We start from the raw sequence: 57,194 nt of genomic DNA, 5'->3' as shown, positions 1-57,194 counted from the left end.
GGCAACAGGTCGCCGTCGGTGCTGTCCTCATCGCAGCGGTCTACTTCGATCAGCGTCGACGCGACGCAGCGAGCCGAGGTCAATCGCCCAGCTCCCTCAAGAAACTCTGGTCCCGAAGTCCCTAACCTCGGCCGGTCTCGAAACTCCCTCTATCGCACACCCCTTACAAGAAAGTCGACCATGATCACATCACGCACCGCCGTCGTTGCACTGAGTGTCGCTTCGGTCTCCGCCATGTTCCTGGCGGGTTGTTCGTCCGACTCCGGAAGCGGTGGCGGCAGCGGCAACATCGCCTTCATCCAGGGCGTCAGTGGCGACGAGTTCTACATCAGCATGCAGTGCGGAATCGAAGCTGCGGCGAAGGATGCAGGCGTCACCGTCGATACCCAGGGCCCGGTCAAGTTCGATCCCACCCTGCAGAAGCCGATCGTGGATTCGGTTGTCGCATCGCGGCCGTCGGCGATCCTCATCGCGCCCACCGACGTGGCCGCCATGCAAGCACCCCTCGAAGCAGCCTCCAGAGCAGGTATCAAGGTCGTCCTCGTCGACACCACCCTGGAAGACCCGTCCATCGCGGTCTCCTCGATCTCGTCCGACAACAAGGGCGGCGGGGCAGAAGCGTTCAACGCGATCGAGCGGCTCAACCCGGCCGGCGGCAAGGTGCTCGTCATCTCCACCGATCCCGGGATCTCCACTGCCGACGCCCGAGTGGAGGGCTTCGAAGAGGCCGTCGATGCCAACCCTGCCTTCGACTACCTCGGCGTGCAGTACAGCCACAACGACCCGGCCGAAGCTGCTCGTCTGGTTTCGGCCGCCCTCGCCAAAGACCCCGACATCACCGGCATCTTCGCCGCGAACACGTTCGCAGCCGAGGGCACCGCGACCGGAGTTCGGCAGGCGGGCAAGCAGGATCAGGTCAAGATCATCGGCTTCGACGCAGGCCCGGCACAGGTGAAGCAGCTTCGTGAGGGAACAGTCCAGGCTCTGATCGCGCAGCAGCCCGACACCATCGGCACCGACGGTGTCGCGCAGGCCATGGCCGCCATCAACGACCAGCCGGTCACCGCCGAGATCTCGACCGGCTTCCATGTCATCACCGCCGACAACATCGACGGCGAGGGCGCGCAGTACGTCTACAAGTCGTCCTGCTGATTTCTGACGTGTAACCCCTTCAGCTGCGGTGGTGCTCCTGGTGGCAGAACATGCCCGGGAGCGCCACCGCTCACCACGTTCGTCCGACCCCGAGGATCTGTCATGACCGAGCTTCGCCGCGCGACGTTGGAACACCTGCCCGCGACCGTCGCGAAGCCGGACTACGACTTGGACGAACTGCACTGCGGTGTGGTGCATTTCGGAGTCGGCGCTTTTCATCGCGCACATCAGGCGGTGTACTTCGATCGGCTGCTCGCGGCCGGACATCTCGACTGGGCGCTGTGCGGAGTGGGAGTGTTGCCGGGAGACAGGAAGATCGGCGATGTCCTCGACTCCCAGGATCATCTCTACACCCTGGTCACGGTGGATCCCGACGGTCGACGCGACGCTCGGGTGATCGGATCGGTCGCGGATTTCGTCTTCGCGCCGGACGATCCGGAGGGCGTGATCGATGTGCTCAGCTCACCCGCCACGATGATCGTGTCACTGACGATCACCGAGGCGGGCTACGGCATCGACGACGTCACCGGTGCATTCGAGCCCACCGATCCCGCGGTGCTCGACGACCTCGGTGACCTCTCGATACCGTCGAGTGTCTTCGGCTTTCTGACCGTTGCGCTCGCCACCCGCCGGTACCACGGAATTCCGCCGTTCACCGTGATGTCGTGCGACAACATCGTCCACAACGGGTCGGTGACCCGAACGGCATTGACCTCCTTCGCCCGTCGGCACGACGCCGACCTGGCGGACTGGATCGACGCAACGGTGGCATTTCCCAACTCGATGGTCGACCGCATCACCCCTGCTACGACCGCCGCCGTCATCGAGGACGTGCGCAGCGACTTCGGAATCGACGATGGCTGGCCGGTCCGGTCGGAATCGTTCTCGCAGTGGGTGGTCGAAGACACCTTCTCGTTCGGGCGACCTCCCTTCGGCGAGGTCGGAGTGCAACTCGTCGCCGACGTCGCACCGTACGAACACATGAAACTGCGGCTGCTCAACGGATCTCACCAAGCACTGAGCTATCTCGGTATCCTCGCCGGATACAGCCACGTGCACGAGGTGATGGCCAGCCCCGACCTGTACGAGTTCGTCGCGTCGTACATGCGGGCCGAGGCTGCCCCGACGCTCGCCCCGGTCGACGGAATCGACATCGATACCTATATCGAGCAACTGCTGCACCGTTTTTCGAGCCTCGCCGTGCGAGACACGCTCGAACGTCAGATCGTCGACGCGTCCGCGCGCATCCCGAAGTTCGTGCTGCCGGTGATCCGCGACCGGCTCGCGCAGGACCGGTCGGTCGACCACGGAGCGCTGGTGCTCGCCGCGTGGTGCGGTGTGCACGAGCGCGGGGACATTCCGATGGTCGACGCGAATGCCGAACACCTGCAGCGATTGTCGTGGGAGGACCACGACAATCCCGGCGCATTCCTGGCGAATCCTGCTGTCTTCGGCGATCTGTCGACAAGTCCGCGGCTGCGCGGGGCGTACCAACGGGCCAAGCGCTCGCTTCAGGACAGCGGTGCCCGCGGAGCAGTTCGGCGCGTGCTGGAACAGTCGGTCGGAGTGGGTCAGCCCTTGTAGTACACCACCTGGTGGCTCGTGGCCAGCAACGTCCCGGCTTCGGTCCACAGTTCGGCCGTCTGATCGAAGTAACCCTGATGGAAGCGGCGGGCTCGTGCTGTGCCGAGGATGTACCCGTCGGAGTGTTGCTCGAGATCGTCGGGCGTCGCGAAGTAGTGGGTCGTCAGCGAGATGGTGCCGGCCGGCACGTAGCGACCGAGGCGCTGAAAGATTCTGGGGTAGAACACATCGCTGAGCGAGGTCAGCGCAGCGAAGTCCAGCGGGCGCGGAGGCGTGTCGCGGATCCAGAGGGTCTCGGTCGAGTCCGGTGACTCCTGGTCGTTCAGAGCGCCTGCAACGAACCGCATCTCGTAGTTCTGCGCCCAGGCGATCGCGTCGGGAAAGTTGCCTCGGGGCGTGTCGGCGGGGGAGGTGACGGCCGGTGCCACGGCCTCGGTGTTGTCCCACGTCTCACGCCTGGTTCCGAACACTGCTGTAGCTGTGGTGGCGACGGCACCGTCCTGGACGAGTTCGAGGTACCAGTGCTGATTGCTGCGGTTGGTGCGCACGGCGCGCGCCGAGATCTCGAACTCGCCCTCGGCCACCGGACCGGCGAAGTTGACCGTCAGCGAGACCGGCGATCCGAGGCATTCCGAATGCTGTTCGATGGCTCGGATGAACGTCGCGGCAGTGATGCCACCGAACGGGCCGACCATGTTGTTGTACGGCGCTGATGTCCTGCCGCGATACGTGCCGTCGCCGACGGTCTCGAGCGCGACTGCTGTGTCGAACGAATGCATTGTTCTCCCGTAGGTCTCGATCGGCGTTCGTGCCGATTCAAACTATCCGGCCCACTCGGGTGGTACACAGGGTGGCTCCCTCAAGGAATGATTCGCTGTCGACGCAACTCGGCGACTATCTCGGCGAACATTGCCTCGGTGTCGACGAAACGATGAAAACCCAGTCGACGCGCCTTGGAAGCGTCCGCTATGACGTCGTAGTCCCACGCGAACACGAAATCGCCGAATGCCCAGGACGATACGTCGGAATACGGAATTTTCTGCAGCCCGTTCTCGGCGACGATCGAATCCCACAGCGGTTCCTTGTCTGCCATGACGTCGGCCAAGGACATCGGTAGGGGACTTGCGGTGTCGATGTCGAAAAGACCCGCGATGCGCGGCCACATGTCGCTCCAGCGAAACAGATCGCCGTTGGTGATGTTGAACGCCTGGTTGGCGCAGCTCGGCGTGGTGGCCGCCCAGACTGTCGCCTCGGCGAGCAACGATGCATCCGTCATCTCGAGCAGTGCGTCGAAGGCACCGGGCTTGCCCGGAAACCGCATGGGGACGCCCAGTTTCTTGCACATGGTGGCGTATACGGCGATCACGGTGGCCAGATTCATCGGGTTCCCCAGTGCGACACCGCACACCACCGACGGCCGGATCGCCGACCACGTCCACCGCTTACCGAGCTGCCGCGTCTCGAGAAACTGCTGTTGATCGACGTTGAACTCGGGCGGCATGTGGGGTGGATCGGATTCTCGCGCCGGGGTTTTGAAGGGACCCAAGTGCGCGCCGTACACCTTGTAGCCCTGCATCAGGCTCACGTGCTCGAGGTCCGGTGAGCTCTCCTCGATGGCCGTGACCACGTTGACGAGCATCGCGAGATTGGGGGCGACGAGTTCGGCCCAGCTCGGTCTCTCCTGGTAAGCGGCGTAGAAGATGTGTGTGACCTCGGTCAGCTCCACCAGTCGACGGTGGGTCTCGTCGGCGTCGAGCAGATCCACCGCGATGTGCCGGACGCGTCCGGCGTCGGTACCACCGCGGCGTGACAGCCCGACGATGTCCCACTCACCGGATCGTTGCAGGTGGTCGATCAAGTTGCTGCCGATCACTCCGTTGGCTCCCACTACTACTGCGACGCGTGTCATGACCTACTCCTATCTGGATATCGCGATATTGCGATGCAATCAGTAGACCACATATCGTGATATCGCGATATCGGAGTAGGCTTGGAGGGTGGCTGACGAACTGGACCCCGGAGAGCTCGCGGCAGTGTTCGGTGCACTGGGCAACCCCGCGAGATTGGCGATCATGCGGTGGCTCAAGGACCCGAGCGACTTTCCGCCGCAGCTCGAACCGGCCGAGGATGTGGGAGTGTGTCTCAAACACATTCAGTCGAGGGCGGGTGTCTCCCAATCCACCGCTTCGCAGTACATGGCGGTACTTCAACGTGCCCACCTGGTGACGAGCACAAGAATCGGGCCCTGGGTGCACTACAAACGCAACGACGAATTCCTCGACCGACTGGCCGAGACGATCAAGACCGATCTGTGAAGTCTGTAGGCGGTGGGTTCGACCGGTGCTTTCGTCTTCGGCTCGACACCAGGTTGATGAACCCGGACAGTGCGAGACTGCCGCCGGGGTAGAGAAGGAAACCGAGTGAAAAGATGACAGGTTCCGATGCGTCCTTCACCATGTACACGGCACCGATGCCGGCGAGAACCACTCCCGCAACGGTGGCAAGCGCCATGGTTCGCCGGCTCTGATGGGACAACCACGTCGAGATCAAAATTGCGAAACCGGCGAATACGCACAGGAAGATCGACGCGATGAACAACGCATCCGACTTGACGACTGTGGCCACGAAGAACATGGATCCGCCGATGAGGAGAAGAGCCAGTTCCGGAACAGGCTGTCGCTGAGGAGCATCGGATTTCATTGTGGCCGTTGCCTCGCGAGATCCACCGCGCGAGTGAGCGATGCTGCCTCCAACGGTAGACCGTGCATGGCCGCAACATCGGCAGCACGCTCTCGTAGCGCTCCGGGGTCCGTCGCGCAGGCGACCGCGTGTAGGTCGATGCGCTGCAACAGCTTCTTCGTCACCGGTCGTTTGCTGTCCCAGAATGCCAGTGCAGCAATGAGATCGGTGGCCTCCTGGCCGGTCAACAGCGCATGGGCGACCGCGCATTCCGCTGGGTCCTCGAACGGCAGGAGATAGGTGGCGTCGTCGAACACCGCAGGTCTGCCGTCGTAGGGGCCGACCATCCTGAACTGCGGAACCTTGTGGAATCCGGAGATCGCGATCTTGTACGGCGCAAACGTGTACGGCCCCACACCGAAGATGCAGAACCGGTCGCGACTTCGGTAGATCGACGACTTTCGGCCATCGAGAGCACCCGCGTTGTCGGTCAGGTACTTCCACAGCTTCGGCGCGCTGTCCGCCAACTGCGCGGTGTCGTCGCCGGTATGCGACTGCGGAACGATCATCCAGCGCGACACCACCTTCAGCCTGTCACGGTAGACGTCGGTGCATTTGAACAGCGGGAACAAGTAGTCGGCTTCGATGTCGACGCTGGTTCCCAGTTTGGTTCGTGGGCCGTCGTTCTCGGCCAGTTCCATGACAGCAGACGCGTCGTGCTTGATGCCCTGACGCCACATCAGTGGACTGATGCCATCGAACTGTTTGCTTCGCTCGTAGGCGTCGACGTCCGCGACCAGTTGTCCGTCGACCACTCCGATTCTGGTGCTGGGACGCAGTGAATCCATACTCGGATACATCTGCGCAGTGTGGTCGGTTGGACCGGTTCCGAGTTCGACCACGAACCAACAGGCATCAACTCCGGCGTCGAACCACTTCTTGGCGTCGATGGGTCGCAGACTCGAACCGGTGATCGGGAGGCCGTGCCGAGCGCAGTGCAACAGGATGTTTCGTGCTACCTGGGTCTTGCAGATCATCGCAACGGTGACCGGGTGATCTGCGAACTCGGCCAGCAACTTGATCCAGATGAACTCCGCGATATCGAAATTGGAGCTTCCGGTGATCGCATCGATTCCGCGGGCGTTGTCGGTGTTCGCACGAGCCGGTCGGTTGCTGGAGCCCAGAACCGAGAGCTGAGAGTTGGTCACCCACGGTGGGTTGCCGATCACGAGAGTCGGGCCCGGCTCGGATGTCCATGCGATGTCGCGTGCCAGGTCGAGATCGAAGATCGAGGCAGTGATCACTCTGCCGAACACCGATGCGGCCGCGGCGTACTCGGGTTGCACCTCGATCCCGACACGCTCTGCGTCGGGGTGACTCTTGGCCAGTACCGACAGGAAGTTCCCGACACCGCAGGTGGGTTCGAGGACGCGAGTCCACTGTCGTCGAGGCAGGGTGTTCACCAACGCACGTGCCAACTCGATCGGGGTCTGGAAGTCCCCGAACTCGTTGTTGGGCATCGATGCCTCCGGCAGTGGTGCGGACAAGTGCCTTCCGTGGCGCGGGAGCGGAGCGACCCGGAGTCACGGCCCCACACCACTGCCGGAGGCACTAATGTGGACTTCGATGAAGCTTTCGCGTGCGGCCCTACTGCTGTCAACTCTGGTGTTCATCGGTGCTCTGATCTGGGTCGCCGTCACTGCGGGGGATCAAGTGCCCGCGCACTTCGACGCGTCCGGTCAGGTCGATCGCATGGACTCGAAACAGTCCTTCCTGCTCACGATGGGCGGCATCGGATTCGCGATGATCGGATTGTTCGCGAGCATCGGTCGGTGGTTCCCCAAAGTTCCGGCGTCCATGGTGAATCTGCCGAGTCGGACGATGCACGAGTATTGGACTGCCCCCGAGAATCGACCTGAGCTGAACCGGAAGATGGCCGAGGACTTCGGGTGGATCGGCGCGGCAACGGCATTGCTCTTCGCCTGCATCACCGGCGTTGCGGGCGCGACGACAGGCGACTCGGTCAGCATCTGGGTTCTCGCCGTCCCGACGGCTCTGTACCTGCTGGCCATTCTGGGATACGTGGTGTTCGTCGTCAAAGGTGGTCGGTACCGCATTCCGAAGGACTGACTCAGGGGAGTGGTTGCAGCATCGCCAGTTTCGAGCCCGACTGCACCAGATAGCCGCCATCGGCGGCATTTCCGCTCGTGACACGCAGTCGGCGCATGCTCAGTGCGCAGTGAGTCCGTCGAGGAGTAGTTCACCGACGAAAGTCGCGTTGTCCTGCGGGCTGTTCTGTCGACGGGTGAAACAGCGCATCAGCAGCGTGTTGGTGATCCCTGCCGCGAGATCGACTGGACTGGAGCTCTTTCGGAAGATGCCGGTGTCCTGCCCTCGTGCGATGACCGGTGCGATGATCGACGGCAGGTTGAGCTTCTCCTTGATGGAGATCAGTCCCTCCGGCTCGCCGTAGGTGTCGTGTGCGACAGCGACGAGGAGGGCGTCCATGAATTCGAGTTCGTCCGCGGCGAGTTGCGCGCACCGCAACATGTGATTCTGCAGAATCGTGAGCTCGTCGAGGCCGAGCAGGTGGTCGTCGGCCACCGACTCACGAAGGCGATCGACTCGGCTCTGCAGTGCTGCAACGATGACGGACGGCTTGGTAGGAAACAGTGTCTTGCACGCGGTTCTCGGCACTCCGGCGATATCGGCGACGTCGTCCATCCGCGTCATGAAGTAGCCACGCTTTCCGAACTCGTCGCGCGCAGCGGTGACGATCGCAGCACGCGGATCGCGAGGAAGTGGCCGTTCTTCCACCGCTGCGCCGATTTCTCCCACGACATCATCGAGGTGCTGATGATGTCCCGACGTGTCGACGACGGCCCCGATGAAGGCGAGGACCGCGTCGGACATCACATCGGCCGATACGGAAGCGGCGTCCACCTGACTGCGGATGCGAAATCCGTCGACGACGGCATTGATCGTCACAGCGAACGATCGAGCGGTGAAGGGACGGCGAAAGGCTCCACCGTCGGGATCGAACAGTGCCTCGAATGCGTCCAGTACGGCGTCGTCTCGAACGCGGTAGCTCCCGGCGAGTGCTGCGGAAGCAGGTCCGCGGAAAACATGATCGAGAAGAGTGGCGGTGGTGCTCTTCCGGTCGACGATTGCCGGAAAGTAGTGCGCGACGAGCGCCGACACCGCCGTTCGAATCGATGCGCCACTGTTCGTCATCTGGTTGCGAACGGTGCCGTGAACGTCGGTGGGTAGAGGAGTTCGGGACAGATGCTCGACGACCGTGGCGAGGAAGTCGGACTTGGTGTCGAACTTGCGGAAGAACGTCGCTGTCGACGAGTCGGCCTCGTGGACGACGTCCTCGATACGTAATCCGCGTTCGAGAATCCTCTGTGGATGCGCGATCAACAATGCGACACCCGCCTCGACGAAGAGGGCCGCGGTCGCGTCGAGCTCGGTCATAGGAGCGGACTTTACCGAGGTGGGGCCGACCGTGAGGGTGCAGGTGACAGCATTCACTCTCGGGTGAGAGCAACCTCGGTCATTCCTCGGAGTGACGCAGCGGAGTCAGTGCGGTGTCATTGGCCGTGTTCGCGCCACCGGGACAGCGGCGGTGCCCGAAATCAAGGATCTCCATGACAGTGCTCGATATCCGCGTCGGAGACGCACCCGACCCACGACTCAGCGCTCGTGAAATCGAGGTACTCACCGCCTGGCTCATCTCTGATTCCAAAGCGGAGGCATCGCGCTCGCTCTATCTCTCGATGGGAACCGTCAACACACACCTGACTCGCATCAGAGCGAAGTACACGGCAGTGGGACGAACGGCACCGACCAAAGCGACGTTGCTGGTGCGTGCACTGCAGGACGGGTTCATCGACATCGACGATCTGTGAGCAGTTACCGCACCTCGACGCGACTGGACCGCACCTTCCTGACCACGAACCAGCTGATCAGCGCGACGACGATGCCGATGACGACATATTGGAACACCGAGGCGTAGTTCTCCACGTAGTGCCAGTTCTCCCCGAGGAAGTAGCCGGCGAGCACGAAGATGGAGTTCCAGATCAGGCTGCCGAGGGTGGTGTACAGGGTGAATTGCAGAACCGGCATCCGGGATACACCGGCCGGGATCGAGATGCCCGATCGGACCATCGGAATCATGCGGCCGAAGAACACGGCAGACCGGCCGTGGCGAGTGAACCAGTCCTCGGCCTTCGTCAGATCCTCCGTCCCGACGAACGGCATCTTCTCGACGATGGCATACATCCGATCGCGGCCGAGCTTGACGCCGAGCCAGTACAGGACGAGTGCGCCGATCACCGAACCTGCCGTCGTCCAGAACAACGCACTCAGCAATGTCATGCCGCCTTGGGAGGCGGTGAACCCGGCGAGAGGCAGAATGATCTCGCTGGGAAGGGGCGGGAAGAAGTTCTCCGCTGCGACGGCGATTCCCGCACCTGGGCCGCCGATGGCTTCCATCAGACTCACTGCCCATCCGGCGATCCCTCCGAGGTCGCTGTCGGCTGCGGCAAGGGAGGAGAGGTCGCTCATGACAACGACTGTACGAAACCGATGGGCCGAAAATCTGCTCACCAGGCGAAATGCCCGGGAATTGAGACATATGGAACACTCGGGAGTGTGAACCGAGTCTCCCGGATAGTCCCTGCTGTTGCCGCCACCACATTGCTGCTCAGTGCCTGCGGGTCCTCGGACTCGGCCGATCCAGCATCCACCACCACGAGCAATTCGTCCGCGCCGGCCTCGACATCAGCGAGTTCGAGCTCTGCAACGGTCTACGACCTACCCGGAACCGGAGTGTTCCCCGAGGGCATCACCGCCGCGGACGACACCTTCTATGTGACGTCGACATCCGACGGCGCGGTGTTCCGCGGAACCGTCGGATCCCCGGACGTCTCGGTGTTCCTGCCCGGCGGCGCGGACGGACGCACCGGTGCCGCCGGAATCGACGTGACCGACGACGACGATCGCCCCGACTATCTGGTGATCGCCGGTGGGGCCACCGGCAAGGTGTGGGTGTACGACGCCGATTCCGGTGATCTGGTGGCCACGTTCACCAACGGTCTCGGCACCGACGCGACGTTCCTCAACGACGTCGCGATTGCCGACAACGGCGATGCCTACGTCACGGACTCGCGTAGCCCGGCGTTGTTCCGCATTCCCGTCGAGCAGATGACGGCCGGAACGCAGGACGCTCCGTTGGAGACATTCGTGAGCTTCGACGGCACACCGTTCGCGTACGGAGAGGGATTCAACTCCAACGGCATCGTCGAGAACGACGACGAATCTGCGTTGATCGTCGTGCAGTCCAGTACCGGCAACCTGTATCGCATCGACAAGACTTCCAAGGAGGTCACACAGGTCGACCTCGGCGGAGCAACGCTCACGAACGGCGACGGGATGGAGATGGACGACGACACGTTGTACGTCGTCCGTAATCGTGACGGGTTGATCTCCAAGGTCGACCTGAATGACGACGGCCGCAGCGGATCGGTCACGGGTGAGATCACCGACGCATCGTTCGCCTACCCCACAACCGTTGCAGCAGTAGACGATCGATTGCTCGTGGTGAACAGTCAGTTCGACAAGCGCGGGGGAGAGCCCGTCGAGCCGTTCACTGTCAGCTCTGTTCCGGAGTAGAGCGGCTGCGCCGCGTGTGCGCGGAAGTTCGTAGCAGAGGTCGAAGTTCCAGGCATGACGATCAGTCGGCGACGATGGCGTCGATCTGGCCGATTGCCGACGCCATGCCCTCGTCCATGCCCATCGCCACGAGTTCTTCGAGCTGGCTCAGGCTGTCGAAACGCGAACGGATGGTCATTCGCGTTGCGCCGCCGACGTCTTCGAGAGTCACGGTGGCGTGGGTGACGGGCATCGTCGACGACGGATTGCCCGAGTCGTCGGCGAACCCGTCGTCGAAGGACAGCGTGGTCGGTGCGGAAATCTCGGTGAAAAGCCACCATCCGGCGGCCTTTTCGCCGTCCGGCCCCGACATGTAGTACGACGCTCTGCCGCCGGCAACGAAGTCGTGGGACACGAACGTCGCAGGCCATGTGGGCGGACCCCACCACTGTTCGAGTTGGCGCGGGTTCTCCCAGATCTGCCACACCCGTTCGACTTTCGCGTCGAACTCCGCGACCACGGTCATGGTCAGGTTCTCTGCGTCCTTGTGTGAGCTGATGAACGGCATGATTCAGCCTTTCCGGTCCTCGGACAGTAGGTCGTCGATCCGGTCGACGCGTTGTCGCCAGATCTCCTCGTAGGTATCGAGCAGGGCGCGAGCGTGTGCGATGGTCTCCAGCCGAACTCGCACGATCTGCTCCCTGCCACGCTTGTGTTTGGTGATCACGTCGGCGCGTTCGAGAACGGCGACGTGCTTCTGCACAGCGGCGAAACTCATGGCGTAGTGAGCCGCCAACTCCGATACCGACTGTTCACCGACAGTGACCTTCGCGACGATGTCGCGCCGCGTCTTGTCGGCGAAGGCCTGGAACAGGCGATCGACCTCGGCGTCACTCATCTCATCTACAACCATGTGGTTGTACGTTATTGGTCGCTCGGTCTTCCGTCAAGGGACAAATCGGTCTTTCAGGCAATATGGAGTGCGGAAGGCGAACGACGTCGTCCGAGAGGAGTGCCAGGGTGCAGATTCGATCGGCTATGATCGGCGCGCTGTCGATCGTTGTGGGCGCACTCGTGGTGCTGATTCTGGATCTGCACACCGCATGGCAGACGCCCTCCCATCTGCGACGAACGATCAGCGAATACGGTCTCGGCGCGCAGCAGTGGGTGTTCTCGATCGGCGTCGTTCTGCTCGCATTCGGTTCGGCGCTCACCCTCGCGTCCGCGATTCGCCATCGCCTCACTCGACCCGGTGCGACCGCGTCGATCTTCCTCACGCTGTGGACCGTCGGACTGGTCGCCGTCGTTGCTGTGCCGAAGCAGGATTGGTCGAACGACGCCTCGCTCAGCCTCGGCGGGACGATCCATCGGTTGGGGGCCGCCGTGGCGTTCGTCAGCATCCCGATTGCGGTGTTCGCGTTCTCGCGGCCCTGGCTTCGAGACACTGTGTGGGCGGTGCGCGCTCGCGTGACCATGGGACTCAGCGCGCTGTCGGTCGTGACGCTGATGCCCATCGTGTACGCGTTGGCTGTCGGAGCGACCGGCTCGCGTCCCTGGTATCGCGTCGTCACACTCGGCTACGTGGAGCGGGTGCTCGTCGTCGCCGAAGTGGTCGCGCTGATTTCACTCGCTCTGTGGGTGTGGGCAGCAGAACGTAGGAGTGTCGCCTCGCTCGAGTCTCAGGAGATCAAGGCCTCGCAGCCTGTATAGGGAACCGATTGCACTCGCGTCGCGTCCAACCTTTCAGTGACGTCTGTGTCGAGAGGTTGAACGAATGCGGGTAGTAGGTGGGCTGCGGTTTGCTGTGGTCTGTGCTTCGGCTCTGGTGCTGGCGGGTTGCGCGGGCTCGACGCAGGGAACACCCGCCGCCAGTGAAGACACCTCGGCATCGACGACGGTGGCAGCCGGCCCGGAGCCATTCGATCCCTGTACCATCCCCAAATCTGCAGTGACTGCAAGTGGGTTGGACGTCAGCACCGAGCGACCGGACTTCGCGGGCATCACGACGTATCCCGGCTGGAAGAACTGCACCTGGGACGCCTCCGGAACCAATCCCTGGTACTACCTGTCCGTCATGTCGTCGATCAACTCGATCGACGAATACTTGCGAAGCCCTCAGAACGAGCGGCAACTTCCTATCCAGGTCGGCTCGCGTGCCGCAGTGCGCTACAACGCTGACTACCAGGGAAATCCGCCTACGGGATGCGACATCGTCTTAGCAGTGGGTGGGAATCTGATCATTTTCGCCTTGGACAGGATCGGATTGGAAGACGTTTTGGGGGACCCTTGCGCCGAGGTGCAGAGACACGCCACCGAACTCCAGAGCTTCCTGCCGGCCTGAGAAGAGGACTCATGATCGACGAATCCGAACGACTCGAGAAGAACTTGACCCACTGGCGGTCGCTACGACAGCAAGCATCGGACGGCGCACTTCACGTCGAAGCGGATATGGCGCGCGAGTGCGACAACGTATGCGCGAATTACCTCGACGACTTGTACAGAATGCTTGAAATGACGCTCAGGCTATCGAAGCCCGAAGCATTCGGTGAGCTGCCCTCAGCGCAGATGCTCGGGGAGAAGTTTCATCGTCTGGCGGTTGGGGAGGAGGGCTCCGCCCGCTTCGCGATCACACGGCAGATCGAGATCATCAAGACGATGCGGGAGTTCTTTCGACACTATTTCGCCAGTGTGGAGGCGACGGATACCGCGACCGCGGCCACTGTAGAGGCGCTGTCCCCGCCGAAATAGACGACAGATCCCGACGACCCAGTTGCTCGGTCGTCGGGATCGATCGTTCGAAACACGCTGCTAGCGGGCCAGTTCCACTTCCGCTTCCTCGTCGACGAAGGGGTCGCCGTTCCGCGGAGCGTTGTAGCGCTCGAGGTCGAGGATTCCTTCGCGCTTGGCGACGATGGTCGGCACCAATGCCTGACCGGTGACGTTGACCGCGGTGCGGCCCATGTCCACGATCGGCTCCACTGCGAGCAGCAGACCGACGCCGGCCAACGGCAATCCGAGGGTGGACAGCGTGAGGGTGAGCATCACCGTCGCACCTGTTGTTCCTGCCGTTGCGGCAGAACCGATCACGGACACCACGATGATCAGCAGGTAGTCGGTGATGGTGAGATCGATGCCGTAGAACTGAGCCACGAAGAGTGCCGCGATCGCGGGATAGATTGCCGCGCAACCATCCATCTTGGTCGTCGCCCCGAGGGGTACCGCGAACGACGCGTACTCGCGAGGGACTCCGAGGTTGCGTTCGGTGACGCGCTCGGTGAGGGGCAGGGTTCCGATCGACGAACGCGAGACGAAGCCCAGCTGGGTGGCAGGCCACACTCCCGAATAGAAGTTGCGCACCGAAAGTCCATGGGCGCGAACGATCACCGGGTACACCACGAAGAACACCACGGCCAGACCGACATAGATCGACACTGTGAACACGCCGAGCGAGCCGATCGCGTCCCAGCCGTAGGTCGCCACCGCGTTGCCGATGAGTGCGGCGGTGCCGATCGGTGCCAGGCGAATGATCCACCACAACACTTTCTGAACGATGGCCAACAGCGACGCGTTGAACGCGAGGAACGGTTCGGCCTTCTTGCCGACCTTGAGCGCAGCGATGCCGATGGCAGCGGCAATGACCAGCAACTGCAAGATGTTGAAGCTCAGTGAGGTGGTTGCGGTACCGCTCTCGGCGACCGTGGTTTTCGCGCCGAGTGCCAAGAAGTTGTTCGGTACCAGTCCGGTGAGGAACGACCACCACGACCCGACGCTCGACGGATCGCCCGCCGAATCGGCACCTGCGCTGGTACGGGAGCCGGGCTGAGCCACCAACCCGATCACGATGCCGATGATGACGGCGATGAATGCCGTGATGGCGAACCACCACAGGGTCTGGATCGCCAGACGGGCAGCATTCGTGACCTCGCGCAGGTTGGCGATGGAACTGACGATCGCCGTGAACACCAGCGGGATCACCGCGACGGTGAGAAGTTTGACGTAGCTCGAACCGATGGTCGACAGGGTGCCGACCAACCAGTTGTCGTTGCCGTCGGCGGCGTCGGGCATGGATCGCGCGATGAGTCCGAATACGACTCCGAGGACGAGTCCGGCAACGATTTGTGGACCGAAAGCGGTTGCCCAGGTAGGGACACGGCGCGTTCGGGTAGCGCTGGGCGCAGACATGGATATGCCTTTCGAAAAGGAGAGGTGTCGCCAGGGATGGACGACAGAAATGCTCGTCGGCCGATGGGCCGAATTTCAGGGGGTTGAGGTCTGGAGAACCATCAACAGGTAGCGCTGGCTTGCAGACGCAAGTCGACATACCGTCGAGAGGTCAGCAGCGGATTCACTGACCGAACGCTACTCCGCCGTGGAACTGCGCAGCCGAGCAGGGCGGCTATGAGGGTTCACTGTGGAATCGGTATGGGTCTGCTGCGGCGTCGATCCGACTCCACCTTCGTGGGTTAGTTTGAGGTTCTTGTCGTCGACGAAACGAGATCATGAGTACCGAATCGAAGCCCCGAGCAATGGCCGGACGACTCGTTCGTGCCGTCTGTGCGGTGGTCGCCGCCCTGGTTGCCGTCGTTCTGGGCTCGGCCGGTTGGGTGGCATACGCGACGGCGGGGAAGGTGTACGACGTCGACGATGCACCGGACGCGCCCGTGGCCATCGTTCTCGGTGCACAGGTGCGCGACGGCAAGCCGATGCGGTTTCTCTCCGGACGTCTCGACACTGCGATCGCGTTGATGGCGGCGGGAAAGGTCAAGGCGATTCTGGTGTCCGGTGACGCAGACGGCAACTCCGGCAACGAGATTCAAGCGATGACCGATTACCTGATCGAGCACGGAATCGATCCTGCCGTGATCATCGGAGACGATCACGGCATCGATACCTACGACACCTGCGCGCGGGCGAAGGAGACCTTCGGGGTCGAACGAGGACTGATCATCAGCCAACCCCTCCATGTGTCGCGAGCAGTGGCGTTGTGTGAGGACATGGACCTCGACGTCGACGGAGTCACGGCGGAGTGCGTCGACTGCAATACCCTTGCGGTAGTGCGCAACTACGCGCGAGAGTTGCTGGCGCGACCCAAGGCGGTACTGGATCTGTGGTCGGGTCGCGATCCCGTGGTGGTGTCGCCGCCCGTCGATTCTCTCGCGAACATCACGAACCGATGAGTGTGCCCGATGGTGACGTCCTGATCCCGACCGTGGTGCGAGAGTTGGCGGGACCCGAAGACGTCGAGCCGGTGTGGTCGAATGAATTGGGCGGGTTGACGTTTCGTCTCGGAGAGGCGCGGTACGTCAAATGGACGCCGGCCGAAACCTCGATAGATCTGGAGGAGGAGGCACGACGTCTGAAGTGGGCGATTCGGTACAGCCCGGTGCCGAAGGTCCTCGCGGTCGGTTCGGACGATTCGGGTTCCTGGTTGGTGACCGCTGCCCTGCCCTGGGAGAACGCGGTGGCGGATCGCTGGATGGCCGACCCGGCTGTCGCAGTTCGAGCGGCGGCAACCGGCCTCCGGGCATTCCACGATTCCGTCCCCGTCGGGCAGTGCCCGTTCGATTGGTCGGTGGTCTCACGGGTCGGCGATCGCGAGTTGCCAGTCGAATCGCCGTCGATCGACAGGCTCGTCGTGTGCCATGGCGACGCCTGCATGCCGAACACCCTGATCGCCGATGACGGATCCTGGGCAGCTCATGTCGACATGGGCACGATGGGCGTCGCCGATCGGTGGGCAGACCTGGCACCAGCGATCTGGAGCACCGAGTACAACTACGGCCGCGACTATTGCGAGGCATTCTTGGACGCGTACGGCATCGACCTCGACCGTGAGCGTCTGGACTACTACCTGTGGTTGTGGGAGTCGACCTGATCTGTGGCTCGGAGTCGCCGCCCCGGCCCGGCTACAGTGAGCTGGCCCGGTTCGACGACTCTGCGGACCCGTGTTTTCAGGAGAAGTGAACGCTTGAGCTGGATCCGCTTGAACGACGTTGCCAAGGGCTACGACCAGAAGGTGATGTTGCGCGAGGTGTTCTTTCGTCTCGCCGACGGTGATCGCATCGGTCTGATCGGACGCAACGGCACGGGCAAGACCACCCTGCTTCAGCTTCTTCTCGGACGTGAGACTCCCGATACGGGAACGGTCGATGTCACCGAGGGCGCACGAATCGGGTACTTCTCGCAGTTCTCGGAACTCGACGGCGATCGCAGCATCCAAGCGGAGCTCGAATCTCTCTTCGTCGCTGTCCACGCGATCGAGGTCGAATTGGCCGAGGTCGAAGCCGCACTCGGGGGCGACCTGGACGAGAAGCAGATGTACAAGCTCGTCGATCGCCAAGCCGAGCTACTCGACGCCATGGAGAACAGCGGCGGCTGGACCTATCACCAACAGATCGACACTGTGCTGTCGATGCTTGGATTCAACGCCGAACGACGTGAGCTCCCCGTCGATCGACTGTCCGGTGGTTGGCGCAACCGTGCAGCGTTGGCCAAAATCCTCATCGAGGCCCCGGACGTCCTGCTCCTCGACGAGCCGACGAACTTCCTCGATGTTGCCGGAATCGCGTGGCTCGAACGTTGGCTACGAGATTTCCGCGGTGCGCTTCTCGTTGTCTCGCACGACCGCGCGTTCCTCGAGCAGGTCGTCACCAGCATCGTCGAAATCGAGAACCATCACCTGCAGACGTACGACGGTAGCTACTCGGAATACGTTCAACAGAAGCAGTTTCGACTCAAGAACCTCGAACGTGAGTTCAGCAACGAACAACAGCTGCTGGCCTACGAGCAAGAAGCGATCAGCGATCGCAAGGAAGCAGTGAAGAACCCCAGCGGGGTGCTCAAACGTCGGCTCGCGAACATCAAGAAGAGCAAGAGTCCGCGTCCGGTCGACACGGTGGTCACCGCGATCTACGGCGGTCTGCATGTGCACGACAACCTGGCGGAGATCAACGGGATCGCCAAAAGCTATGGAGAGCAACGACTTTTCGAGAACATCTCCTTCACAGTGCACCGCGGTGACCGCATCGCTATCACCGGACCCAATGGATGCGGCAAGACAACCCTCGTCGACATCCTCGTCGGAGCCGAGCAACCGGACAGCGGCAAGATCAAGTGGAAGACCAAGGCGCCGTCGTTCATCTACTACAACCAGGTGCTGGCCGATCTCGATCTCGACGACACCGTGTCGCATTCGGTGAACGCGATGCCGGGCAGTCTCGCTCTGACGGCGACGAAGAAGGAAGTCCACCGCTTTCTCACGTTGTTGCAGTTCTCCGAGATGGATCTCAAGTCGAAGATCGGCGTGCTGTCCGGAGGGCAAAAGGCTCGAGTCGCATTGGCGCAGTGCCTGTTGTTCGGCGCAGGCGTCATCGTGCTCGACGAGCCCACCAACCATCTCGACCTGCAGAGCACCCAGGTGCTCGAACGCGCACTGATGGCGTTTCCCGGCGCGGTGATCCTGGTGAGCCACGACAGGTTCTTCGTGGAGAAGGTGGCCTTTCGGCAGCTGTCGTTCGACGGAAAGGGCGGCGTCACCGAAATCGCCGGTGTGCAGATGGCCTGACGCCGTGGGCTACCCGTTGATCTTCGACGTGGATGTGCCCCACTCGGCGTCGCGCAGCTCCTTCTTCCTGATCTTGCCGGTGGATGTCTTCGGCAACTCGACGATGAATTCGACGGCACGCGGGGCCTTGTAGGAGGCGATGGCAGATTTCACGTGCGCTACGAGGTCTGCCTCCGACGCTTCCGCGCCCGGCACCAGCACCACGAATGCCTTCGGTCGCTCGCCCCACTTGTCGTCCGGCACCCCGATCACCGCCACATCGGCGACTGCTGGATGGCTGGCAAGTGCCTGTTCGACCTCGATCGTCGAGATGTTCTCGCCGCCGGAAATGACGACATCCTTGGCGCGATCCAGTAGTTGGACATAGCCGTCGGGATGCATGACCCCGAGGTCTCCGGAATGGAACCAGCCGCCCGCGAAGGCCTGTGTCGTACCGGCGGCGTCGTCGTAGTACCCCTTCATGACGTTGTTGCCGCGCATGACGATCTCACCCATTTCGACGCCGTCGGGTTCGACGTCGATCAGTGCTCCACCCGGGCCGGACTTCTCGCGTACCACGCGCAAGCGATCGGCCGTGAGCATGCCGACTCCCTGCCGAGCCAGGCGTCGGGCCTGCTCGTCGCCGTCCAGTTCGAGCCATTCCTGCTTCGCCTCGCACACCGAGTACGGGCCGTAGGTCTCGGTGAGTCCGTACACGTGCACGAGCGTTGCCCCCAGTGCGCGAATCTTGCCGATGATCGTCGGGCTCGGGGGAGCTCCGGCCGTGACGATGGTCAGGGGTCGATCCAGCGAATGTGCCTGCGCTGCAGTGGCAAGAGTGGTCAGCACCGTCGGTGCACCGGCGAGGTGGTCGACGCCATCGTCGATGGCCGACCAGATCGCATCGCCGCGGACGCCGCGAAGACAGACATGCGTGCCCGACGCGGCCGTGACCGCCCAGGTGGTGCACCATCCGTTGCAGTGGAACATCGGCAGCGTCCACAGATAGCGAGTATCGATGCCGAATCCCTGGTGGTGCAGTTCTCCGAGCGAATTGAGGTAGGCGCCGCGGTGGGTGTACATCACGCCCTTGGGTCGACCGGTGGTGCCCGAGGTGTAGTTGATCGTGATGGTCGAGGTCTCGTCGTCGACCTCCCACTCGAGCGAATCGTCGGAGCCTCGCTCGAGGAAGGCGTCGTATCGAGTGGTGTGCGGCAGCTTTGCGTAACTGCCGTCGACGGCGGGTGTCTCGACGATCTCACGGACCGAATCAGCGATCGGATCTGTTCCGAGTCCGGTCAGCAGCTCCGAATCACCCACCAGCAGAACCGAACCGGAGTGATCGCAGATGTAGCGAACCTCGGCGGGCGACAGTCTGGTGTTGATTGCGACCAGAACGGCACCGGCCAGTGGAACCGCGTAGTGCGCGAACAACAGCTCAGCAGAGTTGGACGCGATGTAGGCCACCCGATCTCCGTGGCCGACACCCGACGCGCGCAGCGCGTGCGCGAGCCGGGTGACGTCGTGGGCGAACTGCTCGTAGGTGAAAGTCCTCGGCCCGTCCACCACGGCGGTCTTGTGAGGGTGGACCTCCGCTGCGCGTTCGAGAAAGCGAAGGGGCGTCAGCGGAGTATCCAGACCTGTCATGTCAGCCAATGTAGCGCGCACTAGGAGGCCAGATCGGATTTGTCGATACGTTCGCGCCCACCGGTAAGGTCGGCGCGTTCGGCGGCGGCACGGCCGGCATACGATCCCGCCGCATTGTTGCTGCTGAACCTGATCGTTCTCGTCGCCGGATGCCGTGCCGCGAACGCCCGGTCCACGGCATCGGTTCGTTGCGCCAAGATGGGCACCAGTGCAGGACCGTGTTGCTGAGTTGCCGCCGCAGTAGCTCGCGTGCGTGCGTCCTGCAGTCGTTCGCCGATGCGGTGGGCGTATGCGATCAAGAATGCGTTGCGGAAGCTGCGTGTCCGCGAAGCCGGCGAATCGGCCACCTCGTCGAGTGCGCGAGCCGATTGCACGAGAAGCGAGGTGTAGATGAGCTCACACAGGTCGAGATCGACGGGCATGCCGATGATGGTGGCCAGCAAGTACTTCTTCTTCCACAGTGTTCTGGCACCATTTGCGCGACATACGCAGTGCAGCAGAAGCAGTTTGGCTTTGGAGTACGGATTGCTCACCATGATGCGACGGGTGACGACATCGTCGATCAGGCTGCGATGGTTCCCTGCGTCGAGAAGCGCACTGTCGATCGCGTAGCGGGTCATCAGATCCTGGGCCTTGGCCGATAATGCCTCGGCCTCAGCGGGGAATTGCGTCGACTCGGCTTTGGCCAGCAGCCCTCGTATTCTGCCGAGCATCTTCGAGTCCGTGGCTTGTCCGGGGCCGGTCGCTGCCGACTGTGAGGTCCATCGAGCCGGAGGGGGCAGGAGCTTCGCTAGGGGCAACAGCCACGTCGAACAACCGAGTACGAGCAGCAGGGTGTACCAGGACTGCGCCGACGATCGTCGGTTGTACGAGCGCCACCGCTGAAGGCGCTCGGCAGTTGTGCCCGCTGTGTAGTCGATGTGCAGCTCGGATAGTTGATCACACCAGGAATTCGGAGCGAGGCGCTCGGCCGAGCTTCGCGCCGCGTGTGCGCCGATCGCTTCGACCATGACCACTGTGCCGTCGCCTCCGGCGCACTGACGCGTCACGTGTACCAGTTCGGCGGGCTGCCAACCGTTCTCGAATGCAGTATCGAGAGCGTCGTCGAGTATCGTCGCCGCGCGATCGTGCACCGAACACGCGGGGTTGGTTTGGTCCCCAGCGGACAAGCGTTCCGCAATCAGCCGAACCATGTCCTTCGAGGACGGCATGACCTGGGCCAAACCGATTCCGCTGTCAAGCAATTCGCTCGGGTCGGCATCCTGCCGCACGTGTGTCGCGTGCGAGTACTTGAAAATACTGTCCAAATCGATACGACTCATCGTCGTCCCCCTCCACGTCCCCCGGTGTGGTCACCGAACTGTTCGGTGAATCGCAGAGTAGGGGAGGGGTCCGACAGATATTCGAACGTGTCAGCGAGGAGCGAGCATCTGCAGCAGTTCTTCGACCGACGGCAGACCGGGAATCACGGGAAGATTCGGAACAGCAATGGCGGTGGGCGGTGCCGTCAGCTCGATGCCGCCGAGCCCCGCCATGACGTCGTCGGTGTTGGATCGGGTCGGTCCGTATGTATTGGATGCAATGACGAAGTCATCGCCGATCGACGCGGACGCGACCACACTCGATCGGTCGTCGGCCCATCCCCACTTGGTCCCGGTCACGCCGGGCAACTGCTCGGTGCCCCAGTTCTGAACCATTCCATCGCGTGCCACAGGAGCCGCGGTGTTCATCCAGGCGAGGACGGGGCTGGCGGGATCGGTGCGCTTCTTCGCCGCCAGGAATCGCACGGTGTCGGCTGTGCTCGTGGACGAGTTGCCCCAGAAACCGCCCCGCGAGGTCGAGGTGAGCCCATATTCTGCGGCGGTCGCCGAGATGGCCTGTGGGTATTTGTTGTCGAGCGTGGACGCGGCACCGTCGTCGCTGACCTGGACCATCCTGGCGGCCAGGTCGAGGTCTCTGGGCGAACCGTCGCCGAAGCGTACGACGTAATCGGCCATGTAGAGCTTGACCGTCGACAATCCCGGGCGCGCGGAGTTGTCGTCGGCGCTGCCCACGTAGGTCCCCGTCGGGATGTGTTCGTACGACAACGAGGTTCGGGCCGGAACATCGGAGAGGTCGCCGGGTGTCGGCAGAGCCTGAGCAGGTGCCGCGCACACCAACGCCACAGCGATACCGACAATTGGGACAGCAGTCCTGGTGAAGATGCGTCGCAGGGCCGGCATCTCGTGCTCCTCGAGGTGTTGGCCCGCCGCGAATCGGTGGCCGATGACTGTAGCTACCCCGATAGTAGACGCTTCAACCTCGACACCCTCCGGATGAGTGCAGTGTTATTGCACTCAGGGCGACCGAAAGGCGTAGTGATCCCAACCGGGGGTGAGCCATCGGTCAGGAGCGGCGGAGCGCGGAGAGCATTTCCCTGGAGCGTCGCAGCGTGCCTCGGTTCGCCCCGGTCGGCCAGGTGCCGGGCAGCTCGATCGGATCCGTCAGGCGGCCGGCGTTGAAGTCGTCGACCAGATGGCCGACGGTTTCCTGGGCGCAGGACTTGTTCGTGCCGATGAATCCCGAGGGGCCGCGCTTGATCCAACCGGTGACGTAGCTGCCGATCGACGTCTGCCCACCGGATTCCTGCAACACGCGGCCGCCGGTGTTGGGAATGATGCCGGCCAGGTCGTCGAACGGAACTCCGGGGAGCGCGACACCGCGGTAGCCGATGGACGTGAGGACGAGTCCGGCCTCGATGCTGTCGACGTCACCGGTCGGGGTGCTGCGGACCACGTCGTCGCCGTCCGCGGACAGGCCCATTCGGTCGAACTCGATACCCGTCACGCGATCGGTGCCGAGGATCCTGGTGGGGGAGAGAAGGTAGCGCAGAGTGATTCTCTTGCGGCCGTCGCTGTGGTCGGGTGATTCGTCGACGTGGCGAAGCAATTGCAGTTTCTGAGCCACGGCGTGGGGTAGGTCGTCGGTCGCTGCGAGTCGGACGGTCACCGGATCGAGCGCGAGTTCGCTGCGGTCGATGGCCAGGTCGATATCGGGGACGGTCAGCAATCCGGCGAACTCGGGCACGGTGAACGCGGACTGTGCCACACCGCGTCGGCCGACGATGACCACTTCGCGAACTGCGCTGTGGCGCAGGGCGTCCAACGCGTACGGCGCGATATCTGTCTGGGCGAGCGCATCCGGATTCATCGTCAGAATACGGGCGACGTCGAGGGCGACGTTGCCGTTACCGACGATGACGGCGCGTTCGTGCGAGAGGTCGAACGTGCGATGCGCGTGATCGGGGTGGCCGTTGTACCAGGCGACGAAATCGGTCGCCGAACTGCGCCCAGGCAATTCGGCTCCCGGAATGCGGAGCTCGCGATCCGATGATGCACCGACTGCGTAGATCACGGCGTGGTGGGTGTCCATCAACTCGTCGTGGGTGACGTCCTTGCCGACCTCCACGCCGAGGTGGTAGGTGAATCCCTCTTGCGCGGAAATCGTTTCGAACAGTCTGGATACCTGACGGGTCTTCTGATGATCGGGTGCGACGCCGAGTCGAGCGAGACCATGTGGTTGCGGAAGCCGGTCGTAGACATCGACGTTCACGCCCGGCTGAGTGAGCAGCTCATCCGCCGCATACATGGCCGACGGGCCGGATCCGACGATAGCGACTCGGAGCGGCTGGCGATCCCTCGACACCGAGGCTGCCGGGGTGACCGGGGCCAGGATGGGTCGGGGTGGGCGCTCCTGCTTGTAGAAATCCGCATTGATCGTCAGGAACGGCAGTTGCGCCTCGGTCAGTTTCGCCTGCGGCACAATGGCATCGACGGGGCAGGCCGACACGCACGCGCCGCAGTCGACACACGATTGCGGGTCGATGTGCAACATCTCCGCCGTCAGGAAGTCCGGCTCGTCGGGAGTGGGATGAATGCAGTTGACGGGACACGCGAAGACGCACGATGCGTCGCTGCAACATGATTGGGTGACGACGTGGGGCATGAGGGGTTCCTGACGGCAGTGGCAAGAATGGCTGAGCGGCGAGAGAGCTATGCGGCGAACTGGCTGGAGCTGCGGTCGGGCTCGCTACGGAAACGTGAGGCCTTGCCGTCGATTCCGCACAGCTTCCACATCAGGCGAGCGGCGCGATTCATCATCCCGGTGTCGGTGGCCAGCATGCGCACATCTCCGAAGTAATCCTGCAACGCGTGCTGGGATTCCTCGGTGCCCCAGAACAGGTCCTTCTTCACCTGCTTCGGGATGTCGAACTTCGTCCAGAACTTCTTCGGCGGAATGACGATGACGTCGCACAGGATGCGCATCGTGATCGGGAAGGCCAACGAAAGCAGGAAGCGCCCGGCCTTGGACATCTTGGGAACGCGACGACGCAGCAACTGATGCGCGAAAGAGATGTGCCGCGCTTCCTCGGCTACGTGAATCGCCATGACGCTCTGCATGATCGGGTGGATTTCTTCACCGGACCGCAGGACGGACTTCTGAATGTGGTCGATCGGCTCCTCGCCTGCGAGAACGCCGACGAAGAACAACTCGGGTAGGAGCGTGGCAAACAGGGGGATGAACGGCGAGAGCATCTTCATGGGCCGGCTCATGCCTGGGGCGTCGGAATCGACGCGGTTGACCATCTCCTGGAACATCAGGGTGTGGTTGCACTCTTCGATGGATTCGTGGGTGCAGTAGCGTGCCTCGGCGGAGCCATTGGGCAGCGAGAACACGTACTGCATCATTCCGCGGATCAGGATGTTCTCGAACTGAAGGCCGACCTTGGCGACATTGGCCTGACGCCACATGCCGATCTCGATCTGCTTGTCGAGCGGAAGTGCTCGGTACCAGGCGTGGCCACCGATCGGGTCCGTCTTGGCAGGGAGTACCCAGCGGGGATCGTTCGCGGGCACCGCGAACTTCTCGGACTCCCAGTCGATGTCGACGTACGGATCGAAGTGCTTGTGCACAGAACCCTCGGACAACAGGGTGAGTGTCTCGATGTACTGCTGTTCGTCCGTGGCGTCGGTGTCGACCGAAACGGACGTCGTGCCTGTCGTCAGTGTCATGGCTTCTCCAAACGAGGTGCGAACATAGAGTTAATGTAACCCCAGTTAACACGAAAGGGAAGCGCGTGGGAAAAATCCTGTTCGGCTGACGTCTACTGTTCGTCCGAACGCTCGTCGGATACCTCTGCCACCTCGTCGGTCTCGAACAGCTGCAACTGGATCGCCGACGGATCGACCACCGGCGTGACCTGGTCGGGTGTGCTGCGCAGTACCTCTCGCAGAGCAGCCACGGCGCGGCCCCACTTGCCGGCCTCTCGATCTGCCTCGTCGACGTCGCAGTGCTCGTCGCCGAGATCTGCAGCGACCGCCATACCGCGCCACGACGCCTCCTGCTCCGCGCTGATGCGCAGGTAGGAGACGACGACATCGCGATCGGAGGAGCAACATCCGAGGACGGTGTCGAGGTCCAGGGATTCCTCGGACCGATCGACGAGCTCGACCAATTCGAGCAGTCCGGCCGGAAAGTCGTCCGTGTCGATCGGCGGCGGCGTCGGTTCCCCGAGTGCGCCGCCGAAATCCTCGGCGAATTTCTCGTCGACCTGCTCCCAAACGTGACTGAGCATTCGCACTGCCCACAGCAGGTGATCCGCGACGAAGGGTGACCCGCTCACCCGCACCTGCGCGACGATGCAGTCCTGAACCAGGTGCAGCATCACGTCGGGAAGCTGCAGATTGAGATCGACCAGCAACTCGGCTGCGCGGGTTCGCCCCGACACGGCGTGCACCAGCGTCGAATTGATCTCGACGACAGGTTCGGTGGGTTTGACCGACACGTACGCGGTGCCGTTCACGAACCGTAGGGGGATGTCACCGTCCGGATCGTGGTCCGGCGGAAAACCGAACCATGGTTCGAGGGCGCGATCGACGAGTTGCTGTAGGTGTTCCTTGCCCTTCGGTTGCACACACAATGGGACGACGGTCGTGTCGGCCTCGGGCGCGGAGGCGTCGAAACTCGGGACGTCGTACCGACCGGTGGCGCGTGAGCCAAGGAAGGACGGGTGGGGCAGACCCCAGATGTCGCGGAACACCGCCACGGTCTTCTTCGCCAGATCATCGGACCACGAGCGATTGCGGTCCACGTGCGGGGCCGTGGGTTCGGAATCGACTGCCGTGCGAAATCCCAATTGGCTCAGCGCTTCTCGCTGCTCATCGGTGATCTCGCGGCTACTGTGCAGGTGCTCGTTCGCCGGAATTTCGCAGCGGACCATATCGAGATCCCAGGCGTAGAACTGCACGCAGGCGGCGGTGTCCGGCACGCCGTCGGTGGTGTCGTATCGCGACTCGATCACCAGCGCATCACCGTCGCGCATCGCGCTGACGTAGTCGCCGAGCTTGCGCTGGAACTGCATCCAGGCAGCGTCGACGTCGAAGTCGAACTCGAGTGAATCGCTCATGTCGGCTCCTTACCCAGATCGCGTTGACGTAACGCACAGTCGGTGACGCTAGCGGCGACCACCGACACGGTCTCGGCGCTCGCGGGGGCTGTCACGACGACGCCGGATCCCCGACCGAGCCGTAGAGCGGGTCGTCCTGCGACTCCTCGTCGATCACACCGAACGGCTGCGCCTCGGCCACACCGTCCAGCACCGCCGGGCGCAACGCGTGCGGAACGGCGAGTACCTCCTCGATCCTGACGAGAATGCCCTGCTCGATGAGGGATCGAACGCGGTGGTCGATCAGCTGGGCCGTACGCAGATCCTCACCTTCGAGCTCGGCGTAGTCCTCACCCTCGTTGTTGATCGGCAGCTCGTCGGTCATCGCGGCCAAGAGCGTCTGCACGGCGAAGGTGTTGGCCAGCGACCGTGACACATCGGGGTCGTCGGCATCTCCCGACAGCTGCACGCGCACGTGCTCGGCCACCAGCTCGTGCACGGTCTCGGCGCCACGGCCGGCCAGCGAATGCGCATTGTCTCCCGGCCTGGCGGTGTCTCCGTCGATGCGAATCAATTCGGTGGCGATGGCCGTCGACCAGTAGTCGGCCGCGGCACCCGCATCGAGCCGGGCGGGATCGAGCGGGGCGGAGCCGACGGCGCGCTGCAGATCGGCGTTGTCGCCCACCGTCAATCCATCGGCGACGCGCGCGACGATGTCGTCGAGGGCAGGCAGCAGCGGCAGCGCCGAGATCGCGGCGAGTTCCTGGGCCAGGGAAACATCGGGCAGGTCGATGTCGTCGGCATCGAGCATGTCGGGCTCGTCGCCCTCGAGGAAGTCCGAGAGATCCTCCATGCAGTGCGCGTAGTCCTCGGGGCTGCCGTCCCAGAGGTCGGTTTCATCGAGGAATGTCAGGTACTGCAGCGAGGTGAGAACGAGATTGACCGCGGTGTCCTCCGCAGTGTCGGATTCCTCCTGCAGGATGCGTTCGGCCGCATCGACCAGCAGATGTGCATCGGCGGGAAGCCAGGCGCTGGGGGAGAAGCCCTGACGAGCACCGGCAAGTTGGGTCAGTGTCGACGACACGAGCCGGGAGATCGCTTCCGATTGTTCCGACATCTCGCTCTCGTCGAGCCATTCGACGAAACCGTCGATCAGATCGGCGATGCGTTCGGTGACGGCACCGGTCGGGGCCGGTCGGGATTGCTGGTGACGCCGTTGCCGGGCCTTGGTCTTTTCTGCACGTTTCTGTCCGCGGTTGGCAGGCCGCTTCGATCCCATGACGCCCAGCTTATCTGTTGGCATGTCCGGTTTCGTCGATCCGTGCCCTCAGCGAAGAAGGAACGAGCCCGCAGACGCAGGAAGGGCTGGATTCGATGCACGGCGATACAGCTCTGCGGGGCGGCCGCCGCCTGCGGTCGAGGTGGTGCCGGTCCCCTGTAGTGACCCCAGTACGTGGCGTCGGAACGTGTCTTTCGGTAGAGGGCGGTCGAACACGATCTCGTACAGCTCGCGAAGTTCGAGGAGGGTGAATTCCGCGTCCGTCAACAGTGCGGGATCGACCTCGTGCGCGTAACGATCACGGAGGTCGCGAACTGCTTCGGACACCATGTCGCCGTGGTCGAAGGCCATCGGTGGCACCGGCCTGGAGTCCTCGATCGGCATCGAAACGGTTGTGGGAGAAAGCGATCGAGCCGCTATCGCAGCGCTGTGCGCCATGGACAGTACCCATCCGCGGTCGTCGCGGTCGGGGCCGTCGAACATCCTCAACTGATGGAAAGTGAGATCGGTCAGGTCTGCCTTCGTCCTCAACGCGCGGTCTGCCGCGTCGGCGAGAGTCTCCGACGGTCGAAGGAACGTGCCCGGTAGCGCAGGGCCGCGCTCCGACGGAACGACGACTACCTGCAGTCGACGCTCGCGGACGGTCAGTACTGCGACATCGACTGCTACGGAGGGGCGTGGATAGTCGGTCAGAGTGTTGCCGTCTCGGTCTCGCCACGTCATGTCTTGCATCTTAGCGCGAATTTGATCTATGGTTAGCGCAACATCGATCTAAGGGGGAGTCATGGAACTGACAGCCATCGAGCAGGATCGGGCGCGAGGCGTTCTGCTCGGAACTGCCGTGGGCGACGCGTTGGGCGCAGGATACGAATTCGGATATCCCTCGAACGAAACGGCCATCGCCATGATCGGCGGCGGTGCATTCGACTGGGCCCCGGGGGAATGGACCGACGACACCTCGATGGCGCTCTGCGTCGCGCGTGCACTCGAGCAGGGCGGTGACGTGGACGAGGTCGCCGAGCAGTTTCGCGACTGGTTCGACCAGGACCCTCCGGATGTGGGAAATCAGACCCGGCTCGTGCTCTCGCAGCGGTCGCGCAGTGGTGCCGACATGACTGCGGTGGCGGCGTCGTTGGCAGGGAGAACCGGCGGCAACGGATCATTGATGCGAACGGCACCGATTGCCTTGGCCTACCTCGACGACCCGGCTGGATGCCGAGATGCAGCGGAGCGGATCAGTGCCCTCACGCATTCCGACCCCCGCGCCGGTCAAGCGTGCCGAATGTGGAGTCACGCAATTCGATTCGCGGTTCGTCACGGTACGTACGGCGGGGTGTGCGAATTTCTGGACGAGGCCGAGGCCGACGTCCGCGAGTTCTGGCATCCCCTGCTTCGTCAGGCGCAGGAGGGGCAGCCGTCCGATTTCCCGAACAACGGCTGGGTGGTCCACGCTCTGCAGACGGCGTGGTGGGCAATCCATCGATCTGCCGACGCGGAGCGGCCCCTGCCTGCCGCTCTCGAACTGTGTGTCCGCGCCGGCGGTGATACCGACACCACGGCGGCCATAGCCGGAGGACTTCTCGGAGCGCGTTGGGGCGCATCGGCGGTGCCGAGCGACTGGCGCGACATCGTCCACGGCTACCCAGGGTTGCGCGCCGACGATCTCGACCGAATCACCTCGAACATCATTGCAACGAAAGGGCTTTCATGACGATCATCGACGTCGTGCAGGGCGACATCACGGACGTGGCCGCAGATGCGATCGTCAATGCCGCCAATACGCGATTGCTCGGCGGCGGGGGAGTGGACGGTGCCATCCACCGAGCCGGTGGGCCGGAGATCCTCGCAGAATGCAAGGCTCTGCGGGCCACCACCCTGCCCCACGGCCTCGACATCGGCGCAGCCGTCGCCACGACCGCGGGCCGACTTCAAGCAGGCCATGTCATCCACACCGTCGGCCCGCGCTACTCCCCGCACGAGGACAGATCGGAGCTGCTGCGACTCTGCTATGCCCGAAGTCTGGCGCTGGCAGCGTCGATGAACCTGAAGTCCATCGCGTTTCCCCTGATTTCCGGTGGCTCCTACGGATGGCCGATGCACGATGCAGTCACCCAGCAGGTCGTGGCAGTCGAAGCTGCCCGGCCGTCGGTCGACCTCGTCATGCTGGTCGCCTACTCCCGCGAAGTCGCGAGCCTGACGCGGCGGTTGGTGGGGTGACTGGTCAGTTCTCGCAGCCGACGCCATCCTTGTCCCGGTCCAGCTTGGTGCTGTAACCCGGATCCCCGGCGTAGATCGGGGCTGCACCCGCCGCACGGACCGCATCGCAATTGGCGTACGAGACAGCGGACGGCACTGCGGCCAACGGCGCGGGGGCGGTGTAGACGGGCTCGGGTGTGTACACCGGCTCCGGCGTGTAGACGGGCTCCGGGATGTACGCGGGCTCGGGCAGCGGGACGTATTCCGTCGTCGTCGGTATCTCGACGATGGCCGCCACTGTTTCGGTCGTCGGGGCTGCGGTGGTGGTGGACGGGGCCGGTGTGGTTGTCGACGGCGGCGCGGTGGTCGTCGTGACGGTCGGCAACGCAGGCACGGCCGCGACCGGTGCGATGGCGGTCGTGGTCTCGGGCTCGGTCGTGGTGGTCAGCCCCATCACGAACAGTGCGGGGAGGATGGCGATGGCAGGTACGGCCCAGACCTTGCGGCCCCGCGCGGGTGACGAGCGCAGGTACACGACTCCGCTGCCGACCAGCAACGCTCCGACGAGTAGCGCTCCGAACTCGAACGAGAACACTGCCCCGATCAGAAAGAATGCACCGAAAACAATTGCGGCCCAGGCGAATACCTTTCCGAACAGGGGTCGGCGAGACGTCTCTGGCTCGAGTGCCGGTCGCTGGAAGGGTGGCGGGTAGGCGCTGGTCATGTCGAGGGTCCGTTCGGGTCACGAGAGGTGTCGATGTCGCGGCCGAGATGTCACCCGCGAGACCGGAAGCAACCGTCTCGTTCTATTCGAACCGGTCGGTCGCATTTCCGTTCACCATGTCGCATCGACGGGGTTCGTCGTTACATCCCGTACGAGAACGGCAACCGCTCGATCAGTAGTGCTCGCGAAAGCCGCCGATCGCAGTGATGGAGTTGCCGTCGGGATCGGAGGCCGTGGACAGTCTGACCCCTTTGTTCGCATCGACGATATTGCCGAAGTCGATTCCGCGGGAACGAGCGGCATCGACGAACACCTCGATGTCTTCGACGGCAACGTTGAACAACGACGAGCCTGCCCGCTCGGGATCCACGGTCACTTGCAGCCACGCAGCGGACGCCAGCCGCCACTCCACCAGACTCGCCATCGGATTGTTGTCGGCCCGGCGGTCGAACAGCTTCTCGTACCACTCTCGTGCCGAGTCGATATCGCGCACCGCCACCACGGCAAGCACATGTTCGATCATCGCGTTCTCCTTCGTATCGTTCGGTTGTGCAGATATGGACCGGATCCGACGGCCCGACTCATCGCGCAGAATCTGTCGGTGGCTCGAGTAGGGTCGTCACGAGCCCGAAATCGGGCACCGATACGAGCAGGCAGGGGACCGCAACGGTGTTGACGCTCCACCGCGCCGAACGCGCCGGAACACTCGCGGCTGCACTCGCCGACATCCTGTCCGTACCGCTGGCCGATCCGTTCGTGCCCGAGATCGTGTCGGTCCCGGCGAAGGGCGTCGAGCGGTGGCTCACGCAGCGACTGTCGAGCACACTGGGCGGTTCGAATGGCGACGGTATCGCAGCCAACATCGACTTCCCGAGCCCGTCGCGGTTGGTCTCGCGCGCCATTGCCGCGGTCGACGACATGGACCCCGACGATGATCCCTGGGCTCCGGGCCGGGTTCTCTGGACCGCGCTGGAGGTGATCGACGAGTGTCGCACCGAGACCTGGGCGGCAGTGCTGTTCAAGCACCTCGGTGCAGGTTCCGAGGATCATCGGGCGGGACGCCGCTGGTCGACGGCATCGCATGTGGCAGACCTGTTTCGCACCTACGGATCTCAGCGTCCCCAGATGCTGCGCGACTGGCTCGACGGGCGCTTCACCGACGGCCACGGCGGCGATCTCGACGAGGACCTGCTGTGGCAACCGCGAGTGTGGGCCGCGATACGCGAGCGGATCGGCAGCCCGAGCCCAGCCGAACGCCTGCCGCAGACCTGCGCCCGACTCCGGGACGCACCGCAGTCGGTGGACCTGCCGAGCCGGTTGTCGGTGTTCGGTCCGACCCGGCTGACAACCGATCAGCTCGAGATATTGAGTGCGCTGTCGCAGGCTCGCGACGTGCACATCTGGGTTCCGCATCCCAGTCCGTCGATGTGGCGCACCCTCGCCGAGATTCCGGCGGTGACGCGCCGACGAGACGACACGACAGCTCTGGCCGTCGAACATCCCCTGCTGGCAGGCCTGTCGCGAGACGTACGAGAACTTCAGGCCACCATCGCGTCGGTGGCGACGCACACCGTGCATCACGAGGGCCCGCAAACAGCGAACACCCTGCTCGGACGAATCCAGGCGGACATCACCGCCGATTCGCCTCCTTCTGCCGAATTCGACGACGGCACAACTTTCGTGGACGGATCGGTGCAGATTCACGCTTGCCACGGACCGGCTCGGCAGGTGGAGGTTCTGCGCGAGTCGTTGCTGCATCTGTTCACCGGCGACCCGACGCTCGAACCACGGGACGTGCTGGTGATGTGCCCGGATGTCGAGACCTACGCGCCGCTGATCCGCGCGAACTTCGGGCAGGCGGCGCTGGTGCATCCCGGACACCGGTTGCGGGTGCGCCTGGCCGATCGGGGCCTGCGTCGCACCAACCCCGTCCTCGACGTCATCGCCACGGTGCTGGACTTCTCGGAGGGCCGGGTGACGGCGAGCGAGCTGTTGGACTTCGCCGCGAGTGGTCCGGTACGGGAGAAGTTCTCGTTCACCGACGACGATCTCGAGCGCCTGCGCGAATGGGTGACGAGCTCCGGTGCTCGCTGGGGATTGACAGTTCGGCAACGAGAAGCCTATGGCTTGAACGGTTTTCGACAGAACACCTTCAAATCGGCGCTCGATCGCATCCTGTTGGGAGTGGCCGCGGACGAGACTCGGAACGAGTACCTCGACCTCGCGCTGCCTCTCGACGATGTCGACAGTAACGACATCACCCTCGCCGGCCGCTTCGCCGAGTTGGTGGATCGGCTCGCCTCGGTGCTCCGCGCACTGGCCGGTCCGGCATCGGTGACCGAGTGGACGCGGCAGCTGGGGCGTGCCCTCGATCTCCTCGCCGACGTGCCAACGGCCGACGAATGGCAACTGGCACAGGCACATCGCGAGATCGCCGACGCCACCGAACACGGCGGCACCGCCGAGCTACGACTCGCGGACGTGCGTGCCATGCTGGCCGGCAGACTGGCCGGCCGACCCACCCGAGCGAACTTCCGTACCGGCGAGCTGACCGTGTGCACCATGGTGCCGATGCGCTCGGTGCCGCACCGAGTGGTGGTGCTGCTCGGACTCGACGACGAGGTGTTCCCCCGAGTGGGCAGTATCGACGGAGACGACATCCTCGCCCGCGATCCGGCCGTCGGTGAACGAGACATTCGCAGTGAGGATCGGCAACTGCTCCTCGACGCGGTGATGTCGGCGGAGGAAAAACTGCTCTTGTTCTACACCGGAGCAGACCCCGTCGACGGTTCGGCCAAGCCGCCCGCGATCCCACTGCGCGAGTTGATGGACGTGCTCGAGGTGACCGCGGGCGGAAGCGTCGAACATCGGCATCCGTTGCAGCCGTTCGATCCGCACAACTTCGAGGCCGAACACCCGTTCAGCTTCGACACGGTTGCTCTGGCCGGAGCGGTGTCCCAGCAACGGACGCCCGATCCGGTGGCACCGTTTCTGCCCGACGCGCTTCCTCCGGCGGAGCGCGGGGACGTCGAGCTCGCCGAACTCATCGCCTTCGTCGAGAATCCGGTGCAGGCCTTTCTGCGCCAACGGCTCGGCTTCCGCGTTCCCGAGCTCGAGGACGACCTGGCGGACAGCCTGGACATCGAGCTGGATCCGTTGTCCCGATGGAACATCGGTGATCGGATGCTTGCCGCGGTGCTCGCTGGTGGGGACATCGGAGAATTCGCCGACGCCGAGTGGCGGCGCGGCACCCTCCCGCCGTTTCATCAGGGCCGCCGGGAGATGTCCGACATCCGGCAGATCGTCGGAATCATCGCCGACGCGGCCGCTCCCTTCCACCAGGGTCCGGCCGAGACGATCGACGTCGCGGTCGATCTCGGCGACGGACGACGCCTGACCGGCACCGTCACCGGAATTCACGGCCGCACGCTGGCGCGCTCCTCGTACTCCCGCCTGGCCGCCAAGCATCGACTGGCCGCGTGGGTGCGGTTGCTGGCGGTAGCGGCATCGGAAGCAGGGGAGTGGAGCGCCGTCACCATCGGCCGCGCGAGTGGGATGCGCCCGCCTCGTCGCTCCCGGCTCAGCGCCCCCTCGGACCCCGTCGCCGTCCTGAGGGAGCTGGTGGACTTACGGGACCGTGGAATGACGTCGCCGTTGCCGATCTCGACCGGTACCGCGTCGGCGTACGCGGAGAAGCGGTTCAGCGGCGGATCCATCGAGGACGGCTACGACTCGGCAACGTGGGCCTGGCGGGGCGACTTCGGCGACGGGACCGATCGATCGTTGCGGTACGTCCATGGTTCGACCCTGTCGTTCCAGACATTGCTCGCCGCGGCCCCGCTCGCCGACGAGACGGAGCCGACGAACGAGAAGAGCCGCTTCGGGATTCTCGCTCGAACACTGTGGGACCCGTTGCTGACCGCCGAGAACATGGGGAACGCATGACTGCCGCCCGCGGATTCGACCTGCTCGGTCCGATGCCGACCGGAACGACCGTCCTCGAAGCCAGCGCCGGGACCGGCAAGACGTACGCGATCGTGGGGTTGGCTGCGCGATACATCGCCGAAGGGATCGCCGAGATCTCGGACCTGCTGCTGGTGACGTTCAGTCGGGCCGCGACCCAGGAACTGCGTGATCGCACCCGAAGCAGGTTCGCGTCGATCGCCCGGGACCTGGCAGACCCGGACGCCGCTCGGGTATCTCGGGATCCACTCGTGGCGTTTCTGGCCGCAGTCGACGACGCCGAGGTGGACCGGCGGCGTCGACGGTTGCGTCGGGCACTGTCGGACTTCGACGCCGGAACCATCGTCACCACGCACAGTTTCTGTCAGCGCATGCTCGACGGGCTCGGCATCGCAGGCGAGCGCGAACCGGAATCGGCGTTCGTCGAATCGGTTTCGGACCTACTCGAACAGGTCGTGGACGACCTGTATCTGCAGATGTTCAGCGGTGACGACGAGGCACCGGCATTCAGCAGGCGGGACGCTCAGCAGTTGGCGTTGGCGGCCGTGGGTGACCAACAGTCGATTCTGTATCCCGACACCGAGGACCAGGACGACGACAACCGCGAGCCCGCACTTCGTGTGCGGTTCGCCCGGGAAGCGCGCCGTGAGATCGAACGTCGCAAACGCCTGCTCGGGCTGCGTGACTACAACGATCTTCTGGGACTTCTGCATTCGGTGTTGTCCGACCCCGTCCACGGCGAGGCCGCCTGCGCGCGAGTGCGAGACCGATTCCGCGTTGTGTTGATCGATGAGTTCCAGGACACCGACCCCATGCAGTGGGACATTCTGCGGCGGGCGTTTCACGGCTTCACGACGCTCATCCTCGTCGGCGATCCGAAGCAGGCCATCTACGCGTTCCGCGGAGCCGAGGTGCTCAGTTACCTCGACGCGGTGCAGACCGCGGACCATCTCTACGAGCTCACTGCCAACTGGCGTAGTGATTCGGGGTTGCTCGACGCCCTGCATCATCTGTACGGCGGTGCGGCCCTCGGTCACGAGGACATCGTGGTGCACCGAGTCGAACCTCGAAACCCTCTCTCACGCATGGTCGGACATCCGCCTTTGCGGTTGCGCTATCTGCCGCGAACCGGCGCCGGTCCACTGCGGCAGGGTTTTCCGGCAGTCGACCGACTCCGATCCCGGGTTGCAGCTGACGTTGCGGCGGACATCGTCGAGCTGTTGTCCGGACATGCCGTGATCGAGCGACCGGATGGCCCTCGGGTGATCGAACCGCGAGACATTGCCGTGTTGACCCGAACGACCAAGCAGGTGGCCTTGATTCGGGACGCACTCGACGCGGTCGGGGTCCCGTCCGTCGTGTCGAGCAGCACCAGCGTGTTCGGCACCGAGAGTGCCCGACACTGGCTGTGGTTGCTGCAGGCCATCGAGCAACCTCATCGCACCGATCGCGTACGTCTCGCCGCGTTGACTCCGCTGCTCGGGTGGACCGCAGCGCAGCTCGACTCCGGGGCCGAGGACGCGCTGTCCCAGGTCAGCAGTCGGCTGCGCGAGTATTCGGTGCTGTTCGACGAGGCCGGGTTCGCGGCAGTCTTCGAGCGGGTGTCGGCCCAGTCCGGACTCGATGCCCGGTTGCTCGCGGTCGAAGCCGGTGAGCGCACGATGACCGATCTGCGGCACATCGCCCAATTGCTCAATCGCGCAGCGGTATCCGAGTCCTACGGAATCACCGCCCTCACTCGCTGGCTGACCGACCGCATCAAGGAACCGGCAGCGGGCGGGTCGACCGACCGCAGTCGACGACTCGACAGTGATTCCGCAGCAGTGCAGATCATGACGACACACGGCAGCAAAGGGCTCGAATTCCCGGTCGTCTATCTGCCCTACGCCTGGGACACGTTGTACTTCAGCAAGCCGTCGACGCTGTTGCTGCACGAGAACGGCAAGCGGATCCGAGACGTCGGCGGACCGTCCGGAACGGGCTACGCGGCCAGGAAGATTCTCAACGACCAGGAGGAAGCAGGCGAGGAACTGCGACTGCTTTACGTCGGTCTCACCCGCGCCGAGAGCCGGATCGTGCTGTGGTGGGCACCGGGCCGCAACACCGCGACGTCCTCGCTGCACCGCATGCTGTTCGGACGAATCCCCGGAATTGCTCTGCCGGAGCCGTCCTACAAGGTTCTCGACGACGCGACGACTGCGAACCGGCTCCAATCCTGGGTCGGGTCGGCAGCCGACCTCATCTCGGTCGAACCGGTGGGACCCGGTGAGCCGTCCACCGCACACTGGATTCGTCCCGAGCAACCGCACCTCGACGTCGCGGCCGCACGATTCGATCGAACCCTCGACCTCCTGTGGCGTCGAACGTCGTACTCCGCGTTGACAGCTCACGCTCACGACGCCGCGCCCGGCCGGCCCGAGGTTGGAGTGACCAGCGAGGCCGAGCATCCCGAGAAGACGGACGAGCCCGCCGACACGTCGGTGGGCGCCGAATACCCAGGACGCGAGTACATCGACGAACAGCTGGACGGAATCGGGTCACCGATGAACGGCATGCCTGCCGGCGCGGCGTTCGGAACGCTCGTCCACGAGGCACTCGAACACGTCGACACGTCCGCACCCGATCTGCTCGAGGAACTCGAGCGCCGCTGCGCTGCCGCGGTCGCGTCGCGGATGGCGGAGGTCGATCCGGTGGCATTGGCACAAGCGCTTCTGCCGGTGATGCAGACACCATTGGGATTCGGGACGCTGGCCGACGTAGCGCCCTCCGACCACCTGGCCGAACTCGACTTCGAGCTGCCCTTGGCCGGCGGAGACGATCCGGTGGCGGACACGGTCACGTTGAAGTCCGTGGCGCGGCTGTTGCGACACCACCTCGATCCCGCGGACGTGCTCGCGTCCTATGCAGATCTGCTCGACGATCTGGAGGCGACACCACTGCGCGGGTTCCTCACCGGAAGTATCGACTCGGTTCTTCGCGTGTCAGGACCGCGGTACGTCGTGGTGGACTACAAGACGAATCGAATCGCCAGAGGCGATCTGACCACCGGCAACTTCACGCGCGAGAAGATGGCCCAGGAAATGATCCGCTCGCATTATCCGCTGCAGGCAATCCTGTATGCCGTTGCGCTGCATCGATATCTGCGATGGCGTCAATCGAACTACGACCCGCAGCTACACCTCGGCGGCATCCGGTACCTGTTCGTGCGGGGCATGGTCGGACCGCAGACCCCCGCCGGGTGCGGGGTGTTCGACTGGAATCCGCCCGCAGCTCTGGTGGTCGAGCTGTCGGACCTGCTCGCCGGGAAGGTGACCCGATGACCGGAGTCTCGATTGCGCTGCGCGGCAGTGGAATCCTGCGCACCTTCAACGACGTGGGTGTGCTGTCGGCATCCGACGTGCACGTGGCCTTGCGCCTCGGTGCCCTTGCCGGGGAGTCGTCGGAGCATGTACTGCTCGCCACTGCTCTGACGGTGCGCTCGGTGCGATCGGGCTCGGTGTGCCTGGATCTGCGACGCCTGCGAGACGTCACCGTCGACGAGGATTCGGACGTCGATCCGAGCGCACTTCCGTGGCCGGAGCTCGACGACGTGCTCCGAGAACTGAGGGTGAGTCCACTGGTGCTCGGCAGTCCGAATGGACCGTTGAGACCGCTGAAACTGGTCGACACCGATCAGGGTGAGCTGCTGTACCTGGACCGATACCATTTGCAGGAGAGCACCGTTCGAGATCTCCTCGACGTGCGTTCGCAATCCCACCCGGCCGCCGATGCAGACGAGATCCGCGACGCGCTGGCCGCGCTGTTCGTGGACGAATCTGGCGCACCGACTGCCGCTCCCGATCGACAGCGAATAGCGGCAGCGCTGGCGGCGACGCAGTGGACCACGGTCATCGCAGGCGGACCGGGAACCGGAAAGACCCATACGGTAGCGAGAATTCTGGCGCTTCTCGTCCGCGAACACGGAAGCGATCTGCGCATCGGGCTCGCCGCACCCACCGGCAAGGCCGCAGCCCGGTTGCAGGAGTCCGTGTCCGAACAAGCCGGGCTCCTCGGACTTCCAGCAGACCTGAAAGCGATGACGCTGCACCGGCTTCTGGGATGGAAGCCCGGTAGCAAGACGAGGTTTCGGCACGACGCCGAGAACCGACTGCCGTACGACGTCATCGTCGTCGACGAAACCTCGATGGTGTCTCTGACGATGATGTGTCGGCTACTGGAAGCCGTGCGTCCGGAGTCTCGGTTGATTCTCGTGGGAGACCCGGATCAGCTGACGTCGGTCGACGCAGGCGCAGTGCTGGCAGATCTGGTGGCCAGGCCGGTCACCGGCATCGAGAACCCGGTTCTGGCGCAGCTCGTCGACGTGGACTTCGCCGCAGCCGAGGATCCCGCGGAAGCCGCTCTGAGCGCATTCGAGCGAGACCGACTGCGCGGCGGCGTCGTTCGGCTCAGTCGTGGCCGACGGTTCGGCGGAGCCATCGCTCGCCTGGCCGTGGCCGTGCGAGACGGCCGGGGCGACGACGTGATGGCGCTGCTCGAGTCCGGCGCGGAGGAGATTTCGTTCCAGAGCCCCGACGACGTCGACGCCCTGCGTTCCGACGTGATCGACACCGCCGCCGAGGTCACCGCCGCCGCCGTACGAGGAGATGCCACCGCAGCACTGCTCGGGCTCGAGAAACATCGCCTCCTGTGCGCTCACCGCGAGGGTCGATGGGGGGTCTCGCGGTGGGACCGGCAGGCGATGGAGTGGGTGGGAGAAGGCAGCGGAACGTTTCTCGACCCCTCGCTCTGGTACCCCGGACAGCCGTTGTTGGTGACGGCCAACGACCACGAGGCGAGGATCTACAACGGGGACACCGGCGTTGTGGTGTTGGGAGACAACGGAACTCCGATGGCGGCGTTTCCGCGAGGTCGTGGCCACGTCTTGATTCACCCGAATGTGCTCTCCTCGGTACACACTGTGTACGCAATGACGATTCACCGCAGTCAAGGCAGTCAGTACGACACCGTGTCGGTTCTGCTGCCCGCCGAGGCATCGACGCTGTTGACCCGAGAACTGCTGTACACCGCCATTACTCGTGCACGATCGCACGTACGGGTGATCGGTACCGAAGAGGCCATCCGCGCGGGCGTCGAACGTCAGGTGCTGCGGGCGAGCGGCCTGCGCCGAAAGATCCTGTAGTTCGTCGGATCCTCTTCGTCACCGGCACGCATGCCGGTCTGCCCTCGTCACGGCGTCCATGCTGTGCGCGACCAGCAGCCAGGTGCGGGCAAGGTTCTTCCATACCGCGACCGAGTGCTCCGCACTCGCGTCGTCGGGGCGGGCCCGAACAGCGGCCGATCGATGCAGCGAGACTGCTCGCGCTTTCAACGCGTCGAGATCGCCGTCGGCGCACACCGATCGAACGGTGTGCGCATCGACGCGCCGACCGATCAACTGGCACAGCGTCTGAAGTGCCGTCAGCTCGGCAGGAACGTCGTCGGACGACTCCGACGGACTCTCGGTCGCGGTGCCGTTCGTGCGACCGACGATCCCGCGTTGCAGGTCGACCGGCCCCGATGATGCACCGTCGGCCGCCACGCTCCACACGCTCAGGAACGACGGATGCGGGACGTTCCAGATCTCTCGGAACGCGCGCGTGATCATCTCCGCGACGAGCGCGGCATCTGCTCGGGCGTCGGTTCGTGTGAGATCGATGATCGACCCGTCTGCGACCGGCTTGCCTCGATCCAGCCATCCGCAGTCGAGTAGTTGCACATCCATGGCCGTCGTGTCCGGGGCATCCGGGTACAGCAGTGACGGCAGCGCTGCCACCGACACCAGCACGCCGCGGTCCGTCGCCGCCACATCGATGTACGGGCGCAACCCACGCTCGCCCGGGCTCGCCTGAGCGGCGGAAACCGTGATGTAGTCGCCCCTCGGCAAGGTCCGAAGACGAGCATGCAGGTTCTCGGTGAACGTGGCCCACGCGAGCGCGGTGGTGGAGTCGAAATGGCCGTTCTGCAATGCGGTCACGATGCAAACCCTCTTCTCGGACGAGAACTGATGCCTGTATCCGAGACCGTAGCGAGAGGGTCCGACAAGAACCCGAGTCAGTACACGTCGCGCAGATAGCGCTTGGATTGCTTGAGGTCGTTGACGTAGTCCTCGGCGGCGTCGGGGGAGCGGCCACCATGTTCGGCGACGATCTCGTGCAGTGCCTCGTCGACGCCCTTGGCCATGCGCGTCGCATCGCCGCACACGTACAGGTGCGCGCCCGCTTCGAGCCACCCGTACAGCTGCTTTCCGGCCTCACACATGCGGTGCTGCACGTAGATCTTCTCGTGCTGGTCACGGGAGAACGCCAGATCGAGTCGCGTCAACAGACCGCTGCGCTCGAACTCGGTGAGTTCGTCCTCGTAGAGGAAGTCGCTCGTTCGATGCTGATCGCCGAAGAACAGCCAGTTCTCGCCTGTGGCTCCGCGTGCGTGCCGCTCGTGCAGAAATGCTCGGAAGGGTGCCACTCCGGTTCCCGGCCCGATCATGATGATCGGGGTGTCGTCGGCGGGGAGGCGGAACGACTTGTTCGCGGACAGGAACACTCCGGCCTGCTGTCCGTCCTCGACGCGATCGGCCAGATACGTCGAGCAGACGCCACCGCGATCACGCTCGGCCGACCGGTATCGGACCGTCGAGACGGTCAGATGAACGGTGCCCTCGTGCGCGATCGGTGACGACGAAATCGAGTAGACCCGGTGTTGCAGAGGACGCAGCAACCCGAGGAATTCGGCCGGATCGAAGGCTCCCGACCGATCGAGATCGAGAACGTCCACGACGTCGCGACCCCAGGTCCAGGCGTCGAACGACGCGCGGTCGCCGTTCTGCAGAACGTGATCGAGCTCGGCGTCACCGGCGCGTTCGGCCACGGCCTCGATCAGATCCATGGGCGGGATGCCGATCTCGTAGTCCGTGGTCAAGGCATCGGCCAAGGTGATCTCGCCCGACTTCGTGTGGACCGCGGTGTCGGCAGGCACACCCAGACGCTCGATCACGGCCGAGACCAGCGCCGCGTCGTTGACGGGCTTCACGCCGAATCCGTCACCGGCCTCGTAGGCGATGCCGCTCTCGCCGAGCGCGAGCGAGAAGTGTCGAACTTCTTTGGCCGACGTGGGGCCGGAGAGGCGTCGGTTGCTCAGAATCTGCGCGCGGTAGGGATTCTTTCGATTCCACGGTGAGCGCTTCGATGCGGTCCTGGTGGCGCCGAGATCGCCGGTTCGAGCGTCGATGTCCTGTACCTGCCTTGCAGTAGTCGTCTCTGTGAGTCGAGTGGGAGGTCGACTCGTTCGAACACTAATCGGGACCACTCACTCGCGGTGCAGGACCTCGATTCCGTCGACGGAGAAGACGACGTCGTATCCGCTCGCCAGCGCCCGGCTGATCGCCTGACGATCGCCGGTCTCGTCCGTCGGCCACCCCGCGGGCCGTTCGCGGTTCACGACGATCCAATCCGGCACGGTCGAATCGGTCGTGCGCTGCGGAAAGACCGACACGTCGTGGTCGGCGACGAGTTGGGCCACGAGATTGTTCGACGCCGCAACGCGATCACCGGCGGGAATCCACTCGGAGATCTCTCGGGCGGTCTCGGCCTGCGGATCGATCGTCCACTCCTGCGCTTGCACCACCCGTGACATGGGCAGGAACGGCAATGCGACGACCGCGAACGCTGCCACGAACGCGACGATCAGCTTTCGGCCGCGTTCGGTGAGCTGACCGTGCCGGTGGCTACGCGCCAATGCGTCGAGCAGAGCGATGAACACGATGACCATGAGGATCGCGTTGTAGTGGTAGATCGGCTTCCAGAAGTTGGTGTTGTCACTGAGAAAGCGCCACGCGACCGTCGGGACGGCGATCAGGAGCAGCGGAGAGCGCAGAGCGAAGAAGCCGGTGACAGCGAGCAGCAGAAAGGCGGTGGCCGCCCGTGAATCGCCGGCAACCAGCCCGTGTGCGGTGTCGGCTATGCCTTCTCCCAGGGGAGGCAGCTTCGAACCCTGGTCGTACGAGTTGTCCGAGCTGAGGGCCGGGACGATCACCTTGACCGCGAGAACCACCCAGGTCAGTCCCCATACAGCAGTCAGCGCCCCGAGGATGCGCGTTCGGCCGCTCGTCCACAGCGCAACCAATGCCCCGATGACGATCACCGTCAGGCCCATGTCCTCCTTGACGAACACGAGGGGTAGAGCCCAGGCAAGGGCCGGCAGCCAGCGCCGATCGACCAGCGCGACCATCGACATGGCCAGCAGAGGCATCGCGAACGCCACCTCGTGGAAGTCGAAGTTCAACGCGGCCTGCACGCCCCAGGAGAGTCCGAACGCCGCGGCCGTCACGATGCCGACGATCGTGCCGAATCTCTGTACCGCCAGTCGGCTGATCGGAATCACGGCAAGCGCGAACAACACGGCTTGCGCGATCAGCAGCGTCTCGGCGTGCGGGAACAGCCGGTAGACAGGTCCCAGCAACGCGGTGATGGGCGAGAAGTGGTCACCCAGCGTGTTGTAGCCGGTGCCGAGCAGGTCCGATGTCGGTGCCTGGAACTGCGAGTACGACGCGATCTGCTGAACGAATATGCCCAGGTCGAATCCGGATGTACGGAGCTGGCGGTGGCCGAGGACGGACATCACCGCGTACAGCGTCGCCAGCACGGCGAACGAGACGGCAGGCACCAGAGTCTCGGCGGAGCGGAATCTTGCGCGCCGGTCCGCGGTCGCGGTTCTGTCGGTGGCTGTTCTGTCGGTCGCGGTGTCGACACTGTCGGCATCGGTGACGACCGTGGATTTCTCGGTAGTGGTCACGAGAAGGCATGTCTACCGGACCGACGTGAGACGTTGCTGAGAACTCCAGGTCAGCGCTTGCGCTTCTTCGCGGGCTTGCGTCGTGGCGGCTGCGAGGTGAGGTGGTAGTAGAGCGCGTCCTCGGAGTCTTCCACCACCACGTCGATGAAGTCGCCCACCTCGAGGTAGTCGTTGACGGCGATCCGGTCGGTCGAGCCGATGACTGCCTTGACCGATCGTGCGGGAACGAGGCCTCTACGGCCGTCGGGTCCGACGGCGAGTGCGTAGCGCGGACCGGTGCGGGTGACCCTGGCGCTGATGAAATCCGGATCCTTCGGAATCGGGGCGGCCGCAAGCACGCCCCCGTCCTTCGATGCGGCCGTCAACGAGTCGAGCTGCGCGGCCAGATCGTCGGCCATCGCATCCACCTGATCGAGCAGGTGGGCCATGTGCGCGGCGTAGTCGGTGTGCTTCTTGGTCGGCTTGAGTGCCTCACCGGGCTTGTACATGTCCTCGTGGGTCAGCTCGCCCCAGGCGTCCTGCAGGCGCGTCTTGACCTGAACCTCCACCTTCACGTCGAGATCGCCCTGATGCGTGGCCACTCGAACGACGAGCACGGCGTGATACGCGCGGTAGCCACTCGGCTTGGGAAAGGCGACGTAATCGGTGGGTGGTTGTGCGAACCGCACGGAGCATTCCGGGTCGTTGCACGCACGCTCGAGCGCAGCGACGAACGTCAGCTGATCGCGCGGGGTCTTGCACAGCACCTTGACGCCGACGAGATCGGGCAACGCCTCGGCGACGGCATCGGCGTCGGTCGGCTCGGCGATGCGGCCCTCGGACAGGTAGCGGCGCAGTTTGTCGGCCGATCTGCCCGGGTCCTTGATGCGTGCAGTCTGCGCATTGAGTCGGTCTCGATCGACGTCCTCGAGAATCTCGTCGGCGATGGTCTCGAGGAAGTTCTGCGCCGTGACGAGAGCGGCTTCCCACGCTCGACGACGCTGCAGGTACAGCTCTTCGACCAAGTCGTCGATACTCGTTGCCGATGTCACGATGCCGAGGTTAACGCAGAAGTGTCGGCATTCCTCTCGACGGCGCGCGTTCGAGCTGTGGCGCGACTGCGTCCGGTTTACGCTCTACCGCATGACCGTGGCCTCGGAACAGAAGGACGACTTCGTCGAGAAGTTCGATCCCTTTCGTCGCGAGTTGCTCGCGCACTGCTATCGCATGACCGGGTCGATCCACGATGCCGAGGACCTGTTGCAGGAGACGTACATTCGCGCATGGCGGGGTTACGCCAAATACGAGGGCCGTTCGTCCCTGCGCACATGGCTGTACCGAATCGCAACCAACACCTGTCTGACCGCTCTGGACGGCCGGGCGAAGCGTCCCTTGCCGACAGGCTTGGGTGCACCGAGTTCCGGCCCCACCGACGAACTGGTGCAGAACAACGAGATTCCGTGGCTCGAGCCGATCGCCGATTCCGAACTGGAGGATGCGAGTGATCCGGCTTCGATCGTGGTGGAGAGGGAATCCGTGCGGCTCGCCTTCGTCGCCTCCCTGCAGCATCTGTCGTCACGGCAACGCGCGGTGCTGCTGATGCGCGAAGTGTTGCAGTGGAAAGCATCGGAGGTAGCCGAGGTTCTCGCCACGACGACGACAGCAGTGAACAGCCTCCTGCAGCGAGCGCGGGAGCGGCTCGACGAGATCGCGCCCGAGCTCGACAACGTCGAGCCCATCGAATCCGCGGAATTACAGGAACTTCTCGCCCAGTACGTGGAGTGTTTCGAGAGTTACGACATCGACCGACTGGTCACGCTGTTCACCTCGGACGCAGTGTGGGAAATGCCGCCGTTCGTCGGGTGGTACCAGGGTGGCGAGACGATCGGATCTCTCATCCGGAACAACTGCCCCGCAAACGGGGCAGGCGACATGCGGATGGTGGCCACCTCTGCCAATGGCCAACCCGCATACGGGCTCTACATGCTGGCCGAGGACGGTGTGCACCGCGCGTTCCAGTTGCACGTTCTCGATGTCGATGCCAGAGGGGTCGGGCACGTGACCTGCTTCTTCGATCTGACGCTGTTCGATCGATTCGGTTTGCCCGACCGCCTCTAGTCGAACGTTCGGTCAGCCCTGCGAGACGGCCGACGGATCCATCCACATCACTTCCCAGACGTGGTCGTCGAGATCTCGGAACGCCCGGCCGTACATGAACCCGTGATCCTGGGGCTCCATCCACTTCGATCCACCCGCGGCGATCGCCGCGTCGGTGAGCGAGTCGACTTCCTCGCGGCTGTCGGCAGAGACGCACATCAGTACCTCCCGGGCCGAGCCCGTGTCGCAGATCGAGTCCGAGATGAAGTCCTCGAATCGCGAGGTGGCCAGGAACATCACGGTCGCCTGATCGCTGACGACCATCGATGCACAATTCTCGTCGCTGAACATATCGTTGAACTGGAATCCGAGACCCTCGAAGAATGTGCGGGTTGCGACGACGTCGCGGACGGGCATGTTGGCGAACAGCGAACGGGACATGAATACACACCTTTTCTGGAAGAGCCTGCTGCGTCGAACCGTCGAACGGCGGTCTTGTTCGTACTGACAGCTCTCGATCCGAAAAGTCATCGGGTGCAGATGTGCAGACACGACGCGACCCCGCCGAGCGGATGCTCGACGGGGTCGCGGACTGCGAAGCTGAAGGGGGGTGTGGCTATCGCGTGATCTGCGCGAGGCGCGAGAGCATCCGCGAGAAGACGTGGCCGTCGTTGCCGAGGTCTGCATAGGGATCGGATGCCTGATCCGACTCGGTGGCGTCCGGCGTTGCCGCAGCAAGCGTGCGCGCCAGGCGGGTGCGACGCTCGATGGCGTCGATGATGGTGGCGTCCAGCGTTGAAACTTCGTCGAAGAGCTGGTCGACGTCAGCTGTCGCGATATCGGCGTTGTCGGTGCCAATTGCGAGCGAATCGATCTGAACAGTCACATCGTCTCCTTTTGTTCGCGTCCTGAGGTGTGAGTCGTTCGGTCGGCCGGAACCGTTACAGCTCGGCCCGAGTAAAAACGATGTTTCGTCGCCCAGACCAAGATGCCCACTCGATGGGCCTGGGCCAACCTCTTCGGGGTGTGATGCTGCATACAGTCCGGTCGGTTCCTCCACCTGCGGGTTTCCCGGACGGAGCGGCTCCGAGGATTCTTCTCGCGTTGTTCCGGGTAGCCGCGGAGTGATCGACGTCGACTTTCGAGGAGTGAACGATGCGTTACGACTACCTGATCATCGGCGGGGGAATGGTCGCGGACAGCGCGGCTCGCGGAATCCGCGAGCAGGACACGACGGGCTCCATCGGCATACTCGGCACCGACCCGGACGCGCCGTACACGCGGCCGGCGCTGTCGAAGAAGCTGTGGACCGACCCGGAGTTCGGCCGCGATCAGGTCTCGCTCGACACGGCCTCCGACACCGGCGCAGAAGTGCACACCGGAACTCGAGTCGTATCGGTCGACCGCTCCGACTCGTCGGTCACCACGGAATCCGGAGAACACCACGAGTACGGACAGCTTCTCCTGGCAACCGGTGCAATGCCGACGCGCATCGAACTGGCTCCCAGCCCCCGCGTGGTGTACTTCCGCACCTTCGCCGACTACCGGGCGCTGCGCGAGCTGACCAAGACCGCCGATCACATCGCCGTGGTCGGCGGCGGATACATCGGCACCGAAATCGCAGCTGCCCTGTCTCTCCAGAATGTGAAGGTCACACTGGTGACGTCGGATGCCGTACTCGGGGGACACATGTTTCCGCCGACCCTGGCTGCCGGCTTCGACAAGGGATTCGCAGGCCACGGTGTGACCGTGCGCCGGGGAACGAGGGTCGTGTCCGGGGCCGAGGCGTCGGCGCGCGTACAACTCCAACTCGACGACGGTTCGACCGTGGAGGCGGACGGCGTCGTGTTCGGACTCGGCGTGCGACCCAACACGGAATTGGCCGAATCTGCAGGGCTGTCGGTCGACGACGGCGTGACCGTCGACGAGTTCCTCCGGACCGAGGACGAGCACGTCTACGCCGCCGGTGACGTGGCGAACTACCCCGATGCCATCCTCGGACGCCGTCGTATCGAGCATGTCGACAACGCGACCGAGATGGGCAAGGCCGCAGGACGCAATATGGCCGGCGCCGCAGATCCCTACAGCTACACCCCGTACTTCTACTCCGATGTCTACGACGACGGCTATCAGGCGATCGGCACGGTGTCCACGGGGCTGAGCGTCGTCGAGGACTGGAAGTCGGTGGGCAAGGAAGGCGTCGTCTACTACCTCGACGACGATGCCGTCGTTCGGGGCGTACTGATGTGGAACGTCTGGGAGGGCCTCGACGTGGCACGCACCCTGCTGGCCGAGAAGAAGCCGCAGACCGAGCAATCGTTGCGCGGACTGATCTGAAATTCTGGAACACTCGATGGCGAGCGATCGGTCGACGACACCGGCGATCCAGCGCGACCTAGGAGAGACGATGTCCGAATTCGATGGCAATGGGTCGGCCGAACAGCGTGCCCGGTTCGACGACGAGGTCCACCGCCGCTGCGCCGAATGCCGGTTGCCCGGCCGTTCCGAGCCACTGTCCGACGCGGCCGCTGTCGCCATCGCTGCCGGCCGAGTGGACCAGGCCACCCGAGTCGTACTCGTCGACCGATGGCATGCAGGGCGCTCGCTCCCGTCGATCGGGGGATTCGGCGCATTGCGCACTCTGGTGGACGAGCGCGATCGCTGGCTCGCCAAGGACACGACGAGCAAGCCCGGATCGGCGCTCGTGTACCGACTCCGAGCTGCCGAGCTGACCAGACGCGTCGATCACCACCGCACCACCGTGGTGATGTCCAATCGGCACTACGCCAACGGAGTACGTGCGGCGCGAAAGGAGCGGCGGGAAGGTGTGCATCTCGATCTGGACCAACGGGACGCGGTCTTCGATGCGCTGACGAGAACGCCTGCGCCACAGAAGTTCGGCCCGATCGCCGAGCGTGGCCTGTCACTGGTGGATGCGGCTACGGATCGGGTGAGCACGCTGGCGCGCAGAACCCCGGTGGCCGACAGGGTCGAGTGGGCGACCGGAATGGTGGATCAGTTCGTGGACCGAAAGGACGACCGTTTCGTCGATCGCTACGACACCCTGCTGTTCCTCGCCGGCACCTCGTTCGATCGAGTGCGTCGGTCGCCTGCATGGCAATCGACCTACTTCGAGATCCAGCGCAATCAGCTGGACCTGTTCGTCGAACTCACCGAGATCTCGCTCGATGCCACGTCGCTGCGAACGGTAGCGACCGAGCTGAACCGGATCGGTGAAACGATGGTCGACGAGGAGACCGCAGCGCAGGTCGAATCTCGTCGTGGCGCACTGGAAGTGGTGTGGAAACAGTTGACCGGACGGGTGGCCGCGCTGGTACGACTCGCGAACGTGGTCGAGTCTTCGGAGACCGAGGCCCGCACCTCCGACGCGATGGCCCGCGCGCACAGCTTGGACGATCGGATCGATGACCTCGTCGGGCGGTCGGGGAGCCGGGAAATGTCCGCCGAGAACACACATTTCGTCGGTGATCAAGTGCGGACGCAGTGGCGCGACTGAGTGCAGCCGAGGGCACATAGCCGCGCCACTGGCTCTAGGCGATGATCGCGAAGAGGATTCCCGCGACGGCGAAGCTGACCACGGACAGAATTGTCTCGAGAACCGTCCATGTCTGCAGTGTCTGCTTGACGGTCAGGTTGAAGAACTTCGCGATGATCCAGAATCCGCCGTCGTTGACGTGGCTGGCGATGATCGAGCCCGCTGCGATGGACATGGCGATCAGCGCGACGGCCGGAGCCGAGTAGTCCTGGGCTGCCACGAGTGGTCCGACGATGCCGCCGGTCGTCACGATGGCCACGGTTGCCGACCCCTGGGCGACCCTGAGCGCACAGCTGATGATGTACGCCAACACGATGATGGGAAGACCTGCGGCCGCCATGGTGTCGGCCAGGGCTGTGCCGATTCCCGTGGCGGAGATGACCTTTCCGAAGAACGCGCCTGCGCCGACCACCAGCAACAGCATGCCCACCGGACGAAGCGACTCTCCGGTCAGCTTGCTCAGTTCCTGGACTGTGGATCCGCGTCGAATTCCCAGAACGTAGAACGCGATCAGAACTGCGATCAGAAGCGCGACGGCCGGGGTGCCGAAGAACGTCAGTACTTCGAGTAGGTTGCCGGGATCGAGCAGGATGCTGCCGAACGTGGCGCCGAGGATCAGGACCAGTGGAACCGCGATGATTGCTCCGATGGTGCCCACCGACGGCGGCGTGGTGACGACCGGACGCTTGGTGGCGACCGTGCCTGCGCCTCCACCCTCGGTTGTGCTCGCGTCGTTTCCGTCGTTGATGAAGTCCTCGGGCACGTCGACGATGATGCGTTTGCCGATCCAGTTACCCCACACCAGGCCGGCGGCGATGAATCCTGGTATTCCGCAGATGAATCCGAACAGGATGAGCCAGCCCAGGTTCACTTCGAGCAACCCGCCGAGGGCAACCGGACCTGGATGTGGCGGCAAGAAAGCATGCGTCATGGACAATCCTGCCAACATCGGCAGCGCATAGAGCACCAACGACTTTCCGCCTTGGCGCGCCGCCACGTAGACCAACGGTGCCAACACGAAGATGCCGATGTCGAAGAACACCGGGATGCCGAAGATCAGACCCAACAGGCCCATTGCGATGGGTGCTCCGCGTTCTCCGAAGACGCCCAGCAGCTTGGCGGTCAGTGCCTGTGCGCCACCGGACTTTTCGAGAATCGCGCCCAGGACCGTTCCCAGTCCGATGATGACTGCGATGTGCCCGAGGATGCCGCCGAACCCGGTTTCGAGAAGCGATTCGTTGCTCTTGATGGCGGTGCCGACTATCTCGTTGACGGGCAAACCGGCAGCCAGAGCCAATCCGAGGCCGACGATGAGAAGTGCGATGAACGGTTCGAGTTTGACCTTGATGATGACGATGAGCAGTACAGCAATTGCGATGCCGCACAATACGAGTAGTCCTGGCGTGGAGGTTCTGAGCCAGTCGACGACAGAATTCATGACGAGCCTTCCTTGATGTCTGCGCTGATAGCCGCCACGAACGCCTGCGCTCGCGCGGTGATGTCGTCCCACTGGGCCGCCGCAACCGACGCCGGTGAAACCACATCGGTGCCTGCCGTCACTGCGACGGCACCGGATGCCAGGAACTGAGCCGCGTTACCTGCGTTGACTCCGCCGGACGGAACGAGTTGCGCGTCGGGGAAGGGGCCGAGCAGATCCTTGAAATACGCGGGCCCGACGGTCCGTGCCGGAAATATCTTCACGGCATCCGCCCCGAGATCGAGGGCGGTCATCACTTCGGACGGGGTGAGCGCGCCCATCATCAGCGGGATTCCGGCGTCGGTGACGATCGCGGCAACGTCGGGACGGAGCCCAGGAGTCACGACGAAGCTCGCCCCGGCGTCGATTGCCGACCGCGCTTGGTCGGCGGTCAGGACGGTGCCCGCCCCGACGACTGCACCGGCGTTCGATGCCGTGCGGAGCAGCGCCAGCACGCCTGGTGTGGTGAAGGTCAACTCCAGGGCCCGAATTCCGCCGCGCGAGAGCGCATCTGCCAGCGCAACAGGATCGGAGATGTGAGGCGCGCGGACCACCGACAGTGCGCGGTCCTCGAGAATTGTGGACAGTGCATTCATGCTGTCTGCTTTCCGATGGAATCGAGTCGCAGGGCACGGCCTGCAAGAGAGTGGGTGGGGCGTCGATCGTCGATGGCGAACGCGCCGTTGACCATGACGTGGCTGATGCCGTCGGCCTGTTGTTTCGGATTCTCGAACGTGGCGGTGTCGCGCACGGTGGCAGGATCGAACAGCACGAGATCGGCTGCGTGGCCGAGGGCTATCGTGCCGCGGGCGCGCAGGCGGAGCCGCGCAGCGGGACGGCCGGTCAGGTGATTGATGCAGTCCTCCAGCGAGAGCAGTTGCTCGTCTCGGACGTAGTGACCCAGGTAACGGGGGAAGGTTCCCCAGGCGCGTGGGTGCGGTTTCTCGCCGACCAGGATCGCGTCACTGCCGCCCATGTGGCGTGGATGCGCCATGATCTCTCGCACGTTCTCCTCGTGGCCGACGTGCTGGAGGATTGTGGTGGCCAGAGCGTCTCGGCGAAGGAACTCGAAGAACACGTCCACCGGCGCGCGCCCCTCGTCGGCCGCGATATCGGACATCGTGCGCCCGACGTAGCGATCGAGCTCCGGATTCGCGACACCGCTGAGCTGGATGGTCTCCCACTCGACGGTCACGCCGTGGCAGCCGTCGGACCCGTCGACGTCGACATCCTGTGCGATGCGTCGACGCATGTCCGGATCGTCGAGGCGTTCGAGCGCGCGATCCGGGCCACCCGACATTGCCCAACTCGGCAGCAGCGCAGACAAAGTGGTGGCCCCGGGCAGATACGGATACGTGTCGAGGGTGACGTCGCATCCGTCCGAGATCGCAGAGTCGACGCGGTCCAAGAACTCACGTGCCCGGCCCCGATTGACGCCGAAGTTCATCGTCGCGTGAGTCAGATGCAGCGCACATCCCGTATCCCTCGAGAGATCGAGCATCTCCTGGTACGCGTCGAGCGCGCCGGCGCCGTACGACCGAGTGTGCGGTGCATAGAACCCACCGAAGTCGGCGACGACCTCGCACAGCGCGCGTAATTCGCTGGTGTCGGCATACATTCCGGGCGTGTACGTCAAACCGCTCGACATTCCGACGGCACCTTCTTGCAGGCCCTGCGCCAACAACTCCTGCATGTGGGCGATCTCGGACGGCGTCGCGGGTCGCTGATCAGGGCCAACCGCGAGGTATCGCAATGTTCCCTGGGGAACGAGATAGGCAGCGTTCGGGGTGATTCCCTGGTCGAGGCGATCGAGGTACTCCGAGACCGAACGCCACGAGAAGTCGAGGTCGACGGGATTGCCGTTCCATCCGGCGATCTGACGCCGCACCACATCGAGTGTCGCGTCGTCGATCGGAGCGTAGGCGATGCCGTCCTGTCCGATGACCTCGGTGGTGACGCCCTGACTGATCTTCGGGAAGTGGTCGGGGTCGGTCAGCAGACGCAGATCGGAATGGGCATGCATGTCGATGAACCCGGGGGACAGGACCTGCCCCGCAGTGGCGTCGACGATTCTGTCGGCACCGAGAACGGTGCCGGGTTCGGCGATCGAGGCGATGATTCCGTCGCGGACGAGAACGTCACGACGCAGTCGCGGTGACCCGGTGCCGTCGATGACGTCGGCACCTCGAAAGAGGGTATCGGGCATGAGGTTTCGACTCTCTAGAAGAATGTGTGCACGAGATCGACGACGCGGGGATCGTCGCCGTCGGCGTCGTCGACGACGGGAACCAGACGCCACTTGTCGAATGCGGTGCACGGGTGAGACAGGCCCAACCGCACCACCGATCCCACCGGGAGCGCCGTGCTGTCCTCGGCCGGTAGACGGAGGAACGCGTGTTGATCGTTCAGCGCCGTGATTTCGGCGCCGGAGTCGAGAGTTTCGCCTCCCCGGACCGATTGGGGGACAGGCAGTCCTTCGTCGAACGGAAAGTCCCGCTTGCCTGCGTCGAGCAGCGCGAGACCGGGCTCCGGCCGGGAGACCGTCCGAGCCCATCCGTGCATCGCCGACAGCAGCGGCGCGTCGGTGCGGGCGGGAGTGAGGGGTGAGATCTGCGAGTAGAAGCCGTCGTCGTGCACCACATAGGCACCCGAGCGCAGCACGACGTCGGTAGCTACACCGTCTCCGGTGGTGAGGGATTGCAACTGCTCGACAACGAGATCCTGGTAGGCGCTGCCGCCTGCGGTCACGATCGCATGCTCGCCGTACAACCCTTCGGCATCGAGCGCGCGATGGAGGGCTGCGACGTTCTCGAGATAGGCCCTAACTGCTGCGAGGCCGCTGTCGGTCCGGTCGTGGCTCAGTGCGCCCTCGTAGCCGCCGACCCCGGCCAACGCCAGCCGCGGCGACGACGCGATCGCACGAGCGACCGCGGTCGCCTCGTCTGTCGTGCGTGCGCCGGTTCGACCGTGCGGGCCACCGAGTTCGACGATGACTGGGATGGGGCGCGTTCCCTGCGCCGTCAGTATGCGGTCCATCTCGTTCACCGTTGCGACGCTGTCCGCCCAGCAGTAGAACTCGAATGTCGGATGCGAATCCAGCTCGCCCGCAATCCATGTCAACGCGACGGGGTCGATCTCGGCGTTGGCGAGAACGATTCGGTCGACCCCGAACGCGCGCGCTGCTTGCACCTGCCATCCGGTGGCGAGGGTGATGGCCCAGCTTCCCGCGTCGAGTTGCTGCCTCCACAGTTGAGGGGCCATCGTCGTCTTGCCGTGGGGCGCGAGCAGCATTCCTGCACGCGCCGTCCATTCGGCCATGACCGAGATGTTCGACGCGATGCGTGCCCGGTCGAGTGTGAGTACGGGCGTCGTGAACTCGGAGAGCCGTGGCGACGTGGCGAGAAAACTCTCGATGGTGTGCCCCCACGACCTGGGGGGCAACGCCTTGTGCTCGGGTCCGAGCACTCGGCGGCTGAGCGCCTCGACGGCATCGATGTCGATCACGGTCGTCTCCTTGGTCTCAGTGAATCCACATGCGTTGCGCATTATGCAACGCTGGTTGCGCAATGTGTTTATGGTTTGTAGTCTGCAACGAAAGTCAGCGTTCCCGCAAGAGTTCGAGGAGATCGACGTGAAAGCACCACGAGCGGTGTGTGTAGGCGAAGGCCTCGTCGTTCTGGTCGCCGAGCCTGGCCCACTGGAGAAATCGGAGACGTTCGACCGCACCGCCGGGGGTGCAGAAGCCAACGTGGCCAGGGTGTTCGGTCAACTGGGCGTCGATGCATCATGGATCTCGCGAGTGGGCGACGACGGATTCGGCCGGTACCTCGTCGACCAATTGGTCGCGGCAGGTGTCGACACCTCCGGTGTGACGATCGACCACGAGCGACCCACTGGCATGTACGTGAAGCAACGCGGCTCGGGTTCCGACGACCGCCACGACCTCGCATGCCGAGACAGTGCGATGACCTACTTCCGTGCCGGCTCGGCGGCGAGTGCTCTGTCGCCCGGAGACATCGACGGGAATGCGGCGAACCTGGTGGCTCGTGCCGACTTGGTCCATTTCACCGGAATCACCGTGGCCATCTCGGATACCGCCGCCGATCTGACGAGATCCTTGATGGATCTGCCCACCCTCGTCAGCTTCGATCTGAACTATCGGCCGGCGCTGTGGAAGTCTCGGCCGGACGCAGCTACAGATGTCCTCGGTGAACACGTTCGAGGAAGCGATGTGGTGTCCATGGGTGCCGACGAAGCTGCGCTGGTGTTCGGCACGTCCGATCCCGACGAGCTGCGCGAGATGTTTCCGCAACCACACCATCTGGTGATCAAGAACGACGCACACACCGTGACGGCATTCGAGGGAACCTCTCGGGTCGACGTGCCGGCGCTGAAGCTCGACGTCGTCGAAAAGATCGGTGCCGGAGACGCATTCGCGGGCGGGTACCTGACCGGACTGCTGTTGGGTAGGAGTTCCGTCCAGCGCGTTCGGTTCGGGCATCTGTGTGCGGCGGGTGCCCTCACCGGGCACGGCGACATCGCTTCGGTGCTTCCCCTCGCGGTGCTGACCGAACTTGCGGAACTGGCCGACGTCGATTGGGCGAGGCTGGACTACGCAGCGACTGCCGCGCGTCACTCGGGGGTATTCCAATGAGTCAGAGTCTCGCGCGGGCGATGACACTTCTCGGCTTGCTCGGCGACGGACCGCGATCACTCGACGAGTTGGCGTCGGTACTCGAGGTCCACAAGACGACCGTGCTGCGGCTGCTTCGCACGATGGAAGCCGACAGATTCGTTCAGCACGACGCGGATCACCGATATCAGCTCGGATCCAGATTGTTCGAGCTCGCCAACCATGCGCTCGAACAGCGTGACGTGCGGAGCATTGCCCGGCCGCATCTGGCGGAACTCAACACGATCACCGGTCAAACCATTCACCTGGCAACGTACGAAGCGGGTGAGGTGATCTACATCGACAAGTTCGACGCCAAACAGAGCGTGCGGATGTATTCGCGGGTCGGCAAGCCTGCGCCGTTGCACTGCACAGCCGTCGGGAAGGTACTGATCGCTGCACGCCCACAGGTGGAGCGGGAGCAGATTGCGCAGCGCATCACCTACACGCCGTTCACCGAACGAACTATCAGAACGGCAGAGCACTACTTGCGTGAGCTGGACCTCGTGCTCGCACAGGGATTCGCGGAGGACCGCGAGGAGCACGAGACGTTCGTCAACTGCATCGGCTCCGCTGTGCGCAACGGAACCGGCGACGTCGTGGCAGCAGTCTCGATGTCGGTACCCGACATGCTGCTCGACCACGACCAAGTACTGGCGACGCTGCCCGAAGTGCAACGGACCGCAGCCGCAATATCCGAGGGGCTGGGCTGGCAGCCGCAGGAACTCCAGGACCGCACGACAACCGACAAGAGCCCGACGGAAGGAAAACAATGAGCGAGAAGATCGAAATTCGCACCGCAGGAGCCCCGGCACCCGCCCACACGTTCTCCCAGGGAGTGCGAAAGGGCCCGTTCGTGCAGGTATCCGGACAGGGGCCGGTGGATCCAACTACCAGCGAATACCTCTACCCAGGCGATGTCGCTGCGCAGACCACCCGCACACTCGAGAACGTCAAAGCAATCGTCGAGGCCGGTGGTGCGACGTTCGACGACGTCGTGATGCTGCGCGTGTACCTGACCAAGCGTGAGGACTTCACGTTCATGAACGACGCTTATGGCGCGTTCGTGTCGGCGCACACCTCCGGCGACGTACTCCCGAGTCGCACGACGGTGTTCACAGGACTGCCGAGGGAAGAGATGTTGGTCGAGATCGATGCCGTTGCGATCGTCTGACGGAGCCCTCATCGGGTTGGCTGGTCAGATGTTCACGCAGAAATTACATCTGACCAGGCGATTTGCGTATGTGTTGGTCTTCGCGTAACTTTTGTCGAGTCAGAGCGACACGGACACCGACCCGGTCTTCACGGACTGGGACAACGAGGTTGTACGGAGTATGCACTGAACAACCCAGGCAAGGCTCGAAAGTAATGAGTCATGTCTGGGGTTCGAGCGTGTAAGCCCCGAAGCTACCGTGCAAACGGTAGCGACGGTGTGTGCGTGTTCTTTGAGAACTCAACAGTGTGTCGATGAATGTCAGTGCCGAATTTATTTGGTGAAAGCATTCGATGTATCAGCCATCCGCTTGTGGTGGTTGTTGTCGGGTGTTGTTTGAAAATGCTAGTTGAGTTTTTTTGCTAGTGATTTGACTCTTTATGTTTATGACTGATTCACGGCTCTTCCTTTCGGGGGAGCGCTGTTGTTTCGAGAGTCTTTTACGGAGAGTTTGATCCTGGCTCAGGACGAACGCTGGCGGCGTGCTTAACACATGCAAGTCGAGCGGTAAGGCCTTTCGGGGTACAC

52 protein-coding genes, 1 rRNA gene and 1 pseudogene (1 of these 54 running past the window's edge) are annotated in these 57,194 nt (G+C 63.9%); 25 read left to right on the top strand and 29 right to left on the bottom strand.

Annotated elements, in window-relative coordinates:
• The 3 genes from CH302_RS04050 to CH302_RS04040 form a co-directional block, all read left to right on the top strand.
• A protein-coding gene (locus CH302_RS04050; RefSeq protein WP_080730678.1) for an ABC transporter permease crosses the window boundary here: on the top strand, window positions 1–125 show its end. It extends 973 nt beyond the left edge of the window; only the last 125 of its 1,098 coding nucleotides appear in the window; its start codon lies off the left edge, out of view; the stop codon is at window positions 123–125.
• A gap of 55 nt (window positions 126–180) precedes the next feature.
• The gene (locus CH302_RS04045) at window positions 181–1,152 is read left to right on the top strand and encodes an ABC transporter substrate-binding protein (RefSeq protein ID WP_037190964.1); all 972 of its coding nucleotides are present in this window, start codon (window positions 181–183) and stop codon (window positions 1,150–1,152) included.
• Window positions 1,153–1,254: 102 nt separating this feature from the next.
• Window positions 1,255–2,736, top strand: a complete 1,482-nt coding sequence (locus tag CH302_RS04040) for a mannitol dehydrogenase family protein (protein ID WP_052047698.1) — start codon at window positions 1,255–1,257, stop codon at window positions 2,734–2,736.
• On the opposite strand, the gene CH302_RS04035 is transcribed toward CH302_RS04040, so the two are convergent.
• On the bottom strand, window positions 2,724–3,515 hold the full coding sequence (locus CH302_RS04035; protein WP_037190966.1) for an acyl-CoA thioesterase: 792 nt from the start codon (window positions 3,513–3,515) through the stop codon (window positions 2,724–2,726). The genes CH302_RS04040 and CH302_RS04035 overlap by 13 nt on opposite strands.
• Window positions 3,516–3,595: 80 nt before the next feature.
• On the bottom strand, window positions 3,596–4,645 hold the full coding sequence (locus CH302_RS04030; RefSeq protein WP_037190969.1) for an SDR family oxidoreductase: 1,050 nt from the start codon (window positions 4,643–4,645) through the stop codon (window positions 3,596–3,598).
• Between the two features lie 163 nt (window positions 4,646–4,808).
• Here CH302_RS04030 and CH302_RS04025 point away from each other — a divergent pair, with 163 nt between their 5' ends.
• On the top strand, window positions 4,809–5,051 hold the full coding sequence (locus tag CH302_RS04025; RefSeq protein WP_371828445.1) for an ArsR/SmtB family transcription factor: 243 nt from the start codon (window positions 4,809–4,811) through the stop codon (window positions 5,049–5,051).
• Here the strand turns inward: CH302_RS04025 and CH302_RS04020 are convergent.
• Window positions 5,035–5,436 (bottom strand): hypothetical protein, encoded by a 402-nt coding sequence (locus tag CH302_RS04020; protein ID WP_037190973.1) that lies wholly within the window; start codon window positions 5,434–5,436, stop codon window positions 5,035–5,037. The genes CH302_RS04025 and CH302_RS04020 overlap by 17 nt on opposite strands.
• The gene (locus tag CH302_RS04015; protein ID WP_230596283.1) at window positions 5,433–6,962 is read right to left on the bottom strand and encodes an SAM-dependent methyltransferase; all 1,530 of its coding nucleotides are present in this window, start codon (window positions 6,960–6,962) and stop codon (window positions 5,433–5,435) included. Before CH302_RS04015 ends, CH302_RS04020 begins: the two co-directional genes overlap by 4 nt.
• A gap of 79 nt (window positions 6,963–7,041) precedes the next feature.
• Here CH302_RS04015 and CH302_RS04010 point away from each other — a divergent pair, with 79 nt between their 5' ends.
• Entirely contained in the window at window positions 7,042–7,545 is a 504-nt protein-coding gene (locus CH302_RS04010; protein WP_230596284.1) for a DUF1648 domain-containing protein, read from the top strand.
• 99 nt (window positions 7,546–7,644) lie between these two features.
• On the opposite strand, the gene CH302_RS04005 is transcribed toward CH302_RS04010, so the two are convergent.
• Entirely contained in the window at window positions 7,645–8,892 is a 1,248-nt protein-coding gene (locus tag CH302_RS04005; protein WP_037190977.1) for a TetR family transcriptional regulator C-terminal domain-containing protein, read from the bottom strand.
• 173 nt (window positions 8,893–9,065) lie between these two features.
• Between CH302_RS04005 and CH302_RS04000 the strand changes: the two genes are divergently transcribed.
• On the top strand, window positions 9,066–9,326 hold the full coding sequence (locus tag CH302_RS04000) for a LuxR C-terminal-related transcriptional regulator (protein WP_032395056.1): 261 nt from the start codon (window positions 9,066–9,068) through the stop codon (window positions 9,324–9,326).
• A 4-nt stretch (window positions 9,327–9,330) separates the two neighbouring features.
• On the opposite strand, the gene CH302_RS03995 is transcribed toward CH302_RS04000, so the two are convergent.
• Complete coding sequence (locus CH302_RS03995) at window positions 9,331–9,984, bottom strand: DedA family protein (RefSeq protein WP_037190978.1); 654 nt, start codon at window positions 9,982–9,984, stop codon at window positions 9,331–9,333.
• Window positions 9,985–10,071: 87 nt separating this feature from the next.
• On the opposite strand from CH302_RS03995, the gene CH302_RS03990 reads away from it, so the two are divergent.
• Window positions 10,072–11,091, top strand: coding sequence for an SMP-30/gluconolactonase/LRE family protein (locus CH302_RS03990; protein ID WP_037190981.1), 1,020 nt, complete (start codon window positions 10,072–10,074; stop codon window positions 11,089–11,091).
• Window positions 11,092–11,152: 61 nt separating this feature from the next.
• On the opposite strand, the gene CH302_RS03985 is transcribed toward CH302_RS03990, so the two are convergent.
• The gene (locus tag CH302_RS03985; RefSeq protein ID WP_037190983.1) at window positions 11,153–11,638 is read right to left on the bottom strand and encodes an SRPBCC family protein; all 486 of its coding nucleotides are present in this window, start codon (window positions 11,636–11,638) and stop codon (window positions 11,153–11,155) included.
• Window positions 11,639–11,641: 3 nt separating this feature from the next.
• Window positions 11,642–11,983, bottom strand: coding sequence for an ArsR/SmtB family transcription factor (locus CH302_RS03980; RefSeq protein ID WP_037190985.1), 342 nt, complete (start codon window positions 11,981–11,983; stop codon window positions 11,642–11,644).
• Window positions 11,984–12,090: 107 nt separating this feature from the next.
• Here CH302_RS03980 and CH302_RS03975 point away from each other — a divergent pair, with 107 nt between their 5' ends.
• From CH302_RS03975 to CH302_RS03965, 3 genes are all read left to right on the top strand, one after another.
• Entirely contained in the window at window positions 12,091–12,780 is a 690-nt protein-coding gene (locus CH302_RS03975; protein ID WP_037190987.1) for a DUF998 domain-containing protein, read from the top strand.
• A gap of 64 nt (window positions 12,781–12,844) precedes the next feature.
• Complete coding sequence (locus tag CH302_RS03970; protein WP_082323676.1) at window positions 12,845–13,411, top strand: DUF3558 domain-containing protein; 567 nt, start codon at window positions 12,845–12,847, stop codon at window positions 13,409–13,411.
• Window positions 13,412–13,422: 11 nt separating this feature from the next.
• Complete coding sequence (locus tag CH302_RS03965; protein ID WP_037190991.1) at window positions 13,423–13,818, top strand: hypothetical protein; 396 nt, start codon at window positions 13,423–13,425, stop codon at window positions 13,816–13,818.
• A 60-nt stretch (window positions 13,819–13,878) separates the two neighbouring features.
• Here CH302_RS03965 and CH302_RS03960 read toward each other — a convergent pair whose 3' ends face one another.
• The gene (locus CH302_RS03960; RefSeq protein ID WP_037190994.1) at window positions 13,879–15,252 is read right to left on the bottom strand and encodes a dicarboxylate/amino acid:cation symporter; all 1,374 of its coding nucleotides are present in this window, start codon (window positions 15,250–15,252) and stop codon (window positions 13,879–13,881) included.
• A 317-nt stretch (window positions 15,253–15,569) separates the two neighbouring features.
• Between CH302_RS03960 and CH302_RS03955 the strand changes: the two genes are divergently transcribed.
• The 3 genes from CH302_RS03955 to CH302_RS03945 all read left to right on the top strand — a co-directional run bounded on the left by CH302_RS03955 (window position 15,570) and on the right by CH302_RS03945 (window position 18,634).
• Window positions 15,570–16,247, top strand: a complete 678-nt coding sequence (locus CH302_RS03955) for a SanA/YdcF family protein (RefSeq protein WP_082323677.1) — start codon at window positions 15,570–15,572, stop codon at window positions 16,245–16,247.
• A complete protein-coding gene (locus CH302_RS03950) occupies window positions 16,244–16,945 on the top strand; it encodes an aminoglycoside 3'-phosphotransferase (protein WP_037190999.1) in 702 nt (233 codons plus the stop codon). Before CH302_RS03955 ends, CH302_RS03950 begins: the two co-directional genes overlap by 4 nt.
• A 93-nt stretch (window positions 16,946–17,038) precedes the next feature.
• Complete coding sequence (locus CH302_RS03945; protein ID WP_037191002.1) at window positions 17,039–18,634, top strand: ABC-F family ATP-binding cassette domain-containing protein; 1,596 nt, start codon at window positions 17,039–17,041, stop codon at window positions 18,632–18,634.
• 9 nt (window positions 18,635–18,643) lie between these two features.
• Here the strand turns inward: CH302_RS03945 and CH302_RS03940 are convergent, their stop codons facing one another.
• The 8 genes from CH302_RS03940 to CH302_RS03905 all read right to left on the bottom strand — a co-directional run bounded on the left by CH302_RS03940 (window position 18,644) and on the right by CH302_RS03905 (window position 28,686).
• A complete protein-coding gene (locus CH302_RS03940) occupies window positions 18,644–20,260 on the bottom strand; it encodes an AMP-binding protein (protein ID WP_037191005.1) in 1,617 nt (538 codons plus the stop codon).
• Window positions 20,261–20,280: 20 nt separating this feature from the next.
• A complete protein-coding gene (locus CH302_RS03935; RefSeq protein ID WP_052047701.1) occupies window positions 20,281–21,582 on the bottom strand; it encodes a DUF2786 domain-containing protein in 1,302 nt (433 codons plus the stop codon).
• A 90-nt stretch (window positions 21,583–21,672) separates the two neighbouring features.
• A complete protein-coding gene (locus CH302_RS03930) occupies window positions 21,673–22,482 on the bottom strand; it encodes a hypothetical protein (protein ID WP_037191007.1) in 810 nt (269 codons plus the stop codon).
• Window positions 22,483–22,645: 163 nt separating this feature from the next.
• Complete coding sequence (locus tag CH302_RS03925) at window positions 22,646–24,244, bottom strand: FAD-dependent oxidoreductase (RefSeq protein ID WP_052047702.1); 1,599 nt, start codon at window positions 24,242–24,244, stop codon at window positions 22,646–22,648.
• A gap of 47 nt (window positions 24,245–24,291) precedes the next feature.
• Entirely contained in the window at window positions 24,292–25,311 is a 1,020-nt protein-coding gene (locus CH302_RS03920; protein WP_037191009.1) for an AurF N-oxygenase family protein, read from the bottom strand.
• A gap of 92 nt (window positions 25,312–25,403) precedes the next feature.
• Window positions 25,404–26,705 (bottom strand): T3SS (YopN, CesT) and YbjN peptide-binding chaperone 1, encoded by a 1,302-nt coding sequence (locus CH302_RS03915; protein ID WP_052047703.1) that lies wholly within the window; start codon window positions 26,703–26,705, stop codon window positions 25,404–25,406.
• A 91-nt stretch (window positions 26,706–26,796) separates the two neighbouring features.
• Window positions 26,797–27,987 carry a hypothetical protein gene (locus tag CH302_RS03910; RefSeq protein WP_141216596.1) on the bottom strand — a complete coding sequence of 397 codons (1,191 nt, stop codon included), beginning with the start codon at window positions 27,985–27,987 and terminating at the stop codon, window positions 26,797–26,799.
• Window positions 27,988–28,011: 24 nt separating this feature from the next.
• Complete coding sequence (locus tag CH302_RS03905) at window positions 28,012–28,686, bottom strand: NUDIX hydrolase (protein ID WP_037191204.1); 675 nt, start codon at window positions 28,684–28,686, stop codon at window positions 28,012–28,014.
• A 61-nt stretch (window positions 28,687–28,747) separates the two neighbouring features.
• On the opposite strand from CH302_RS03905, the gene CH302_RS03900 reads away from it, so the two are divergent.
• Both CH302_RS03900 and CH302_RS03895 read left to right on the top strand, forming a co-directional pair.
• Window positions 28,748–29,674, top strand: a complete 927-nt coding sequence (locus CH302_RS03900) for an ADP-ribosylglycohydrolase family protein (protein ID WP_037191012.1) — start codon at window positions 28,748–28,750, stop codon at window positions 29,672–29,674.
• A complete protein-coding gene (locus tag CH302_RS03895; protein WP_037191013.1) occupies window positions 29,671–30,180 on the top strand; it encodes an O-acetyl-ADP-ribose deacetylase in 510 nt (169 codons plus the stop codon). Before CH302_RS03900 ends, CH302_RS03895 begins: the two co-directional genes overlap by 4 nt.
• Window positions 30,181–30,184: 4 nt before the next feature.
• Here the strand turns inward: CH302_RS03895 and CH302_RS30510 are convergent, their stop codons facing one another.
• Together CH302_RS30510 and CH302_RS03885 are read right to left on the bottom strand one after the other, a co-directional pair.
• Window positions 30,185–30,883, bottom strand: coding sequence for an excalibur calcium-binding domain-containing protein (locus tag CH302_RS30510; RefSeq protein WP_037191015.1), 699 nt, complete (start codon window positions 30,881–30,883; stop codon window positions 30,185–30,187).
• Between the two features lie 172 nt (window positions 30,884–31,055).
• Window positions 31,056–31,406, bottom strand: coding sequence for a VOC family protein (locus CH302_RS03885; RefSeq protein WP_037191017.1), 351 nt, complete (start codon window positions 31,404–31,406; stop codon window positions 31,056–31,058).
• 146 nt (window positions 31,407–31,552) lie between these two features.
• On the opposite strand from CH302_RS03885, the gene recC reads away from it, so the two are divergent.
• Genes recC through recD form a run of 3 tightly spaced genes read left to right on the top strand, consistent with a single transcriptional unit; the run spans window position 31,553 to window position 40,025 of the window.
• Window positions 31,553–34,828 carry an exodeoxyribonuclease V subunit gamma gene (gene recC, locus CH302_RS03880; protein WP_037191207.1) on the top strand — a complete coding sequence of 1,092 codons (3,276 nt, stop codon included), beginning with the start codon at window positions 31,553–31,555 and terminating at the stop codon, window positions 34,826–34,828.
• On the top strand, window positions 34,825–38,166 hold the full coding sequence (locus tag CH302_RS03875; RefSeq protein ID WP_037191018.1) for a UvrD-helicase domain-containing protein: 3,342 nt from the start codon (window positions 34,825–34,827) through the stop codon (window positions 38,164–38,166). Before recC ends, CH302_RS03875 begins: the two co-directional genes overlap by 4 nt.
• Window positions 38,163–40,025, top strand: a complete 1,863-nt coding sequence (recD, locus tag CH302_RS03870; protein WP_037191020.1) for an exodeoxyribonuclease V subunit alpha — start codon at window positions 38,163–38,165, stop codon at window positions 40,023–40,025. Before CH302_RS03875 ends, recD begins: the two co-directional genes overlap by 4 nt.
• An 18-nt stretch (window positions 40,026–40,043) precedes the next feature.
• Here recD and CH302_RS03865 read toward each other — a convergent pair whose 3' ends face one another.
• The 4 genes and pseudogenes from CH302_RS03865 to CH302_RS03850 all read right to left on the bottom strand — a co-directional run bounded on the left by CH302_RS03865 (window position 40,044) and on the right by CH302_RS03850 (window position 44,703).
• Window positions 40,044–40,859, bottom strand: a complete 816-nt coding sequence (locus CH302_RS03865) for a TY-Chap domain-containing protein (RefSeq protein WP_052047706.1) — start codon at window positions 40,857–40,859, stop codon at window positions 40,044–40,046.
• Between the two features lie 77 nt (window positions 40,860–40,936).
• Window positions 40,937–42,139: pseudogene (locus tag CH302_RS03860) on the bottom strand (sulfite reductase subunit alpha); the annotation flags it as partial.
• Window positions 42,140–42,187: 48 nt separating this feature from the next.
• The gene (locus tag CH302_RS03855) at window positions 42,188–43,672 is read right to left on the bottom strand and encodes a DUF2079 domain-containing protein (protein WP_037191023.1); all 1,485 of its coding nucleotides are present in this window, start codon (window positions 43,670–43,672) and stop codon (window positions 42,188–42,190) included.
• Window positions 43,673–43,722: 50 nt separating this feature from the next.
• On the bottom strand, window positions 43,723–44,703 hold the full coding sequence (locus CH302_RS03850) for a GTP pyrophosphokinase (RefSeq protein WP_037191025.1): 981 nt from the start codon (window positions 44,701–44,703) through the stop codon (window positions 43,723–43,725).
• Window positions 44,704–44,794: 91 nt separating this feature from the next.
• Between CH302_RS03850 and CH302_RS03845 the strand changes: the two genes are divergently transcribed.
• Window positions 44,795–45,769 carry a sigma-70 family RNA polymerase sigma factor gene (locus CH302_RS03845; protein ID WP_037191028.1) on the top strand — a complete coding sequence of 325 codons (975 nt, stop codon included), beginning with the start codon at window positions 44,795–44,797 and terminating at the stop codon, window positions 45,767–45,769.
• Between the two features lie 12 nt (window positions 45,770–45,781).
• Here CH302_RS03845 and CH302_RS03840 read toward each other — a convergent pair whose 3' ends face one another.
• Entirely contained in the window at window positions 45,782–46,189 is a 408-nt protein-coding gene (locus tag CH302_RS03840; RefSeq protein WP_037191030.1) for a VOC family protein, read from the bottom strand.
• Window positions 46,190–46,364: 175 nt separating this feature from the next.
• Complete coding sequence (locus CH302_RS03835; RefSeq protein WP_037191031.1) at window positions 46,365–46,634, bottom strand: hypothetical protein; 270 nt, start codon at window positions 46,632–46,634, stop codon at window positions 46,365–46,367.
• Between the two features lie 269 nt (window positions 46,635–46,903).
• Between CH302_RS03835 and CH302_RS03830 the strand changes: the two genes are divergently transcribed.
• Complete coding sequence (locus CH302_RS03830; protein WP_037191033.1) at window positions 46,904–48,085, top strand: NAD(P)/FAD-dependent oxidoreductase; 1,182 nt, start codon at window positions 46,904–46,906, stop codon at window positions 48,083–48,085.
• A 70-nt stretch (window positions 48,086–48,155) separates the two neighbouring features.
• Window positions 48,156–49,265, top strand: a complete 1,110-nt coding sequence (locus tag CH302_RS03825; protein ID WP_037191214.1) for a hypothetical protein — start codon at window positions 48,156–48,158, stop codon at window positions 49,263–49,265.
• 34 nt (window positions 49,266–49,299) lie between these two features.
• Here CH302_RS03825 and CH302_RS03820 read toward each other — a convergent pair whose 3' ends face one another.
• From CH302_RS03820 to CH302_RS03805, 4 genes are read right to left on the bottom strand one after another with little or no spacing between them, the layout of a single operon-like run.
• On the bottom strand, window positions 49,300–50,742 hold the full coding sequence (locus CH302_RS03820; protein ID WP_037191035.1) for a GntP family permease: 1,443 nt from the start codon (window positions 50,740–50,742) through the stop codon (window positions 49,300–49,302).
• Window positions 50,739–51,377 (bottom strand): bifunctional 4-hydroxy-2-oxoglutarate aldolase/2-dehydro-3-deoxy-phosphogluconate aldolase, encoded by a 639-nt coding sequence (locus tag CH302_RS03815; protein ID WP_037191037.1) that lies wholly within the window; start codon window positions 51,375–51,377, stop codon window positions 50,739–50,741. The genes CH302_RS03820 and CH302_RS03815 overlap by 4 nt, the downstream gene beginning before the upstream one ends.
• Complete coding sequence (locus CH302_RS03810) at window positions 51,374–52,987, bottom strand: N-acyl-D-amino-acid deacylase family protein (protein ID WP_037191040.1); 1,614 nt, start codon at window positions 52,985–52,987, stop codon at window positions 51,374–51,376. Before CH302_RS03810 ends, CH302_RS03815 begins: the two co-directional genes overlap by 4 nt.
• A gap of 14 nt (window positions 52,988–53,001) precedes the next feature.
• Entirely contained in the window at window positions 53,002–54,327 is a 1,326-nt protein-coding gene (locus CH302_RS03805; protein ID WP_094649891.1) for an alanine racemase, read from the bottom strand.
• Between the two features lie 85 nt (window positions 54,328–54,412).
• On the opposite strand from CH302_RS03805, the gene CH302_RS03800 reads away from it, so the two are divergent.
• The 4 genes from CH302_RS03800 to CH302_RS03785 all read left to right on the top strand — a co-directional run.
• The gene (locus CH302_RS03800) at window positions 54,413–55,435 is read left to right on the top strand and encodes a sugar kinase (protein ID WP_230596285.1); all 1,023 of its coding nucleotides are present in this window, start codon (window positions 54,413–54,415) and stop codon (window positions 55,433–55,435) included.
• Window positions 55,432–56,229, top strand: a complete 798-nt coding sequence (locus CH302_RS03795) for an IclR family transcriptional regulator (protein ID WP_052047708.1) — start codon at window positions 55,432–55,434, stop codon at window positions 56,227–56,229. Before CH302_RS03800 ends, CH302_RS03795 begins: the two co-directional genes overlap by 4 nt.
• Window positions 56,226–56,627 carry a RidA family protein gene (locus tag CH302_RS03790; protein ID WP_037191044.1) on the top strand — a complete coding sequence of 134 codons (402 nt, stop codon included), beginning with the start codon at window positions 56,226–56,228 and terminating at the stop codon, window positions 56,625–56,627. Before CH302_RS03795 ends, CH302_RS03790 begins: the two co-directional genes overlap by 4 nt.
• A 478-nt stretch (window positions 56,628–57,105) precedes the next feature.
• Window positions 57,106–57,194: ribosomal RNA gene (locus CH302_RS03785) — 16S ribosomal RNA — on the top strand; the annotation flags it as partial.

Source organism: Rhodococcus sp. 15-2388-1-1a (assembly GCF_002259145.1).
Lineage (GTDB): Bacteria > Actinomycetota > Actinomycetes > Mycobacteriales > Mycobacteriaceae > Rhodococcoides.
The sequence above is the reverse complement of the archived record's forward strand: the minus strand, read 5'-3'. Positions and strand labels throughout refer to the sequence as shown.

Excerpts from the sequence above, each read along its gene's own strand:
- CH302_RS03970 (WP_082323676.1), top strand. The coding sequence starts at position 12,845 with ATGCGGGTAGTAGGTGGGCTGCGGTTTGCTGTGGTCTGTGCTTCGGCT.
- CH302_RS03840 (WP_037191030.1), bottom strand. The coding sequence starts at position 46,189 with ATGTCCCGTTCGCTGTTCGCCAACATGCCCGTCCGCGACGTCGTCGCA.
- CH302_RS04025 (WP_371828445.1), top strand. The coding sequence starts at position 4,809 with ATGCGGTGGCTCAAGGACCCGAGCGACTTTCCGCCGCAGCTCGAACCG.
- CH302_RS03985 (WP_037190983.1), bottom strand. The coding sequence starts at position 11,638 with ATGCCGTTCATCAGCTCACACAAGGACGCAGAGAACCTGACCATGACC.
- CH302_RS03900 (WP_037191012.1), top strand. The coding sequence starts at position 28,748 with ATGGAACTGACAGCCATCGAGCAGGATCGGGCGCGAGGCGTTCTGCTC.
- CH302_RS04020 (WP_037190973.1), bottom strand. The coding sequence starts at position 5,436 with ATGAAATCCGATGCTCCTCAGCGACAGCCTGTTCCGGAACTGGCTCTT.
- CH302_RS04005 (WP_037190977.1), bottom strand. The coding sequence starts at position 8,892 with ATGACCGAGCTCGACGCGACCGCGGCCCTCTTCGTCGAGGCGGGTGTC.
- CH302_RS04035 (WP_037190966.1), bottom strand. The coding sequence starts at position 3,515 with ATGCATTCGTTCGACACAGCAGTCGCGCTCGAGACCGTCGGCGACGGC.
- CH302_RS03930 (WP_037191007.1), bottom strand. The coding sequence starts at position 22,482 with ATGCCGGCCCTGCGACGCATCTTCACCAGGACTGCTGTCCCAATTGTC.
- CH302_RS03845 (WP_037191028.1), top strand. The coding sequence starts at position 44,795 with ATGACCGTGGCCTCGGAACAGAAGGACGACTTCGTCGAGAAGTTCGAT.
- CH302_RS04030 (WP_037190969.1), bottom strand. The coding sequence starts at position 4,645 with ATGACACGCGTCGCAGTAGTAGTGGGAGCCAACGGAGTGATCGGCAGC.
- CH302_RS03825 (WP_037191214.1), top strand. The coding sequence starts at position 48,156 with ATGTCCGAATTCGATGGCAATGGGTCGGCCGAACAGCGTGCCCGGTTC.
- CH302_RS03830 (WP_037191033.1), top strand. The coding sequence starts at position 46,904 with ATGCGTTACGACTACCTGATCATCGGCGGGGGAATGGTCGCGGACAGC.
- CH302_RS03940 (WP_037191005.1), bottom strand. The coding sequence starts at position 20,260 with ATGACAGGTCTGGATACTCCGCTGACGCCCCTTCGCTTTCTCGAACGC.
- CH302_RS03935 (WP_052047701.1), bottom strand. The coding sequence starts at position 21,582 with ATGAGTCGTATCGATTTGGACAGTATTTTCAAGTACTCGCACGCGACA.
- CH302_RS04045 (WP_037190964.1), top strand. The coding sequence starts at position 181 with ATGATCACATCACGCACCGCCGTCGTTGCACTGAGTGTCGCTTCGGTC.
- CH302_RS03980 (WP_037190985.1), bottom strand. The coding sequence starts at position 11,983 with ATGGTTGTAGATGAGATGAGTGACGCCGAGGTCGATCGCCTGTTCCAG.
- CH302_RS03995 (WP_037190978.1), bottom strand. The coding sequence starts at position 9,984 with ATGAGCGACCTCTCCTCCCTTGCCGCAGCCGACAGCGACCTCGGAGGG.
- CH302_RS03965 (WP_037190991.1), top strand. The coding sequence starts at position 13,423 with ATGATCGACGAATCCGAACGACTCGAGAAGAACTTGACCCACTGGCGG.
- CH302_RS03805 (WP_094649891.1), bottom strand. The coding sequence starts at position 54,327 with ATGCGCAACGCATGTGGATTCACTGAGACCAAGGAGACGACCGTGATC.
- CH302_RS04040 (WP_052047698.1), top strand. The coding sequence starts at position 1,255 with ATGACCGAGCTTCGCCGCGCGACGTTGGAACACCTGCCCGCGACCGTC.
- CH302_RS03795 (WP_052047708.1), top strand. The coding sequence starts at position 55,432 with ATGAGTCAGAGTCTCGCGCGGGCGATGACACTTCTCGGCTTGCTCGGC.
- recD (WP_037191020.1), top strand. The coding sequence starts at position 38,163 with ATGACCGGAGTCTCGATTGCGCTGCGCGGCAGTGGAATCCTGCGCACC.
- CH302_RS03955 (WP_082323677.1), top strand. The coding sequence starts at position 15,570 with ATGAGTACCGAATCGAAGCCCCGAGCAATGGCCGGACGACTCGTTCGT.
- CH302_RS03960 (WP_037190994.1), bottom strand. The coding sequence starts at position 15,252 with ATGTCTGCGCCCAGCGCTACCCGAACGCGCCGTGTCCCTACCTGGGCA.
- CH302_RS03815 (WP_037191037.1), bottom strand. The coding sequence starts at position 51,377 with ATGAATGCACTGTCCACAATTCTCGAGGACCGCGCACTGTCGGTGGTC.
- CH302_RS03790 (WP_037191044.1), top strand. The coding sequence starts at position 56,226 with ATGAGCGAGAAGATCGAAATTCGCACCGCAGGAGCCCCGGCACCCGCC.
- CH302_RS03895 (WP_037191013.1), top strand. The coding sequence starts at position 29,671 with ATGACGATCATCGACGTCGTGCAGGGCGACATCACGGACGTGGCCGCA.
- CH302_RS03905 (WP_037191204.1), bottom strand. The coding sequence starts at position 28,686 with ATGACGTGGCGAGACCGAGACGGCAACACTCTGACCGACTATCCACGC.
- CH302_RS03910 (WP_141216596.1), bottom strand. The coding sequence starts at position 27,987 with ATGCCAACAGATAAGCTGGGCGTCATGGGATCGAAGCGGCCTGCCAAC.
- CH302_RS03950 (WP_037190999.1), top strand. The coding sequence starts at position 16,244 with ATGAGTGTGCCCGATGGTGACGTCCTGATCCCGACCGTGGTGCGAGAG.
- CH302_RS03925 (WP_052047702.1), bottom strand. The coding sequence starts at position 24,244 with ATGCCCCACGTCGTCACCCAATCATGTTGCAGCGACGCATCGTGCGTC.
- CH302_RS04010 (WP_230596284.1), top strand. The coding sequence starts at position 7,042 with ATGAAGCTTTCGCGTGCGGCCCTACTGCTGTCAACTCTGGTGTTCATC.
- CH302_RS03875 (WP_037191018.1), top strand. The coding sequence starts at position 34,825 with ATGACTGCCGCCCGCGGATTCGACCTGCTCGGTCCGATGCCGACCGGA.
- CH302_RS04000 (WP_032395056.1), top strand. The coding sequence starts at position 9,066 with ATGACAGTGCTCGATATCCGCGTCGGAGACGCACCCGACCCACGACTC.
- CH302_RS03920 (WP_037191009.1), bottom strand. The coding sequence starts at position 25,311 with ATGACACTGACGACAGGCACGACGTCCGTTTCGGTCGACACCGACGCC.
- CH302_RS03885 (WP_037191017.1), bottom strand. The coding sequence starts at position 31,406 with ATGATCGAACATGTGCTTGCCGTGGTGGCGGTGCGCGATATCGACTCG.
- CH302_RS03810 (WP_037191040.1), bottom strand. The coding sequence starts at position 52,987 with ATGCCCGATACCCTCTTTCGAGGTGCCGACGTCATCGACGGCACCGGG.
- CH302_RS03820 (WP_037191035.1), bottom strand. The coding sequence starts at position 50,742 with ATGAATTCTGTCGTCGACTGGCTCAGAACCTCCACGCCAGGACTACTC.
- CH302_RS30510 (WP_037191015.1), bottom strand. The coding sequence starts at position 30,883 with ATGACCAGCGCCTACCCGCCACCCTTCCAGCGACCGGCACTCGAGCCA.
- CH302_RS03915 (WP_052047703.1), bottom strand. The coding sequence starts at position 26,705 with ATGAGCGATTCACTCGAGTTCGACTTCGACGTCGACGCTGCCTGGATG.